The sequence below is a fragment of the Streptomyces sp. NPDC027672 genome (genome assembly GCF_055566335.1).
This window is the reverse complement of sequence record NZ_JBVHSO010000011.1, coordinates 115,100-170,464: the sequence shown is the minus strand read 5'-3', so window position 1 is coordinate 170,464 and position 55,365 is coordinate 115,100. Positions and strand designations below refer to the sequence as shown.

Annotated in this window: 54 protein-coding genes and 1 pseudogene (2 of these 55 only partly in view); 28 read left to right on the top strand and 27 right to left on the bottom strand. The window is 73.3% G+C overall.

Annotated features, from left to right (window positions below):
• Positions 1-179 carry the final stretch of a methylated-DNA--[protein]-cysteine S-methyltransferase gene (locus tag ACZ4SV_RS26090; protein WP_468006835.1) on the top strand. It extends 304 nt beyond the left edge of the window, so 179 of the gene's 483 nt are visible here — the last part of the coding sequence; its start codon lies off the left edge, out of view; the stop codon is at positions 177-179.
• Positions 180-241: 62 nt separating this feature from the next.
• Here ACZ4SV_RS26090 and ACZ4SV_RS26085 read toward each other — a convergent pair whose 3' ends face one another.
• Together ACZ4SV_RS26085 and ACZ4SV_RS26080 are read right to left on the bottom strand one after the other, a co-directional pair.
• Positions 242-736 carry an NUDIX hydrolase gene (locus ACZ4SV_RS26085; RefSeq protein ID WP_365881913.1) on the bottom strand — a complete coding sequence of 165 codons (495 nt, stop codon included), beginning with the start codon at positions 734-736 and terminating at the stop codon, positions 242-244.
• 38 nt (positions 737-774) lie between these two features.
• Complete coding sequence (locus ACZ4SV_RS26080; RefSeq protein WP_365881911.1) at positions 775-1,848, bottom strand: ADP-ribosylglycohydrolase family protein; 1,074 nt, start codon at positions 1,846-1,848, stop codon at positions 775-777.
• 164 nt (positions 1,849-2,012) lie between these two features.
• On the opposite strand from ACZ4SV_RS26080, the gene ACZ4SV_RS26075 reads away from it, so the two are divergent.
• The gene (locus ACZ4SV_RS26075) at positions 2,013-3,149 is read left to right on the top strand and encodes a glycerate kinase (RefSeq protein WP_468007029.1); all 1,137 of its coding nucleotides are present in this window, start codon (positions 2,013-2,015) and stop codon (positions 3,147-3,149) included.
• A gap of 67 nt (positions 3,150-3,216) precedes the next feature.
• Here ACZ4SV_RS26075 and pssA read toward each other — a convergent pair whose 3' ends face one another.
• The 9 genes from pssA to ACZ4SV_RS26030 all read right to left on the bottom strand — a co-directional run bounded on the left by pssA (position 3,217) and on the right by ACZ4SV_RS26030 (position 14,165).
• Entirely contained in the window at positions 3,217-4,035 is an 819-nt protein-coding gene (pssA, locus tag ACZ4SV_RS26070; protein ID WP_365941804.1) for a CDP-diacylglycerol--serine O-phosphatidyltransferase, read from the bottom strand.
• A 22-nt stretch (positions 4,036-4,057) separates the two neighbouring features.
• Complete coding sequence (locus tag ACZ4SV_RS26065) at positions 4,058-4,714, bottom strand: phosphatidylserine decarboxylase (RefSeq protein ID WP_030346776.1); 657 nt, start codon at positions 4,712-4,714, stop codon at positions 4,058-4,060.
• A 169-nt stretch (positions 4,715-4,883) separates the two neighbouring features.
• On the bottom strand, positions 4,884-6,089 hold the full coding sequence (locus ACZ4SV_RS26060; protein WP_365877666.1) for an acyl-CoA dehydrogenase family protein: 1,206 nt from the start codon (positions 6,087-6,089) through the stop codon (positions 4,884-4,886).
• A gap of 3 nt (positions 6,090-6,092) precedes the next feature.
• Positions 6,093-6,605, bottom strand: coding sequence for a MaoC family dehydratase (locus tag ACZ4SV_RS26055; RefSeq protein WP_397938929.1), 513 nt, complete (start codon positions 6,603-6,605; stop codon positions 6,093-6,095).
• A gap of 5 nt (positions 6,606-6,610) precedes the next feature.
• Positions 6,611-7,609: an HpcH/HpaI aldolase/citrate lyase family protein gene (locus ACZ4SV_RS26050; protein WP_468006832.1), complete on the bottom strand. Its 999-nt coding sequence runs from the start codon at positions 7,607-7,609 to the stop codon at positions 6,611-6,613.
• Complete coding sequence (locus ACZ4SV_RS26045) at positions 7,606-9,633, bottom strand: protein meaA (RefSeq protein WP_468006830.1); 2,028 nt, start codon at positions 9,631-9,633, stop codon at positions 7,606-7,608. The genes ACZ4SV_RS26050 and ACZ4SV_RS26045 overlap by 4 nt, the downstream gene beginning before the upstream one ends.
• A 9-nt stretch (positions 9,634-9,642) precedes the next feature.
• Entirely contained in the window at positions 9,643-10,980 is a 1,338-nt protein-coding gene (gene ccrA, locus ACZ4SV_RS26040) for a crotonyl-CoA carboxylase/reductase (RefSeq protein ID WP_468007026.1), read from the bottom strand.
• A 415-nt stretch (positions 10,981-11,395) separates the two neighbouring features.
• A complete protein-coding gene (locus tag ACZ4SV_RS26035) occupies positions 11,396-12,214 on the bottom strand; it encodes a TetR family transcriptional regulator (protein ID WP_468006828.1) in 819 nt (272 codons plus the stop codon).
• A gap of 136 nt (positions 12,215-12,350) precedes the next feature.
• Complete coding sequence (locus ACZ4SV_RS26030; protein WP_468006826.1) at positions 12,351-14,165, bottom strand: 3-hydroxyacyl-CoA dehydrogenase family protein; 1,815 nt, start codon at positions 14,163-14,165, stop codon at positions 12,351-12,353.
• A 390-nt stretch (positions 14,166-14,555) separates the two neighbouring features.
• Here ACZ4SV_RS26030 and ACZ4SV_RS26025 point away from each other — a divergent pair, with 390 nt between their 5' ends.
• Complete coding sequence (locus tag ACZ4SV_RS26025; protein ID WP_468006824.1) at positions 14,556-15,137, top strand: adenylosuccinate lyase; 582 nt, start codon at positions 14,556-14,558, stop codon at positions 15,135-15,137.
• 7 nt (positions 15,138-15,144) lie between these two features.
• Here the strand turns inward: ACZ4SV_RS26025 and ACZ4SV_RS26020 are convergent, their stop codons facing one another.
• The 8 genes from ACZ4SV_RS26020 to ACZ4SV_RS25985 all read right to left on the bottom strand — a co-directional run bounded on the left by ACZ4SV_RS26020 (position 15,145) and on the right by ACZ4SV_RS25985 (position 24,411).
• Complete coding sequence (locus ACZ4SV_RS26020) at positions 15,145-15,669, bottom strand: GNAT family N-acetyltransferase (protein ID WP_468006822.1); 525 nt, start codon at positions 15,667-15,669, stop codon at positions 15,145-15,147.
• A 52-nt stretch (positions 15,670-15,721) separates the two neighbouring features.
• Positions 15,722-16,546 carry a hypothetical protein gene (locus ACZ4SV_RS26015; RefSeq protein ID WP_468006820.1) on the bottom strand — a complete coding sequence of 275 codons (825 nt, stop codon included), beginning with the start codon at positions 16,544-16,546 and terminating at the stop codon, positions 15,722-15,724.
• Positions 16,543-17,187 (bottom strand): ABC transporter ATP-binding protein, encoded by a 645-nt coding sequence (locus ACZ4SV_RS26010; RefSeq protein ID WP_468006818.1) that lies wholly within the window; start codon positions 17,185-17,187, stop codon positions 16,543-16,545. Before ACZ4SV_RS26010 ends, ACZ4SV_RS26015 begins: the two co-directional genes overlap by 4 nt.
• Before the next feature lie 14 nt (positions 17,188-17,201).
• Positions 17,202-18,095: a UbiA family prenyltransferase gene (locus ACZ4SV_RS26005; RefSeq protein WP_468006816.1), complete on the bottom strand. Its 894-nt coding sequence runs from the start codon at positions 18,093-18,095 to the stop codon at positions 17,202-17,204.
• Positions 18,096-18,177: 82 nt separating this feature from the next.
• A complete protein-coding gene (locus ACZ4SV_RS26000) occupies positions 18,178-19,245 on the bottom strand; it encodes a polyprenyl synthetase family protein (RefSeq protein WP_468006814.1) in 1,068 nt (355 codons plus the stop codon).
• Positions 19,246-19,275: 30 nt separating this feature from the next.
• Positions 19,276-21,315 carry a squalene--hopene cyclase gene (gene shc / locus ACZ4SV_RS25995; protein ID WP_468006812.1) on the bottom strand — a complete coding sequence of 680 codons (2,040 nt, stop codon included), beginning with the start codon at positions 21,313-21,315 and terminating at the stop codon, positions 19,276-19,278.
• A gap of 268 nt (positions 21,316-21,583) precedes the next feature.
• Complete coding sequence (locus ACZ4SV_RS25990; protein WP_468006810.1) at positions 21,584-23,221, bottom strand: alpha/beta hydrolase; 1,638 nt, start codon at positions 23,219-23,221, stop codon at positions 21,584-21,586.
• A gap of 149 nt (positions 23,222-23,370) precedes the next feature.
• Complete coding sequence (locus tag ACZ4SV_RS25985; RefSeq protein ID WP_397968826.1) at positions 23,371-24,411, bottom strand: Rv2578c family radical SAM protein; 1,041 nt, start codon at positions 24,409-24,411, stop codon at positions 23,371-23,373.
• Positions 24,412-24,544: 133 nt separating this feature from the next.
• Here ACZ4SV_RS25985 and ACZ4SV_RS25980 point away from each other — a divergent pair, with 133 nt between their 5' ends.
• The 10 genes from ACZ4SV_RS25980 to ACZ4SV_RS25935 all read left to right on the top strand — a co-directional run bounded on the left by ACZ4SV_RS25980 (position 24,545) and on the right by ACZ4SV_RS25935 (position 37,168).
• Positions 24,545-24,988, top strand: a complete 444-nt coding sequence (locus ACZ4SV_RS25980; protein ID WP_365874508.1) for an SRPBCC family protein — start codon at positions 24,545-24,547, stop codon at positions 24,986-24,988.
• A gap of 161 nt (positions 24,989-25,149) precedes the next feature.
• On the top strand, positions 25,150-27,588 hold the full coding sequence (locus tag ACZ4SV_RS25975; RefSeq protein ID WP_468006809.1) for an MFS transporter: 2,439 nt from the start codon (positions 25,150-25,152) through the stop codon (positions 27,586-27,588).
• A 151-nt stretch (positions 27,589-27,739) separates the two neighbouring features.
• Entirely contained in the window at positions 27,740-30,214 is a 2,475-nt protein-coding gene (locus ACZ4SV_RS25970; RefSeq protein WP_468006807.1) for an ATP-binding SpoIIE family protein phosphatase, read from the top strand.
• A gap of 74 nt (positions 30,215-30,288) precedes the next feature.
• Positions 30,289-31,011 carry a methyltransferase domain-containing protein gene (locus tag ACZ4SV_RS25965; RefSeq protein WP_468006805.1) on the top strand — a complete coding sequence of 241 codons (723 nt, stop codon included), beginning with the start codon at positions 30,289-30,291 and terminating at the stop codon, positions 31,009-31,011.
• A 71-nt stretch (positions 31,012-31,082) separates the two neighbouring features.
• The gene (locus ACZ4SV_RS25960) at positions 31,083-31,916 is read left to right on the top strand and encodes a M55 family metallopeptidase (RefSeq protein WP_468006803.1); all 834 of its coding nucleotides are present in this window, start codon (positions 31,083-31,085) and stop codon (positions 31,914-31,916) included.
• Positions 31,909-33,225, top strand: coding sequence for a M20/M25/M40 family metallo-hydrolase (locus tag ACZ4SV_RS25955; RefSeq protein WP_468006801.1), 1,317 nt, complete (start codon positions 31,909-31,911; stop codon positions 33,223-33,225). The genes ACZ4SV_RS25960 and ACZ4SV_RS25955 overlap by 8 nt, the downstream gene beginning before the upstream one ends.
• A gap of 14 nt (positions 33,226-33,239) precedes the next feature.
• Positions 33,240-35,195 carry an LpqB family beta-propeller domain-containing protein gene (locus tag ACZ4SV_RS25950; protein ID WP_468006799.1) on the top strand — a complete coding sequence of 652 codons (1,956 nt, stop codon included), beginning with the start codon at positions 33,240-33,242 and terminating at the stop codon, positions 35,193-35,195.
• Positions 35,192-36,115: a S66 peptidase family protein gene (locus tag ACZ4SV_RS25945; RefSeq protein WP_468006797.1), complete on the top strand. Its 924-nt coding sequence runs from the start codon at positions 35,192-35,194 to the stop codon at positions 36,113-36,115. The genes ACZ4SV_RS25950 and ACZ4SV_RS25945 overlap by 4 nt, the downstream gene beginning before the upstream one ends.
• Positions 36,116-36,132: 17 nt before the next feature.
• The gene (locus tag ACZ4SV_RS25940; protein ID WP_365874524.1) at positions 36,133-36,678 is read left to right on the top strand and encodes a GNAT family N-acetyltransferase; all 546 of its coding nucleotides are present in this window, start codon (positions 36,133-36,135) and stop codon (positions 36,676-36,678) included.
• Positions 36,679-36,739: 61 nt separating this feature from the next.
• Entirely contained in the window at positions 36,740-37,168 is a 429-nt protein-coding gene (locus tag ACZ4SV_RS25935) for a phage holin family protein (RefSeq protein ID WP_468006795.1), read from the top strand.
• A gap of 144 nt (positions 37,169-37,312) precedes the next feature.
• Here ACZ4SV_RS25935 and ACZ4SV_RS25930 read toward each other — a convergent pair whose 3' ends face one another.
• A complete protein-coding gene (locus ACZ4SV_RS25930; protein WP_468006793.1) occupies positions 37,313-38,269 on the bottom strand; it encodes an LLM class F420-dependent oxidoreductase in 957 nt (318 codons plus the stop codon).
• A gap of 562 nt (positions 38,270-38,831) precedes the next feature.
• Between ACZ4SV_RS25930 and ACZ4SV_RS25925 the strand changes: the two genes are divergently transcribed.
• The 12 genes and pseudogenes from ACZ4SV_RS25925 to ACZ4SV_RS25870 all read left to right on the top strand — a co-directional run bounded on the left by ACZ4SV_RS25925 (position 38,832) and on the right by ACZ4SV_RS25870 (position 46,697).
• On the top strand, positions 38,832-40,679 hold the full coding sequence (locus tag ACZ4SV_RS25925; RefSeq protein WP_468006791.1) for a transketolase: 1,848 nt from the start codon (positions 38,832-38,834) through the stop codon (positions 40,677-40,679).
• A 95-nt stretch (positions 40,680-40,774) separates the two neighbouring features.
• Positions 40,775-41,212 (top strand): annotated as a pseudogene (gene ligD, locus ACZ4SV_RS25920) (non-homologous end-joining DNA ligase LigD); the annotation flags it as partial.
• 44 nt (positions 41,213-41,256) lie between these two features.
• Positions 41,257-41,643 carry a gas vesicle protein GvpO gene (locus ACZ4SV_RS25915; protein WP_365941596.1) on the top strand — a complete coding sequence of 129 codons (387 nt, stop codon included), beginning with the start codon at positions 41,257-41,259 and terminating at the stop codon, positions 41,641-41,643.
• Positions 41,644-41,708: 65 nt separating this feature from the next.
• Entirely contained in the window at positions 41,709-42,131 is a 423-nt protein-coding gene (locus ACZ4SV_RS25910) for a gas vesicle structural protein GvpA (RefSeq protein WP_365878868.1), read from the top strand.
• Complete coding sequence (locus ACZ4SV_RS25905; RefSeq protein ID WP_468006788.1) at positions 42,128-42,898, top strand: GvpL/GvpF family gas vesicle protein; 771 nt, start codon at positions 42,128-42,130, stop codon at positions 42,896-42,898. The genes ACZ4SV_RS25910 and ACZ4SV_RS25905 overlap by 4 nt, the downstream gene beginning before the upstream one ends.
• Before the next feature lie 31 nt (positions 42,899-42,929).
• The gene (locus ACZ4SV_RS25900; protein ID WP_397938681.1) at positions 42,930-43,193 is read left to right on the top strand and encodes a gas vesicle protein GvpG; all 264 of its coding nucleotides are present in this window, start codon (positions 42,930-42,932) and stop codon (positions 43,191-43,193) included.
• Complete coding sequence (locus ACZ4SV_RS25895; RefSeq protein ID WP_468006786.1) at positions 43,190-43,807, top strand: DNA primase; 618 nt, start codon at positions 43,190-43,192, stop codon at positions 43,805-43,807. Before ACZ4SV_RS25900 ends, ACZ4SV_RS25895 begins: the two co-directional genes overlap by 4 nt.
• A complete protein-coding gene (locus ACZ4SV_RS25890) occupies positions 43,804-45,135 on the top strand; it encodes an SRPBCC family protein (protein ID WP_468006784.1) in 1,332 nt (443 codons plus the stop codon). Before ACZ4SV_RS25895 ends, ACZ4SV_RS25890 begins: the two co-directional genes overlap by 4 nt.
• Complete coding sequence (locus ACZ4SV_RS25885) at positions 45,132-45,467, top strand: gas vesicle protein (protein ID WP_365878859.1); 336 nt, start codon at positions 45,132-45,134, stop codon at positions 45,465-45,467. The genes ACZ4SV_RS25890 and ACZ4SV_RS25885 overlap by 4 nt, the downstream gene beginning before the upstream one ends.
• Entirely contained in the window at positions 45,464-46,234 is a 771-nt protein-coding gene (locus ACZ4SV_RS25880) for a GvpL/GvpF family gas vesicle protein (RefSeq protein WP_365878857.1), read from the top strand. Before ACZ4SV_RS25885 ends, ACZ4SV_RS25880 begins: the two co-directional genes overlap by 4 nt.
• Entirely contained in the window at positions 46,231-46,419 is a 189-nt protein-coding gene (locus ACZ4SV_RS25875) for a gas vesicle protein (RefSeq protein ID WP_365878855.1), read from the top strand. Before ACZ4SV_RS25880 ends, ACZ4SV_RS25875 begins: the two co-directional genes overlap by 4 nt.
• Positions 46,416-46,697, top strand: a complete 282-nt coding sequence (locus tag ACZ4SV_RS25870) for a gas vesicle protein K (RefSeq protein ID WP_397938672.1) — start codon at positions 46,416-46,418, stop codon at positions 46,695-46,697. The genes ACZ4SV_RS25875 and ACZ4SV_RS25870 overlap by 4 nt, the downstream gene beginning before the upstream one ends.
• A gap of 19 nt (positions 46,698-46,716) precedes the next feature.
• On the opposite strand, the gene ACZ4SV_RS25865 is transcribed toward ACZ4SV_RS25870, so the two are convergent.
• From ACZ4SV_RS25865 to ACZ4SV_RS25855, 3 genes are all read right to left on the bottom strand, one after another.
• On the bottom strand, positions 46,717-46,887 hold the full coding sequence (locus ACZ4SV_RS25865) for a hydrophobic protein (protein WP_365878851.1): 171 nt from the start codon (positions 46,885-46,887) through the stop codon (positions 46,717-46,719).
• 42 nt (positions 46,888-46,929) lie between these two features.
• Complete coding sequence (locus tag ACZ4SV_RS25860) at positions 46,930-47,751, bottom strand: class I SAM-dependent methyltransferase (RefSeq protein WP_468006781.1); 822 nt, start codon at positions 47,749-47,751, stop codon at positions 46,930-46,932.
• A 176-nt stretch (positions 47,752-47,927) separates the two neighbouring features.
• Positions 47,928-49,424, bottom strand: coding sequence for a bifunctional phosphatase PAP2/diacylglycerol kinase family protein (locus ACZ4SV_RS25855; protein WP_365878847.1), 1,497 nt, complete (start codon positions 49,422-49,424; stop codon positions 47,928-47,930).
• A gap of 74 nt (positions 49,425-49,498) precedes the next feature.
• Between ACZ4SV_RS25855 and ACZ4SV_RS25850 the strand changes: the two genes are divergently transcribed.
• On the top strand, positions 49,499-50,161 hold the full coding sequence (locus tag ACZ4SV_RS25850) for a histidine phosphatase family protein (protein WP_468006779.1): 663 nt from the start codon (positions 49,499-49,501) through the stop codon (positions 50,159-50,161).
• A 330-nt stretch (positions 50,162-50,491) separates the two neighbouring features.
• Here the strand turns inward: ACZ4SV_RS25850 and ACZ4SV_RS25845 are convergent, their stop codons facing one another.
• Positions 50,492-51,199: a CBM20 domain-containing protein gene (locus ACZ4SV_RS25845; RefSeq protein ID WP_468006777.1), complete on the bottom strand. Its 708-nt coding sequence runs from the start codon at positions 51,197-51,199 to the stop codon at positions 50,492-50,494.
• A gap of 596 nt (positions 51,200-51,795) precedes the next feature.
• Here ACZ4SV_RS25845 and ACZ4SV_RS25840 point away from each other — a divergent pair.
• Positions 51,796-53,415, top strand: coding sequence for an ABC-F family ATP-binding cassette domain-containing protein (locus ACZ4SV_RS25840; RefSeq protein WP_365878841.1), 1,620 nt, complete (start codon positions 51,796-51,798; stop codon positions 53,413-53,415).
• A gap of 137 nt (positions 53,416-53,552) precedes the next feature.
• Positions 53,553-53,840 carry a DUF6158 family protein gene (locus ACZ4SV_RS25835; protein WP_365878839.1) on the top strand — a complete coding sequence of 96 codons (288 nt, stop codon included), beginning with the start codon at positions 53,553-53,555 and terminating at the stop codon, positions 53,838-53,840.
• Between the two features lie 75 nt (positions 53,841-53,915).
• Here the strand turns inward: ACZ4SV_RS25835 and ACZ4SV_RS25830 are convergent, their stop codons facing one another.
• From ACZ4SV_RS25830 to ACZ4SV_RS25820, 3 genes are all read right to left on the bottom strand, one after another.
• Complete coding sequence (locus ACZ4SV_RS25830) at positions 53,916-54,458, bottom strand: type 1 glutamine amidotransferase domain-containing protein (RefSeq protein WP_365878837.1); 543 nt, start codon at positions 54,456-54,458, stop codon at positions 53,916-53,918.
• A gap of 93 nt (positions 54,459-54,551) precedes the next feature.
• On the bottom strand, positions 54,552-54,929 hold the full coding sequence (locus ACZ4SV_RS25825; protein ID WP_365878835.1) for a DUF2795 domain-containing protein: 378 nt from the start codon (positions 54,927-54,929) through the stop codon (positions 54,552-54,554).
• 76 nt (positions 54,930-55,005) lie between these two features.
• Positions 55,006-55,365, bottom strand: partial view of a thiamine pyrophosphate-requiring protein gene (locus ACZ4SV_RS25820; protein ID WP_468006774.1) — the 3' end only. Its footprint extends 1,437 nt past the window's final position; 360 of the gene's 1,797 nt are visible here — the last part of the coding sequence; the start codon falls outside the window, past its right edge; the stop codon is at positions 55,006-55,008.

Sequence of the window (55,365 nt, the reverse complement as noted above, 5' to 3'; positions counted from 1 at the left end):
CCCTCGGCAACCCCAAGGCGTCCCGCGCGGTCGGCCTCGCCAACGGCAGGAACCCCATCGGCATCATCGTGCCCTGCCACCGCGTCGTCGGCGCGGACGGCGCCCTCACCGGCTACGGCGGCGGCCTGCACCGCAAACGCGACCTGCTGGACTTCGAACGCGGCACCACCCTGTTCTGACCCACCCGGCACGACACGCCGCGCCAGGTGACCGCGGGCCGCGCCCCCCGAGAGCCGGTGCGTCACGCCACCCGGTGGCCGTTCTCCAGTTCCGCCGTGCCGGTGCCCTGCGCCAGGACGTCCAGGGCGGCCAGCACCCGGCGGCCGAGCGCGCCGGGCAGGTGGGCGGGGAGGCCGGCGCGCTCCACCAGCCGCCAGGACAGCAGCTCCTCCTCCTGGAGGCGGATGGCCTTCAGCTCGGTGTCGTCGAGGACACCGCCGTCGTACAGGTACGCCACCAGCGGCGGCCGGTTCGTGCCGTGCACCCAGTCCACCGCGAGCAGCCGGCCCAGCGGACGGTCGAGCCCGATCTCCTCCAGCGTCTCCCGGCGGGCGCCCTCGCGCGGCGTCTCCCCGGTGTCGGACTCGATGGTCCCGCCCGGCAGCGCCCAGCCCTCGCGGTAGTTGGGCTCCACGAGCAGCACCCGGCCCTCGGCGTCCCGGAAGAGCGCGGCGGCACCGGCGAGCACCCGGGGCAGGCCGGCGATGTACGTGGCGAAGTCGTCCGTGGTCGTCATGGGGGAAGGGTAACCAGCCGGGCCCGCCTTACGTCCCGTTACGTCCCGGCCGTCGCCAGGCGCAGGGTGCGCTCGGCGAGCGCGCTGATCCGCACGCCGTCGAAGCCGAACACCGCGCTGCGCACCGTGTCCCGCAGCGGCTCGCGCCACTGGGCCGGGATGGCGGCCGCCCCGGTGCGCACCCCGGCCACCGAACCGGCCGTCGCCCCGTTGGAGTCGGTGTCCAGGCCGCCGCGCACGGTCAGGGCGATGGTCCGGGTGAAGTCGCCGTCGCCGTACAGCAGTCCGGCGGTCAGGACGGCGGCGTTCGGCACGGTGTGGATCCAGCCGAGCCCGGCGGTCTCCTCGGCCGCCGTGGCGAGGGTCTCCGCCCAGGGCAGCCGGGCCTCGTGCAGGCTCGCGACCCGCCGTACCGTCCGGGCCAGCCGGCTGCTCCCCGGCACGACCGTCAGCGCGGTCTCCAGGGCGTCCCGGACGGTCGGCGCGGTGAAGGACGCGGCGATCAGCGCGGCGGCCCACATGGCGCCGTAGACGCCGTTGCCGGTGTGCGAGAGCACCGCGTCCCGGCGGGCCAGACCGGCCGCCCGGAGCGGGTCGCCGGGGCAGGTCCAGCCGTAGACGTCGGCGCGGATCAGCGCGCCGATCCACTCCTGGTACGGGTTGTCGTACGTCGCCGTCAGCGGCGGCTTCAGCCCGCTCGCCAGGTTCCGGTACGCGGCCCGCTCCGCCGTGAACGTCTGCAGGTACGGCAGTCTGAGCAGCCACAGGTCGCCGACCTGCTCGGTGCTGAAGCCGAAGCCGTGCGTCTCCAGCAGGTGCAGGCCGAGGATCGCGTAGTCGACGTCGTCGTCCCGGCAGCTGCCGTCGACCCGGCCGCGCACACAGCCGCGCCACTCCGGGCGCAGCTCGGCGGCCTCGGCCGGGTCGGCGGGCTCCGGCAGGTAGTCGGTCAGCGGCAGGGCGGCGGCCCGGCGCAGATAGCGGTCGATGCGGTCACGGGTCCACACCTCGCCCTGCTCGACCGGCTTGCCGAGCATGTTGCCCGCGATCCGGCCGAGCCAGCCGCCGTGGACGCGGTCGGCGAGACCGGGGCCGGTGCGTGCGGTGCTCATGGCAGGGGTGTACCCACTTCGGCGGGCCCGTCCCCGCGCCTTCCCACGCTTCGGGCGGGGCATGACGGCGGGGGTGTCCTGCGGTTATGGTCACAGCGGCGCGACTGGCCCCGACACGCGCGGGGCCCGGAGAGCAAGGGGAACACAAGGTGGCGGACGCTGCAGTGAACGAGACCCGCCGGGTGCTCATCGCCGCGGACAAGTTCAAGGGCTCGCTGACGGCCGTGCAGGTCGCCGAGCGGGTGACGGCCGGGCTGCGCCGGGTCGTGCCGGACCTCGCGGTCGAGGCGCTGCCGGTGGCCGACGGCGGCGACGGAACGGTGGCCGCGGCGGTCGCGGCCGGCTTCGAACGCCGGGAGGCCCGGGTCGCCGGACCGCTCGGCGAGCAGGTGACGGCCGCGTTCGCGCTGCGCGGGGACACCGCGGTCGTGGAGATGGCCGAGGCCAGCGGGCTCCACCGGCTGCCGGCCGGGGTCTTCGCACCGCTGACGGCCTCCACGTACGGCTCCGGCGAACTGCTGCGGGCCGCGCTGGACGCGGGCGCGCGGACGATCGTCTTCGGCGTCGGCGGCAGCGCCACGACGGACGGCGGCGCGGGCATGCTGTCCGCGCTGGGCGCGCGGTTCCTGACCCCGCGGGGCGAGCCGGTCGCCCCGGGCGGCGGCGGCCTCGCCGACCTGGCCCGCGCCGACCTCTCCGGTCTGGACCCGCGGCTGTCCGCGGTGGACCTGGTGCTGGCCAGCGACGTCGACAACCCGCTGACCGGGCCGAAGGGCGCGCCGGCGGTGTACGGCCCGCAGAAGGGCGCCTCGCCGGCCGACGTGGCCGCGCTGGACGCGGCGCTGGCCCGCTTCGCGAAGGTGCTGGAGGCGGCGGCGGGCCCCCGGGCGGCGCAGTACGCGGCGTCCCCGGGCGCGGGCGCGGCCGGCGGCATCGGCTTCGGCGCCCTGCTGCTGGGCGCCCGTTTCCGCCCCGGCATCGAGGTCATGCTGGACGTCCTGGGCTTCGCGCCCGCCCTGGAGCGGGCCGCGCTGGTCATCACCGGGGAAGGCTCGCTGGACGAGCAGACGCTGCACGGCAAGGCGCCGGCGGGAGTGGCCGCGGCGGCGCGGGCCGCGGGCAAGGAGGTCGTGGCGGTGTGCGGGCGCCTCGCGCTGCCGCCGGAGGCGCTGCACGGCGCCGGGATCTCCCAGGCCTACCCGCTGACCTCGGTCGAGCCGGACGTGGCCCGGTGCATCGCGGACGCCGGACCGATCCTGGAACGCGTCGCCGCCCGCATCGCCGAGGACCGCTTGCGCTGAGGAACCGCGGTACATAGACGAGGGGCCCCCTACCCGGCCGGGTAGGGGGCCCCTCGTCTGCCTATCGCTACGGCAGCTGTGCCGCCCGCGCCTCGCGGCGGTTGTCGCGGAAGTTGTTCACCCGGCGCGCCGTGGCGAACAGCGGGATCACCGCGCCCATCACGAGCTGGAGCGCGCAGCCGGTCTGGAGCAGCAACTGACCGCTCGGGGCGTCGAAGGCCCAGGCGGCCAGCAGGCCCATGGACAGCACGATCCAGGAGAGCATCGCCCCGGCCAGCCGGCCCCGCGGCTTCGGGTACTCGACCCGGCTCACCATCAGCCACGCCGTCCCCAGGATCGCCAGCAGCGTCGCCACGAACGGCAGCTCCAGCAGCACGATCGAGACGACGGTCAGCGCGCCGAACGGCGAGGGCATGCCCTGGAACACGCCGTCCTTCATCGTCACACAGCTGAACCGGGCCAGTCTGAGGACCACGGCGAGCAGGACGACGATCGCTCCGACCGCCGCCACCCGCTGGTGCGCGTCGTCGGCGACCATGCCGTAGACGAGCACGAAGTACGCGGGCGCGAGGCCGAAGCTGATCAGGTCCGACAGGTTGTCCAGTTCCGCGCCCATCGGCGAGGAGCGCAGCTTGCGCGCCACCAGGCCGTCGAACAGGTCGAACACCGCCGCGCAGAGCATCAGGATGACCGCCGTGGCCGCGCTGTGGCGGGCCATGCCGGACTCCTGGCTGCCGGTCAGGTGCGGGATCAGGATGCCGGTGGTGGTGAAGTACACCGCCATGAACCCGCAGGTGGCGTTGCCCAGCGTCAGCGTGTCCGCTATCGAGAGGCGGAGCGAGAGAGGCATCTCCTCCTCGTCGTCCACCTCGTCGGCCTCGGGCACCCAGCCCGCCTGGGTTTCCGGATCAATCACGGTCAATGCGAGTCACCCCAGCCACGGTCTTCTGTCCGACCTCGACCGCGACCTCCACGCCCTCGGGCAGGTAGAGGTCGACACGCGAGCCGAAGCGGATCAGACCGATTCGGTCGCCCTGCTCGACCTTCGTGCCCTCCGGGAGGTAGGGCACGATGCGGCGGGCCACCGCGCCGGCGATCTGGATCATCTCGATGTCGCCGAGTTCGGTGTCGAAGTGCCAGACTACGCGCTCGTTGTTCTCGCTCTCCTTGTTGAAAGCCGGAACAAAGCCGCCGGGGATGTGTTCGACCGACGTCACCGTGCCCGCCAGCGGCGCGCGGTTCACGTGCACGTTGAGCGGGCTCATGAAGATCGCGACGCGGGTGCGTCCGTCCTTCCACGGCATGATGCTCTGCACCACGCCGTCGGCCGGCGAGATGACCCGGCCCGTGGCGATCTCGCGCTCGGGGTCGCGGAAGAACCACAGCATGCCCGCCGCGAGCGCGGTGGCGGGCACGGCGACGGCCTTCGCCGCGCCGGAGCGGCGGGCGCGGGCCAGGCTGAGGGCTGCGGTGGCGACGGTCGGGAGAAGCCACGGCGATGCTCCGCGCGCGAGGCGTGCGCCTACCAGGCTGTCGCGGTGTGCAGAGGTTTGGCTGTGGGGCATGGATGACCTTCGTAGCGGATGATGCCGCGCTCTGACGGGGGACGGCGGCTTTCCCGGATCGTACCGGGCGCGGCCCACAACTGGGCAAGCCAGGAAGCCGAGTCGGCGGCTGAAGACCGCCTACGGGGTGTGATCTTCTTCTCGAAGAAAACACCCCGTACCCGGACAATCAGCCCTCGAACCGATACTCTTCGAGCAGCCTGCGGCCGATGATCATTTTCTGGATCTCGGCGGTACCTTCACCGATGAGCAGCATCGGGGCCTCGCGGTAGAGACGCTCGATCTCGTACTCCTTGGAGAAGCCGTAGCCGCCGTGGATCCGGAAGGCGTCCTCCACGACCTCCTTGCAGTACTCGGAGGCCAGGTACTTCGCCATGCCGGCCTCCAGGTCGTTTCGCTCCCCGGAGTCCTTTTTGCGCGCCGCGTTGACCATCATCGCATGCGCGGCCTCCACCTTGGTGGCCATCTCCGCCAGCTTGAACTGGATGGCCTGGTGCTGTGCGATCGGCTTGCCGAAGGTGTGCCGCTGCTGGGCGTACCGGACGCCCAGCTCGAAGGCCCGCTGGGCGACGCCGCAGCCGCGCGCCGCCACGTTGACCCGGCCGACCTCCACGCCGTCCATCATTTGGTAAAAACCTCGGCCGGTGACGCCGCCGAGCACCCGGTCGGCCGGAACCCGCAGGCCGTCCATGATCAGCTCGGTGGTGTCGACCCCCTTGTAGCCCATCTTCTCGATCTTGCCGGGGATCGTGAGGCCCGGACGGACCTCGCCGAAGCCCGGCTCCTTCTCGACCAGGAAGGTCGTCATCGACTTGTGCGGGGCCGTGCCCTCGGGGTGTCCTTCGTCACTGCGGACCAGGACGGCCACGAGCGAGGAGGTGCCGCCGTTCGTCAGCCACATCTTCTGGCCGTTCAGGACGTACGCGTCGCCGTCCCGGACCGCCTTGGAGGTGATGGCCGACACATCGGAGCCGAGGCCCGGCTCCGACATGGAGAAGGCGCCCCGGATGTCGCCGGCGGCCATCCTCGGCAGGAAGTGCTCCTTCTGCTCCGGCGTGCCGTGCTGCTTGAGCATGTACGCGACGATGAAGTGGGTGTTGATGATGCCGGACACCGACATCCAGCCACGGGCGATCTCCTCCACGCACAGGGCGTAGGTGAGCAGCGACTCGCCCAGGCCCCCGTACTCCTCGGGGATCATCAGCCCGAACAGCCCCAGCTCCTTCAGGCCGTCCACGATGGCTTGCGGGTACTCGTCGCGGTGCTCCAGCCCGGTCGCGACCGGAATGATCTCCTTGTCGACAAAGTCCCGGACGGTGGAGAGGATCTCCTGCTGGACGTCGGTCAGACCGGCGGTCTGGGCGAGACGGGCCATGGCTTACTTCTCCTGCTGCTTCGGCTCCGGGCGGCCCGGCTGCTCGCCGCCGCGCTCCTTGGTGTACGTCTCGGTGGGCACCATCACCTTGCGGCGGAAGACGCACACCACGGTGCCGTCCTGCTTGTAGCCCCTGGTCTCGACGTGGACGATCCCGCGGTCGCTCTTCGACTTCGACGGCCACTTGTCCAGCACCGTCGTCTCGCCGTAGACCGTGTCCCCGTGGAAGGTCGGCGCCACGTGCCGCAGCGACTCGATCTCCAGGTTGGCGATCGCCTTGCCGGAGACGTCCGGCACGGACATGCCCAGCAGCAGCGAGTAGACGTAGTTGCCCACCACGACGTTCCGGCCGAAGTCGGTCGTCTCCCCGGCGTAGTGGGCGTCCAGGTGGAGCGGGTGGTGGTTCATGGTGAGGAGACAGAACAGGTGGTCGTCGTACTCCGTGACCGTCTTGCCCGGCCAGTGCTTGTACACCGCGCCGACCTCGAACTCCTCGTACGTGCGTCCGAACTGCATCGCGCTCACGCCTCCGGGATCTCGAACGTGCTGGTGCGCCGCAGTCCGGCGGCCCGGCCCTTGCCGGCGACCACCAGGGCCATCTTGCGGCTGGCCTCGTCGATCATCTCGTCCCCGAGCATCGCGGAGCCCTTCTTGCCGCCCGCCTCGGAGGTGTAGTAGTCGTACGCGTCCAGGATCAGCTCGGCGTGGTCGTAGTCCTCCTGGGAGGGGGAGAAGACCTCGTTGGCGGCGTCGACCTGGCCCGGGTGCAGCACCCACTTGCCGTCGAAGCCCAGCGCGGCGGCCCGGCCGGCCACCTCGCGGAAGCCGTCCACGTTGCGGATCTGGAGGTAGGGGCCGTCGATCGCCTGGAGGTTGTTGGCGCGGGCGGCCATCAGGATCTTCATCAGGATGTAGTGGTAGGCGTCGGCCGGGTAGCCGGGCGGCTGCTCGCCGACGACCAGCGACTTCATGTTGATCGACGCCATGAAGTCGGCCGGGCCGAAGATGATCGTCTCGATCCGCGGGCTGGCCTGGGCGATCTCGTTGACGTTGTTCAGGCCCTGGGCGTTCTCGATCTGCGCCTCGATGCCGATGCGCCCGACCTCGAAGCCCATGGTCTTCTCGATCTGGGTCAGCAGCAGGTCCAGCGCGACGATCTGCTGGGCGTTCTGCACCTTGGGCAGCATGATGCAGTCGAGGTTGGGGCCGGCGCCCTCGACCACGGTCACGACGTCCCGGTACGTCCACTCGGTCGTCCAGTCGTTGACCCGGACCACCCGCGTCTTGCCCGTCCAGTCGCCCTCGTTGAGGAACTTGACGATGGTGTGCCGCGCCCCGGGCTTGGCGAGCGGCGCGCACGCGTCCTCCAGGTCCAGGAAGACCTGGTCCGCGGGGAGGCCCTGGGCCTTCTCCAGGAAGCGCGGGTTCGAGCCCGGCACCGCCAGGCAGGAACGCCGGGGGCGGAGGCGGTTGACGGACGGCTGCGCGGCGCTGGTGGCGGGCGGCGGGTGGGCGGTCATGCGGGGACCTCCAAGGGGTCGAGCTTGTTCGCTGTGCGGATCTCGTCCACGATGCGGCCGATGATCCCGGTGATGTCGAAGTCCTTCGGGGTGAACACCGCGGCCACCCCGGCGGCCCTGAGCTGTTCGGCGTCACCGTTCGGGATGATGCCACCCGCGATCACGGGTATCTCTGTGGCACCGGCCACACGCAGCCGCCGCAGCACGTCCGGGACGAGCTGGGCGTGCGAGCCGGACAGGATCGACAGGCCCACCGCGTGCACGTCCTCGGCCACTGCCGCGTCCACGATCTGCTCGGGAGTGAGCCGGATGCCCTGGTAGACCACCTCGAAGCCGGCGTCCCGGGCCCGTACGGCGATCTGCTCGGCGCCGTTGGAGTGCCCGTCCAGGCCCGGCTTGCCGACCAGGAAGCGCAGCCGGGCGACGCCCAGTTCGCGGGCGGTGGCCTCCACCCGGGCCCGGACGCCGGCGAGCGCCGAGCCCGGCTCGGCGGTCACCGCGACCGGCGCGGAGGAGACCCCGGTGGGCGCCCGGTACTCGCCGAACACCTCCCGCAGGGCGGCGGCCCACTCGCCGGTCGTGACGCCGGCGCGGGCGCACTCCAGCGTGGCCTCCATCAGGTTCTCGGTGCCCTGGGCGGCCTCCTTCAGCCGCTCCAGCGCCTTGCAGGGCCGCGGGTGGTTGAACGGCGGCTGGTAGCGGGTGTCCCGCCAGTGCCGCAGCCCGTCGACGACGCGGGCCTCGACCGCCGGGTCCACCGTCTGGATCGCGGTGTCCAGATCGGCCGTCAGCGGGTTCGGCTCGGTGCCCTCGAAGGCGTTGACGCCGACGATCTTCTCCTCGCCGGACTCGATCCGGGCCCGGCGCTCGGCGTGCGAGGCGACCAGCTGCGACTTCAGATAGCCGGACTCCACGGCGGCCAGCGCGCCGCCCATCTCCTCGATGCGGCCGACCTCCGCGAGGACGTCCGCGACCAGCTCCTCCACCTTGGCCTCGACCACCTTCGAGCCCTCGAAGAGGTCGTCGTACTCCAGCAGGTCGCTCTCGTAGGCCAGCACCTGCTGGATGCGCAGGCTCCACTGCTGGTCCCAGGGCCGGGGCAGGCCGAGCGCCTCGTTCCAGGCGGGCAACTGCACGGCGCGGGCGCGGGCGTCCTTCGACAGCGTCACGGCCAGCATCTCCAGCACGATCCGCTGGACGTTGTTCTCCGGCTGCGCCTCGGTCAGGCCGAGCGAGTTGACCTGGACGCCGTAGCGGAAGCGGCGCTGCTTGGGGTTCTCGATGCCGTACCGCTCGCGGGTGATCCGGTCCCAGATGCGGCCGAACGCCCGCATCTTGCACATCTCCTCGACGAAGCGGACGCCCGCGTTCACGAAGAAGGAGATCCGCGCGACCACGTCGCCCATGCGCTCCTCGGGCACCTGCCCGGAGTCGCGCACGGCGTCCAGGACGGCGATCGCGGTGGACATCGCGTACGCGATCTCCTGCACCGGCGTGGCCCCGGCCTCCTGCAGGTGGTAGCTGCAGATGTTGATCGGGTTCCACTTCGGCAGGTGGGAGACCGTGTACGCGATCATGTCCGTCGTCAGGCGGAGCGAGGGCCCCGGCGGGAAGACGTGCGTCCCCCGGGACAGGTACTCCTTGACGATGTCGTTCTGGGTCGTGCCCTGGAGCCTGGTGAGGTCCGCGCCCTGCTCCTCGGCGACGACCTGGTAGAGCGCCAGCAGCCACATGGCGGTGGCGTTGATCGTCATCGAGGTGTTCATCTGCTCCAGGGGGATGTCCTGGAACAGCCGGCGCATGTCACCCAGGTGCGCGACGGGCACGCCCACCCGGCCGACCTCGCCGCGGGCGAGGACGTGGTCGGGGTCGTAGCCGGTCTGGGTCGGCAGGTCGAACGCCACCGACAGGCCGGTCTGGCCCTTGGCGAGGTTGCGCCGGTACAGCTCGTTGGACGCCTCCGCCGTCGAGTGGCCGGCGTACGTCCGCATGAGCCACGGACGGTCCTTCTGACGCTCTGTCATCTGCGGCCCTCAGACGTTCCGGAAGCGGTTGATGGCGTCGAGGTGCCGGGCGCGCGTCTCCGCGTCGCGCACGCCGAGGCCCTCCTCGGGCGCGAGGCAGAGCACGCCGACCTTGCCCTGGTGCAGGTTGCGGTGGACGTCGTAGGCCGCCTGGCCGGTGTCCTTCAGGTCGTAGACCTTCGACAGGGTCGGGTGGATCTTGCCCTTGGCGATGAGGCGGTTGGCCTCCCACGCCTCGCGGTAGTTGGCGAAGTGCGAGCCGATGATCCGCTTCAGCGACATCCACAGGTAGCGGTTGTCGTACTCGTGCAGGTACCCCGAGGTCGAGGCGCAGGTGGTGATGGTGCCGCCCTTGCGGGTGACGTAGACGGAGGCGCCGAAGGTCTCGCGGCCGGGGTGCTCGAAGACGATGTCGATGTCCTCGCCGCCGGTCAGTTCGCGGATGCGCTTGCCGAAGCGCTTCCACTCCTTCGGGTCCTGGGTCCGCTCGTCCTTCCAGAACCGGTAGCCCTCGGCGTTGCGGTCGATGATCGCCTCGGCGCCCATCGCCCGGCAGATGTCCGCCTTCTGCGGCGAGGAGACGACACAGATCGGGTTGGCGCCGCCGGCCAGCGCGAACTGCGTGGCGTACGAGCCGAGTCCGCCGCTCGCGCCCCAGATCAGCACGTTGTCGCCCTGCTTCATGCCGGCGCCGTTGCGGGAGACGAGCTGGCGGTAGGCGGTGGAGTTCACCAGGCCCGGCGCCGCCGCCTCCTCCCAGCTGAGGTGGGCCGGCTTCGGCATCAGCTGGTTGGACTTCACGAGCGCGATCTCGGCGAGCCCGCCGAAGTTGGTCTCGAAGCCCCAGATCCGCTGCTCGGGGTCGAGCATGGTGTCGTTGTGGCCGTCGGAGGACTCCAGTTCCACCGACAGGCAGTGGGCGACGACCTCGTCACCGGGCTTCCAGGCGTTGACGCCCGGGCCGGTGCGCAGGACGACGCCCGCGAGGTCGGAGCCGATGATGTGGTACGGCAGGTCGTGCCGCTTGGCCAGCTCGTTGGTGCGGCCGTAGCGCTCCAGGAACCCGAAGGTGGACAGCGGCTCGAAGATCGAGGTCCACACCGAGTTGTAGTTGACCGACGAGGCCATGACGGCCACCAGGGCCTCGCCCGGGCCCAGTTCGGGCACCGGCACCTCGTCGAGGTGGATCGACTTGCGCGGGTCCTTGTCGCGGGTCTCCAGGCCCTGGAACATCTCCGTCTCGTCCTTGTGCACGGTGATCGCGCGGTACGAATCGGGGATCGGCAGGGCGGCGAAGTCGGCGGACGTGGCGTCCTGCGACTGGATCGCGTCCAGGATGTCCTTCACGGTCACGGTGTCGCCTCCGGCGGTGAGCGCCCTGAGGGAGGGGCGCCTTTCGGGGATCGTCGGTGCTTGCTGAGTGCTGCTGAGGGTGTCGAGGGGTGCCGTCGGTCCGGCGGGTGGTGCTTCGGCAGCGCTTTGTGGCGCGGGAGGGTGCCTGTGACGCAGGCGTCCGGGCGCAGGGGCCAAGGGCCCTCGGGGACAGCCGGCGAGGAGAAGGTGTCCGCTTCGCCGGCCGCTCGGACGACTTCACCGTATGGCACGCCGTGACAGGTGACAAGGCACTGCGTGCCAGAAAACGCACTCAGATGAAATCTTTACGCAACAGATGAGCGATGATCGATCGTCGCGTGGTAAAAGAACGGGCGGTGGACGGCACCGAGTGCCGTCCACCGCCCGTCTGCCGCGGCCGGACCGGGTCTTACAGCCGGTCGCCGAGCGCCTGCTGGATGGTGCGCATCACCTCGTCGAGGGGTGCGTCGGTGCGGGCCACCGTCACCAGGACCTCGCCCCGGGCGTCGGCCGTGGTGGTGGCCGGCGGGGTGCGCGGCGCCGACTCGCGGCCGGCCCCGATGCCGGAGCCGAAGGTCTTGCGCACGATCGCGAACGCGTGGTCCAGCTGGGCCTCCACGTCGCCCTGGCCGCCCGCCCGCAGCCAGCGCCGCAGGACGTGGTTGTGGGCGGTGACCACGGCCGAGGCGGCGACCTCCGCCAGCAGCGGGTCGTCGTTGGCGTCGTCGGCGTGCGCGTGCTCGTCGAAGTGGCCGAGCAGATAGCGGGTGAACAGGCGCTCGTAGCGGGCCACGGAGGCGATCTCGGCCTCGCGCAGGGTGGGCACCTCGCGCGTCAGCTTGTAGCGGGCGACCGAGATCTCCGGCCGCGCCGCGTACATCTTCATGACTTCCTTGATCCCCCGGCACACCGTGTCGAGCGGGTGCTCGTGCGCGGGCGCGGCGTTGAGCACGGCCTCCGCGCGGACCAGGGTGTCGTCGTGGTCCGGGAAGATCGCCTCTTCCTTGGAGCGGAAATGGCGGAAGAAGGTGCGCCGGGCGACCCCGGCGGCGGCGGCGATCTCGTCGACGGTGGTGGCCTCGTACCCCTTGGTCGCGAACAGCTCCATGGCTGCCGCCGCCAGCTCTCGGCGCATTTTCAGCCGCTGGGCGGCGGCCCGACTGCCTGCGGCACTTTCCGGCGCGTCGGGCGTGGCGGGTGTACGGGAGGACTTGGCGGGCTGGGACATGACCCGAACGTACTGCATCCGCGCAGCACGATGCGCAGGTCCGGACCCTCCCCCGCCCGCGGAGGGCGGGGGAGGGCCGGCCGGTTCGAGCAGTCCGCCCCAGTCCGGCCGCGTCCGGAACCCGTCGCCGGCGCCGTCAGCGGCGGGCATACTCGCGGAAGCCGCGGCCGGTCTTGCGGCCCAGGCAGCCCGCGGCCACCAGATGCTCCAGCAGCGGCGCCGGGGCGAGGCCGGGGTCCCGGAACTCGCGGTGCAGCACCTTCTCGATGGCCAGCGAGACGTCCAGGCCGACCACGTCCAGCAGTTCGAACGGGCCCATCGGATAGCCGCCGCCCAGCTTCATCGCGGCGTCGATGTCGTCCGGCGAGGCGTAGTGCTCCTGGACCATCTTCACCGCGTTGTTGAGGTACGGGAACAGCAGCGCGTTGACGATGAACCCGGCCCGGTCGCCGCAGTCCACGGCGTGCTTCCCGGTCCTCGCGCAGACCGCGCGGACCGTCGCGTGGACCTCGTCGGAGGTCAGCACGGTGCGCACGACCTCCACCAGCTTCATGGCCGGCGCCGGGTTGAAGAAGTGCATGCCGATCACGTCCTGCGGGCGCGAGGTGGCGCGGGCGCAGGCGATGACGGGCAGCGAGGAGGTGGTGGTGGCCAGCACCGCGCCCGGCTTGCAGACCTCGTCCAGCGCCGCGAACAGCCGCCGCTTGACCTCCAGGTCCTCCGCGACCGCCTCCACGGCCAGGTCCACGTCGGCGAACGCGTCGTAGGAGCCCGCCGGGACGATCCGCTCCAGGACGCCTGCGGCGGCCTCGGCGGTCAGCCGGCCCTTGTCCACGGACCGGGCCAGGGACTTGCCGATCCGGGCCTTGGCCGTCCGCGCCTTCTCCTCGCTGCGGGCGGCCAGGACGACCTGGAAGCCGGCCTTCGCGAACACCTCGGCGATACCGGAGGCCATCGTGCCGGACCCGGCGACCCCGACCGAGCGGACCTCCCGGCCCCCGGCGGACGGACCGCCGGCCGCCGGAGCCTGGGCGTCCGGCACGACCGTCCCGCTGCCCGGCGCCTCGTAGGTGTAGAAGCCGCGCCCGGACTTGCGGCCGGTCAGGCCCGCCTCGCTGAGCTGGCCCAGGATCGGGGCGGGCGCGTGCAACCGGTCCCGGGACTCGGCGTACAGGGCCTCCAGGACCGTGCGCGCGGTGTCGATGCCGATCAGGTCCAGCAGGGCGAGCGGGCCCATCGGCAGACCGCAGCCGAGCCGCATGGCGGCGTCGATGTCCTCCCGGGAGGCGTACCGCGACTCGTACATCGCCGCGGCCTGGTTCAGATAGCCGAACAGCAGACCGTCCGCGACGAAGCCCGGACGGTCGCCGACCGCGACCGGCTCCTTGCCCAGCTCGATCGCGAGCCCGGTGACGGCGGCGACGGCCTGCGGCGCGGTGAGCACCGAGGAGACCACCTCCACCAGCCGCATCGCGGGCGCCGGGTTGAAGAAGTGCAGGCCGAGCACGCGCTCGGGGCGGGCCGAGCCGGCCGCCAGCCGGGTCACGGAGAGCGCGTTGGTGCCGGTCGCCAGGATCGTCTCCGGGCGGACGACGGCGTCCAGTCCGGTCAGGATCCGCTGCTTGATCTCGTACGACTCCGGGGCCACCTCGATCACGAGGTCGGCGTCGGCCGCCGCGCCGAGGTCGGTGGCGGTGCGCACCCGGGCCAGCGCCCCGGCCCGCTCCCCGGCGGTGAGCCGGCCGCGCTCCACGGAGCGGGCGGTGGCGGCCTCCAGGGCGGCGAGCGCCCGGGCGGTGCGGTCCTCGCTGATGTCGATGCCGATCACCTCCCGGCCGGCCGTCGCGAGGACCTCGGTGATGCCGGTGCCCATGGTGCCGAGGCCGACGACGGCGATCGTCTTCAGCGGGGACGGCGGGGACAGGGGGGTGTCGGACAGGGGAGCGGCCATCGCGGGACTCCAGGAATGAGGTGACGACGAGGAACGCGCCGTGGCGCGCCCGGCAGGGCGCACCACGGGGCGAGGAGGGATGCGGGTGTCGCCGGGCTGCGAGCGCACACGCCCGGTGCGGCCGGTGCCACGGGCGCGCACACGCCCGTGAACGGCAACTTTCCGGCCGGCTCTGTCCCGGAGCCGGCCGTACTGCGGTACACGTGGTGTACCGAACCGACAGCGCTCGCTCGCGACGGCCGCGTCACCAGACCGTCGCCAGCGAAAGAAGCGAGGGTTACTCGCTCGTATGAGCTTAACCGGCGGGTAACGAGCGCGCCAGACCCCGGTGGGAAACCGACTCTGTGATGTACCTCCCTCCGCCGCCGCGACCCGCCTACGCTGGACCTCGTGGACGAAGAGTCGCGTTCGCTCACGGAACGCTTACGGCAGGAGTCGGGCGGCTCGGCGGCGTTCGCCCGCCTGCTGGCCGCCGAGGACCACGACACGCTCGCGGAGGTGCTCACCGCGCCCGGACAGCCGCTGTGGGCCCGGGAACTGGCCGCCTTCCGCCTCGGCCGCGCGGGCGACCGGCGGGCCTTCGAGGCGCTGGTGCTGCTGCTCAACCACCGGGACCCGCCGCGCTGCGCCTCCGCCGCGCACGCCCTCGCCCGGCTCGGCGACCCGCGCACCGCCCGGGCCGCCGCCGCCCTCGCCACCAACGAACTCCGCGTCGCCTACGCCCTGCACCCGGTACGGCTCCTGGTCGCCCTGCGCGCCCCGGAGTCCGTCCCCGCGCTGATCACCACCCTGGGGCGGCGGCTGCGGCCGCACGACCCCTACCGGCGGGTCGCCCTCGCCTGTGTGCAGGGCCTCGGCGAACTGGGCGACCCCCGCGCCCGCCAGGTGCTCGGCGAGGCCCTGGCCCACCCCGCACTCGCCGAGGCAGCGGTACACGCCCTGGCGAAACTCCCGCAACAGCAGCCCACCTGACGCGCGGTCAGTCGCCGGGCTCGCGGACGTAGCGGAGTTCGGGCACGGGTACGCCGGATGCTTCGAAGGTGTCCTCGGCGCCGTCGGGCCGGAAGCCGGCGCGTTCGTAGAAGCGGCGGGCCGGGGCGTTGCCCTCCAAGACCCACAGGAACATGCGCGCACGCCCCGCGCACCGCTCGGCCGACGCGGCCAGCAGCGCCCGCCCGATCCCGCCGCCGAGGTGCGCCGGATCGACGTAGAGCGCGTACAGCTCGGCGTCCCGCGGGTCCGCCCCGGCCTCCCGGTGCGGCCCCACCGCCGCCCACCCGAGCACCCGGCCGCCCCGCTCGGCGACCAGGTTCGCCACCGGACTGTCGGCCCGCGTGAACCGCTCCCGCCGCCGCCCGGCGTCCGCGCGCACGTCCAGCGCGTCCAGGTACGGCCCCGGCACCAGCCCCCGGTAGGCGTGCTGCCAGCCGCGGACGCGGATCTCCGAGACGCGGTCGCAGTCGGCGAGCGCCATGGCGCGGATGCGTACGGTCGGGTCGTCCATGACGAAACCGTAGACCTCGTCGCACGGAAGCCGGCAGTCCGCGGGCCGCGGATCACGGGTGCGGTGCCTCGGCCACCGCGTCCGGGGCCACCGCGTCCGGGGCGACCGCGTCCGGGGCGATCCGGCAGTGCGAGCGGGTGCGTGCCTGGAAGGCGCACAGGGCCAGGGCGCCGGCCGCGGCGGACCAGGCGAACGAGAGCAGCCCGTAGGACCAGGAGGTGACGGAGGTGAACGCCGCGGCCAGCGCCGACTGGCACGCGCCGTACAGCGGCAGCGCGTTCAGACCGGTGAGGTCGGCCACGTTCAGGACCGGGTTCTGCAGACCGGTGTCGAGCAGGCTGAGCATGATGACGAGGAAGAAGCCCTCCAGCTCGCCGCGCACCAGCGAGCCCAGCAGCAGACCGATGCCGCCGTAGGCGAGACCGGCGCCGAAGACGGCGACGGTCAGCGGGCCCAGTTGCTGCACCGGCAGCGAGCCGCGGAGCACGGCCGTGGTGTACACGGCGACGAGGGCGGTGGCGAGGGCGACGGCGGTGATCTTGGCCAGCAGCATCTGGAGTCTCGGATAGCCGGCCAGGACCAGCCGGCGGTCCATCTCCCCGGCCTTGAAGGTCTCCATGAACATCGAGAAACCCGTGACCAGGGTGACGGCGGCGAGGGCGTTCACCACTTGGCTGACCTGATTCGCCGGCGCCTGGACCTCGGCGTGCGCGGCCTGAAGGGAGAAGCGCACCGCGCGGTCCGGCGCGCACAGCCGCGCCACCATGATCCAGCCGGGGATGAACGCGACCGCCAGCAGCATCGCCATCCGGCTGCGCAGGTGACCGAGGAGGGTGCAGCGCAGCATCTCGGTGAACGCCGGGCGCCGGTACGTCATCGGGTGGGCCTCTCCAGGTCGAGACGGCCGCCGCGCAGGTGGCCGACCGCGTCGAAGTGGTGCAGGTCGTGCAGCAGGTGCGAGACCACGACGATCGACCTGCCCTGGTCGCGCAGCCGGGCGGCGAGCGCCCAGAAACGCTGGTGCGTGTCCCAGTCGAACCCCTGGTACGGCTCGTCCAGCACCAGGAGCTGCGGATCGTGCATCAGGCTGAGCACGAGGTTCAGCTTCTGCCGCGTGCCTCCGCTCAGCTCCCCGGCGCGCTGCCGGCCGCAGCCGGTGAGCGCCAGGAGGTCCATCAGCTCGTGGGCGCGCGTGAGGTCCGGCAGCCGGTAGGCCGCCTGGAAGAGACGCAGGTGCTGGGCGACGGTGAACGAGTCGTTCAGCACGGCGTGCTGCGGGCAGTAGCCCGCCTTGCCGGTGCGCTCCACCGTGCCCCGGTCGGGCGCCAGGTACCCCATGGCGATCCGGAGCAGTGTGCTCTTGCCCGCGCCGTTCTCGCCGACGACGCCGATCAGCGCTCCGGCGGGCACGTCGAGGTCGGCGCCGCACAGGATCTGCCTGCGGCCGTACGCCTTCCACACGTCGCTGATCCGCAGCGGTGACTGCCGTCGCGTGGGCCGCGTGGCCTCGGTGGTCACGTCCAGGTCTCCCGTCAGCGCAGGGTGTAGACGGAGGCGGCGAGGGCGAGGGTGTACCACTGTTCGACCAGGCGGTAGCTGCGCTGGTCGTGTTCGCGCCCGCGCAGCCGCATCACCCGCACCGCGAGCAGCAGGCTCAGACCGCCCAGGAGCACGTCCGTGGCGACGGCCCACCAGTGCCGCCCGGCGGGCTCCATGAGGAAGTAGTGGATGGCGACGGGACCCACGGCGAAGCCGGTGCACAGGAAGACCCGGGTGGGCGTCTCGCCGAAGACCAGCGGCATCGTGGACCGGCGGACCGCGCGGTCGCCGGTCATGTCGCGCAGGTCCTGCACCGACATGAGCAGGGTCACGGTGACCGTGAGGGTCGCGATCCAGCGCCAGGCGTCCGGGGTGACCGCGGTGACCATCCCCCAGGCGGCGGCCAGTTGGGCGATGACCCCGAGTCCCGCGTAGAGGTTCCTGCCCAGCCAGTGCCGGCCCCAGCCGTACTCGTGCTGCAACAGGGAGAGGACCTGCCACATCAGGGCCCACTCCAGGACGCCCAGCCAGTACCCGTACAAGGGGAAGAGGACCCGGACCGCGTACAGCCGCAGCCGCGCGCCCCGCACGGTGCTCTGGCCGGTCACCAGGGGCCGGAACGGCTTGTTGACGCGGTCCTCCTCGACGCCGACGAGCTGGTTGGCCAGCGTGTGCTCGTAGACGAACAGCCAGAAGTACAGCGCTCCGCCGGCCAGGGTGAGCACGGCGTCGGGCGGGGACAGCCGGGCGTGGACGACGGCCGCCACCACGAAGCAGGTGGCCGGGAAGATGGTGGTCCAGCGGTCGGCGCTGATGAAGAGCCAGCTCAGGCGGATCTCCCGCCAGGCGCTCTGGAGCACCGCCGCCGGCGCGGTCGTGGTCGTCACTGTGGGTCCGTACTCCGTGGTCGGCCGGGCCGGTGGACGGCCCGGGGCGGGTCCTGGTGCGGGTCGCCGGCCGGGCCGGGCGTCACGCCGTGCGGTGGACGACCGCCTCCGCGACGTCCTCCAGCGTGCGGATGGCGCTGGGCGGGAAAGGGGCCACCGTCAGCGAGTCCAGGGCCTGGTGGTACCTCTCCTCGATCATGTGCTCGACGGCTCTCCGGGCTCCCGTGCCGGTGAGGATGGACCGGATCTCCGCGGCTTCCCGCTCCCCGAGGTCGGGGTCGCCGAGCAGCGCGTGCAGCCGGTCGGCCTGGGCCGGTCCGCAGACGCGCAGGGCGTGGACGATCAGGCTGGTGGACTTGCCCTCGCGCAGGTCGTCCAGGCGGGACTTGCCCATCCGGTCCGGGTCCCCGAAGACACCCAGCACGTCGTCCCGGAGCTGGAACGCCTCACCGAGGGGGATGCCGAAGGCGGTGCAGGCGTTCATGACCTCCGGTCCGGCACCGGCGAGGGCCGCCCCCACCTGCAAGGGGCGCTCGATGGTGTACTTGGCGGTCTTGTAGCGGATGACGCTCAGCATCGTCTCCAGGCTGGCGTGCAGCTTGCCGGTGGTCAGCAGGTCCAGGTGCTGGCCGGCGATCAGTTCGCTCCGGGCGAGGTCGACGCAGTGCAGCACCCTGGCCCGGTGGGCCTCCGGCATGAGCGTGGTGTGCAGCAGCTCGTCGGACCAGACCAGAGCCAGGTCGCCCAGCAGGATCGCGCCGCCGAGTCCGTACTGCTGCGCCATCCGCGCCACGTGGTGCCGGTCGGCCAGCGACCGGTGGATCGTGGGGCGGCCCCGGCGGCTGTCGGACGCGTCCATGATGTCGTCGTGGATGAGCGCGCAGGTGTGCGCGAGTTCGATGGAAGCGGCCAGCCGGACGGCCTGTGTGATGTCGCCCCGCCCCCCGGCCGCGATCCAGCCGGTCACGCACAGCAGCGGACGGACTCTTTTCCCGCCGGAGATGAAGTCACGCAGAATGCGGATGAGCGCCGACTGGCCGGGCACGGGAGCGGACCGTTCCTTCTGCGTCAGGAATTCCGACAGCAGATCGTCGATCGCGGGGCGCGGCGCGAAGAACTCGGAGGTGACCGCCAGTGTTTCCGTACTCATGACAAAGGCGCCTTTCAGAAGGAATGCCGGTCACTGGTCCGGCCCGGTTGCTTCGCGTCGTGGCCGGCCCACCGCCGCATCTCGGGGGTGACCGGGTTGCCGGAGATAACGGCCCAGCGCCATCAAGGGGAAGACGTGCCCGTAATACCCGTAGTGCGCGGCCACGGCCCGGGGGACGAGGACGCCGGTGAACTGCGGCTCCTCCCAGGTGCCGGCGGGCGTCTGCCGCTCGGTCAGCCAGCGCACCCCGTCCCGCGCCACGGCGCTCTCACGCTCTCCCGCCGCGAGGAGCGCGAGCAGCGCCCAGGCGGTCTGCGAAGGCGTGGACGGGCCACGGCCGGCGCGGGCCGGGACGGCGTACGACTCCCAGCTCTCGCCCCAGCCGCCGTCCGCGTTCTGCACCGACGTCAGCCAGGCGACGGCACGCCGGACGGCGGCGTGGTCGCGGGGGACTCCGGCGGCCACGAGGGCGGGCAGCACACAGCCGGTGCCGTAGACGTAGTTCACCCCCCAGCGTCCGTACCACGCGCCGTTCGCCTCCTGCCGGCCGAGCAGCCAGCGGACACCGCGGCGGGTACGGGGGTCGCGGCGCCGTCCCTGGGCGGCCAGCATCTCCACCACATGGGCGGTGATGTCGGCGGTGGGCGGGTCGGTGCAGAACTCGCCGAAGTCGAAGAACGGGAGCCTGGCGGGGAGCGTGCTGGTGTTGTCCGCGTCGAACGCCGCCCACCCGCCGTTCCGGCTCTGCATGCCCAGGCACCACCGCGTCGCCCTGTCGAGCGCTTCGTCGACGCGTGCCCGGTCGGGATGGCTCACCCGGCGCAGCGCGAGGACCACCTCGCTGGTGTCGTCGGTGTCGGGGTAGTACCGGTTGTGGAACTGGAAGGCCCAGCCGCCGGGAGCCAGCCGGGGCCGCCGCACGGCCCAGTCGCCGGGCCGGTCGGCCTGCCGGGTGAGCAGCCAGTCGGCGGCCTTGACCAGCGCGGGATGGTCGGCCGCCAGACCGGCGTCCAGGAGCGCGGTGGTGGACAGGCAGGTGTCCCAGACCGGGCTGTGGACGGTGTGCAGTGCCCGCACGCCGTCCTCGGGCCACGCGCCGCAGTCCTCCAGGAAGCCCCAGGCGGCCTTGAGCACCGGATGGTCCGGCGGATAGCCGTGCAGATGCAGGGCGAGGACGACCCACGTGGTCATCGGCGTGCACGCCCCCCAGCTGCCGTCCGGCTCCTGACGCGCCAGGAGCCAGCGGACGCAGGCGTTCACCGCGGCTTCGCGCGCCGGGCGGGGAATGGCCCGGGAGCAGGTGCGCACGGCGGCGTTCAGCCGCCAGAACAGCTTCTCCCGGCCGCTGTCGGGCGGCGGCGCCGACGGCCGGCCCGCGGTGCCGGGCACGGCGAAGAGCTCGTCGATGCCGAAGGGCGCCGGGCGCACCGGGCGATGGGCGCTGATGACGCTGAGGGCGACCAGCGCCAGGCGCATGACGGAGCTGAAGGAGTAGATGTTCAGGGGCGCCCGCCTGGGCAGGGCGATGATCTCCGGCGGGATCTCGGGCAGGTCGTCCCAGCTCCACCAGCCGAGGAGGGCGAGCCAGACACGCGCCGTGAGCGGGCCGGCCGCGGCACCGCCCTGCTCGCGCACCCAGGCCGCGCACCGCAGCATGTGCTCCTCGTCCGGGCCGTCCCCGGCGAGCCGCAGCGCGATGTACGCCTGGACCGTGGTCCCCAGATGGCCCGGGCCTTCGAAGACGAGGGGCCAGGAACCGTCCGCGCTCTGCTGCGAGCGGATCCACCGGCCGCTCGCCCGGGCCAGACGTTCCTCCAGTACGCCCAGCAGATGGCGGAGGAAGAGGTCGTGGGCGTCGTAACTCACGTCCGTCGCGAAACGGGCCTTCCACCATCCCGCGGTGTCCTGCCGGGCCAGCAGATGGTCCGCGGCCCGCGCCACCGCGGCCCGGACCCCCTCCTCCGTCGCCTCCTCCGCCGGGCCGGACGCGGGGACGGCGGGCGGCACGCCGGCGTCACCCGCGGGGAGGGGGCCTTTCGCGTGCGGCACACCGCCGGCCGAAATCGTCATGGCACTCCTCAGGCACCGAATCCGTAAATACCCCGCCTTTCGGAATATCCGAATTCCGTGACGGCGCCGTCGCTGTTTCGCCGAGTTCGCCGTCCCGCGGGGAGGGGATCGATTCTTCCCGATCTTTTCGGCCGGCACATCCTTCGTACGTGTGCAAGAGAAGGGCGTGAAGAGTCACGCCGTGTGTTCCGGGACGCGCCCCCCGCGCCCGAAAGTCCGCATTCCGCGCGCGTCGCCGCGCCGGCGGCGCGCGCGGACCGGTATGCCGTCAGGGACGCGGGCCCAGCAGGCCGTGCAGGATGGCGCCGCGGGTCGCCGCCGGCGCCGTCTTCCGTGCGGGCAGCGGCCGCGGGTCCGGTGACTTCGCGCAGACCGCGTCGGCCGGCCCGCCGCCGCGCGGTACCGTGCCGTCGGCCAGGTACGCGGCCAGGTACCCGTCCAGGCAGGCGTTGCCGCTCAGGGTGACGCCGTGGTTGCCGCCGCCCTGCTCGACCACCAGGGCGGACCGGGCCAGCAGCCGGCGGACCGCGACCGCGCCGGCGTACGGCGTGGCCGCGTCGTCGGTCGCCTGGAACAGCAGCGCCGGCGGCAGCGCGCCGTTCGCGACGTCCACCGGCCGCCCCGGCGCCGCCGGCCAGAACGCGCAGGGCGCGTTGTACCAGGTGTTGCTCCAGGCCATCAGCGGCGCCTTCGCGTACACCCGCCAGGCGTCCGCCCGCCACCGGTCCCAGCCGCGCGGCCAGGGGGCGTCCCGGCACTGCACCGCCGTGTAGACGCTGTAGCCGTTGTCGCCCGAGGCGTCCACGGCGCCCAGGCTCCGGTAGGCCGCCACCAGCGGTCCGGTCTCCCCGCGGCGCGCGTAGGCCGCGAACGCCTGCGCCAGGCGGGGCCAGTAGCCGTCGTAGTAGCCGCCGGGCGTGAAGGTGTCCTCCAGTTCCGCCGCGCCCACCTCGCCCCCGGCCGGCCTGCGCGCCAGCGCCGACCGCATCGCGTACCAGCGGGCCTCGATCCGCGCGGGGTCCGTGCCGAGCCCGTAGACCGCGTCGTGCCGGGCGATCCAGGCCATCAGCGCGCGGTGGCGGTCGTCGAAGGCGTAGTCCTGGCGGAGGTTGTCCTCGTACCACACGCCCGCCGGGTCGACGACCGAGTCCAGCACCAGGCGGTGGACCCGCCGCGGGTACAGCTTGGCGTAGACCGCGCCCAGGTAGGTGCCGTAGGAGTAGCCGAAGTAGCTGATCCGCGGCGCGCCCAGGGCGCGGCGCACGGCGTCCAGGTCGCGGGCCGCGCTCACGGTGTCCATGAAGGGCAGGATGTCGGCGTACGCGCGGCCGCAGGCCGCGGCGAAGGACCGCGCGCGCTCGAGGTTGGCCCGCTCCAGCGCGGGGGTGGCCGGGACGGAGTCCGGGCGGCCGGCGGCGAAGTGGCCGGGCGCGCAGGTCAGGGCGGGCGTGCTGCGGCCGACGCCGCGCGGGTCGAAGCCGATGACGTCGTACCGGGCCGCCACCTCCTTCGGCAGGGCCGAGGCGACGAACCCGGCGAGCGCCAGCCCGCTGCCACCGGGTCCGCCCGGGTTGACCAGCAACGGTCCCTCTGAGGACCGCGCGGTGTGCGGCACCCGGGACAGCGCGAGCGTGATCCGCCGCCCCGCCGGACGCGTGTGGTCCAGCGGCACCTGGACGGAGGCGCACTGGAGCGCGGGGTGGCCGAGGTCGCCACAGCCCTTCCAGAGGGGCTCCGCCGGGGCGGCGGCAGGTGCCGGTTGAGTGGCGGTGGCCGTCCGGCCGGGCGCGGCGGGTGCGGCGAGGGGCGCCGGTGCCGTCGTGGTGGCCGCCCGGGCGGGGGCGGTGGTCAGCGAGCCCGCCAGCACGGCGGCGGCCGCGCCCAGCGCGGCGGCGCGTGGTCTCATACGGGTCCTCCCGGGACGGAGGGGCACGGCGAACCGCGAGGCTCACGGTTCTCGCCGGATCGTCCCGGTATCGCCACCCCGCGGAACACGTCTCCGCGACACGTGACCCGATTGGGCCGCGAGAAGCCCCCGAACGCGCCCGGACCCGCTCACATCAGACTGAGCTGGACCGGTTCCGCCCCGGCGGCCGGCGCCGGACCGGCCGGGCGGATCCGGCGGGCCACGGCGGCGCGCGTGGGCCCGATGCCGTACTCCTCGGCCAGCTCGTGTACCTGACGGGTGATCCGGCGCTGGTACCAGCGCGGCGCGTAGGCGCCCTCCGCGTACAGCCGCTCGTACCGCCCCACCAGGTGCGGATGGTGCCGCCCGAGCCAGGCCGTGAACCACTCCCGCGCGCCGGGGCGCAGGTGCAGCACCAGCGGCGTGACGGAGGTGGCCCCGGCCGCCGCGATCGCCCGGACCGTGGCCCGCAGCCGGTCCGGATGGTCGCCGAGGAACGGGATCACCGGAGCCATCAGCACCCCGCAGCCGATGCCGCGCTCCGTGAAGGCCCGCACGACCTCCAGCCGGCGCTCGGGCGCGGGCGTGCCCGGCTCGACCGTGCGCCACAACTCGGTGTCCAGGAAGCCGACGGAGACCGAGACGCCCACGTCCGTCACCTCGGCGGCGCGGACCAGCAGGTCGAGATCGCGCAGGATCAGCGTGCCCTTGGTGAGCACGGAGAACGGGTTCGCGTGCTCGGTGAGCGCGGAGATGATGCCCGGCATCAGCCGGTAGCGGCCCTCGGCGCGCTGGTAGCAGTCGACGTTGGTGCCCATCGCCACGTGGTCGCCCTGCCAGCGGCGCGAACCGAGCTGGCGGCGCAGCACCTCGGGGGCGTTCACCTTGACCACGATCTGGGTGTCGAAGCCGATGCCCGTGTCCAGGTCGAGGTAGCCGTGCGTCCGGCGGGCGAAGCAGTACACGCACGCGTGTGTGCACCCCCGGTAGGGGTTGACCGTCCACTCGAACGGCATGCGGGAGGCGCCCGGCACCCGGTTGAGCACCGAGCGCGCCCGTACCTCGTGGAAGGTGATCCCGCGGAACTCGGGCGCGTCGAACGTCCGGGTGGTCACGGCGTCCGCGCCGAACAGCGCGGCGTCCGCGGCCCGGCCGTGGTCGCTGTCGTCGGTGAGGTTCTCCCAGCGCATGACGCCTCCTCGGTAGCGCTGGGCACACAATAGAACAAACGTTCCCATGATCGTGCGCCCCCCGATTTGGGCCGCCGGGCGCCGGGGTGGTTGGCTTGGCCCAACCCCGAGCTACAGGTCCTGGAGGAACGCAATGGCGCAGGTCGAGGCCACTACGGAGCGGGTCGTCGCGGCGGACGCGGAGAAGGTGTTCGACGCCCTCGCCGACTACCGCGGCACACGGCAGCGGCTGCTGCCCGAACAGTTCAGCGCGTACGAGGTGCGCGAGGGCGGCGACGGCGAGGGCACCGTCGTCCACTGGCGGCTGCAGGCCACCAGCAAGCGGGTGCGCGACTGCCTGCTGGAGGTGAGCGAGCCCACCGACGGCGAGCTGGTCGAGAAGGACCGCAACTCCTCCATGGTCACCACCTGGCGCGTCACCCCCGCCGGCGAGGGCCGCTCCCGGGTCGTCGTCACCAGCACCTGGCAGGGCGCCGGCGGCATCGGCGGCTTCTTCGAGCGCACCTTCGCGCCCAAGGGCCTCGGCCGGATCTACGACGCCCTGCTCGCCAACCTCGCCGCCGAGGTGGAGAAGTAGCCCAAAATCCTTTTCTCGCAAGGGCGTTGACCCTCGGTTGACCCCTTCACCGGTTCGAGTGGATCTCCGCCCCGGGCCCCGCGGCGCCGTAACCCGCCACCACCGTTCGCAGTTGTCGCCTCGCGCGGAACAGGTGACAGGTGGGACGAGGGGAGCGGTCCGTGGGCGGGACGACTCTGGCGCGGCACGAGCCGGCCGCGGCACCGGCGGCGGAGCGGGAGCCGGCCGCGGCGCCGCCGCCCCCGCCCCCGGGCGCCGAACTCGGGCCCAGGCGGGTCCGGTTGGTCTTCTTCGGGCTGATGCTGGCGCTGCTGCTGGCCGCCCTGGACCAGATGATCGTCGCCACCGCCCTGCCGAAGATCGTCGGTGAACTGCACGGCCTGGACAAGATGTCCTGGGCGATCACCTCCTATCTGCTCACCTCCACCATCGGCCTGCCCCTGTACGGCAAGCTGGGCGACCTCGTCGGCCGCAAGGGCGTCTTCCAGTTCGCCATCGCCGTCTTCGTCCTCGGCTCCGCGCTCGCCGGGCGGGCCGGCAGCATGGACCAGCTGATCGCCTTCCGCGCGCTCCAGGGCGTCGGCGCGGGCGGCCTCATGATCGGCGTGCAGACGATCATCGCCGACATCGTGCCGCCCCGCGAGCGCGGCCGCTACATGGGCCTGATCGGCGCCGCCTTCGGCCTCGCCTCCGTGGCCGGCCCGCTGCTCGGCGGCTACTTCACCGACCACCTCTCCTGGCGCTGGTGCTTCTACATCAACGTGCCCTTCGGCCTGGTCACCCTGGCCGTCGTCACCGTCGTGCTGAAACTGCCCCGGCCCCGCGTGCGCGCCCGGTTCGACGTCCCCGGCGCGCTGCTGCTGGCCGCCGCCTCCACCTGTCTGGTGCTGCTCACGAGCTGGGGCGGCACCGAGTACGCCTGGGACTCCCGGCAGATCTACGGCCTCGGCGCCGGCGCCCTGGCCGCCACCGCGCTGTTCCTCGTCGCCGAGCGCTTCGCCGCCGAACCCCTCATCCCGCTGCGGCTGTTCCGCGATTCCGTCTTCACCGTCAGCGGCCTGGTCGGCCTGGTCGTCGGTGTGGCCCTGTTCGGCGCCGCCAGTTATCTGCCGACCTTCCTGCAGATGGTCGACGGGGCCAGCGCCACCGGGTCCGGGCTGCTGATGCTGCCCATGATGGCCGGGATCGTCGGCGCCTCGGTGCTCAGCGGACAGCTCATCAGCCACACCGGCCGCTACCGGATCTACCCCGTGCTCGGCAGCGCCGTCTCCGCCGTCGGCATGTGGCTGCTGTCCCGGCTCGACACCGGCACCCCGCGGCTGCACTACAGCATCTGGATGGCCGTCCTCGGCACCGGCATCGGCCTGGTGATGCCGGTCCTGGTCCTCGCCGTGCAGAACTCCGTGCGCCCCGCCGACCTCGGCAGCGCCACCAGCGCCAACAACTACTTCCGGCAGATCGGCGGCAGCGTCGGCGCCGCCGTCTTCGGCACCCTCTTCGCCGGCCGGCTCACCGAGGCCCTGCGCCGCGAGACGCCCCCGCGCGCGGGCACCGGCCTGCCCGACCCCGAGTCCCTCACCCCGCAGCTCGTGCACGCGCTGCCCCCGGCCCTGCGCGACGCCTACATCCGCGCCTACGCCGACGCGATGCCCCGGATCTTCCTCTACCTCGTCCCGGTGCTCGTCCTCGGCGTGCTCATCGCCTTCTTCCTCAAGGAGAAACCGCTGGTGTCCCACCACACCGCCGAAACGGAGCAGCCGACCGTGAACGCCCCGATTCCCCAGGCCCGTCCCCAGCCGCCGGCCGGGACGGCCGCCGCGCCGGCGCGCGCGCCCTACGCCGCCGGGATCCCGGTCTGCGGCACGGTGCAGCACGCCGACGGCACCGTGGTGCCCCGCGCCGCGCTCACCCTCATCGACGTCGCCGGGCAGCAGGTCGGCCGGGGCGCCAGCGGCGAGGACGGCCGGTACGCGCTCGGCACCCCCGGCGCCGGCTCCTACGTGCTGATCGCCGCCGCCGGCGGACACCAGCCGCAGGCCGTCTCCGTGACCGTCGGCGAACGCCCCGTCGAACTCGACGTCGTCCTCGGCGGCGCCGGACGCCTGGCCGGCAGTGTGCTCACCGCCGACGGCAGCCCCGTCCGGGACGCCATCGTCACCCTCACCAACGTGCACGGCGAGGTCGTCGCCACCACCCGCAGCGGACGCGAGGGCGGTTACGTCATCACCGAGCTGGTGGCCGGCGAGTACACCCTCGCCGCCAGCGCCCCCGCCTTCCGGCCCGCCGCCCTCCCGGTCACCGTGCAGGCCTCCCGGGAGACCCGGCAGGACGTCGAACTCGCCGGCGGCGCCGTGCTCAAGGGCACCGTGCAGGCCGGCGGGGGACGTCCCGTGGAGGAGGCCCGGGTGACGCTGCTCGACGCCGCGGGCAACGTCGTCGACACCCTCACCACCGGAGCCGACGGAACGTTCCGGTTCGTGGACCTGTCCTCGGGCGAGTACACCGTCATCGCCGCCGGTTACCCGCCGGTCGCCACGGTGCTCCAGGTCGCGGGCGGTGGCCGCACCGAACGCGACCTCCAGCTCGGGCACGAGGACTGAGGGGGCGCACGCCGTGCGCCGGGCCGTGCGCCGGTGCACTGGGCGCGGCTAATTCCAGGATTGGCACACATCGCGACGGGCCGCCGCCGTACCGTAGTGGCGGGCGGCACAGATCGTTTGCGGACAGCCGTGGGGAGAAAGGGCCTGGGCCATGGACCGTGGCAGCGAGCGGGACGCACCCGCCGGACGCGGCGTCGGTGACACCGCGGCGGGCCGGATTCCGCTGGCCGTGGTCGTCGTCGACCGCGCCGGTCTGGTGTCCCACTGGAGCAGCGGCGCGGGGCGCCTGTTCGGCGTGGACAGGAAGGACGCCGTCGGACGGCCGGCGGCGGACCTGCTGCCCGTCTCCGGCGCCTTCCCCGAGGACCTGCACGACCCGGGGGAACGGCCCGCGCCCGACGCCTTCGACGCCTACGAAGGGCCCGGCCCCGACCTGGAGTCCTCGCTCGGCGGCCACGGCTACCCCACGGCGGGCCGCGCCCGGCTCCGCCCGCCTGGGCCGGGCCCCGGCGGCGAGCGGATCGACGCGCTGTGGTGGGCCTACCCGCTGGTCGGCCCCGGCCCCTCCCGGCTGCTCGTCCTCGCCGCCGACGCCACCCGGCTGCGCGCCGAACGGGGCTACGACGACGAGACCGCCGAGCGCATCTCGCCCGGCTTCGCCCGCCACACCGAACTGCCCGCCTCCGACGAACTGGCCCGGCGCCTGCCCGACATCCTGCCCAACATGGGCCCGGGACTGAGCGCCCGCATCGTCGCGCAGGTTCTCGAACTCGGCTATCCGGTCCTGGAGTTCAGCCAGTTCGAGCGGGTGCCGGTGACACCGGACTGGGGCGTGCCCCGCCGTCCGGGCCGCGCCCACGCCGGAACCGGCCCGGTCTCCGTCACCGCGCCGCACCGGACCGTGGCCGCCCTGGTCCCGGCCGGCGCCGAACAGGACCTGGAGTACGCCGCCGTCCGCGAGCGGCTGGAGTTCCTCAACGAGGTCAGCTCCGGCATCGGCTCCTCCCTGGACCTCGGCGAGACCATCCGCGAGGTCACCAGCGCCGCCGTGCCCCGGTTCGCGGACTTCGCCGGCACCCATCTGCGGGCCGCGGTGCTGGCCGGCGAGGGCTTCCCGGACGGCCCGCCGGACGCCCACACCGTCATGCACCGCGTGTGGGTCGAGCACAACGACGAACCGGGCCGCTGGGACGACACCGTGCCGGTCGGCGAGGCCTTCGCCTTCCCCGAACACACCCCGTTCTACCGGTGCATGGTCACCGGCGAACCCGTCCTCATCCCGCGGGTCACCGAGGACCTGGGCGACCGCATCGCCGGCGAGTTCGAGAAACGCGACCTGCGGCCGCTCATCAACGGCCGCTCCCTGCTGATCGTCCCGCTCAAGGCGCGCAACGTCGTCCTCGGGTTCATGGTGCTGATGCGCCGCCCCGACCGGCCGCAGTTCGACGACATGGACCGCACCACCGGTGCCGAACTCGCCGCCCGCGCGGGCCTCGTGCTCGACAACGCCCGCATGTACACCTACCAGGAGAACGTCGCCGACACCCTCCAGGACAGCATGCTGCCGCAGGTCACCCCGCGGCTGGCCGGCTGTGACATCGCCACCCGCTATCTGCCCGGCGCCCAGCTCGGCCGGATCGGCGGCGACTGGTTCGACACCATCAAACTGCCCGGTTCGCGCATCGCGCTCGTGGTCGGCGACGTGATGGGCCACGGCCTGAACTCGGCCGCCATGATGGGCCAGTTGCGCACCGCCGTACAGACCATGGCCGCCATGGAGACCCCGCCCGCCCAGTTGCTGCGCAACCTGGACGACCTGGCCCGCAGGCTCGGCGACAACTACCTCGCCACCTGCCTGTACGCGGTGTACGACCCGATCCGCGGCGAACTCACCCTGGCCAACGCCGGTCACATCCCGCCCGTGCTGGTCCGCGCCGAGGACGGTGACAGCGAACTCCTCCGGCTGCCCACCGGCGCCCCGATCGGGGTCGGCGGCGTCCCGTTCGAGACGATCCGGGTCAAGGTCCGGCCCGGCGACCGGCTGGTGCTGTGCACGGACGGCCTGGTCGAGGTGCGCGGCTCCGACATCGGCGAGGGCCTGGCCGCGCTCTGCGAGTCCGCCGCCCACCCCGCGGCCTCGATGGACGACGCCTGCGACACCATCATCCGCGCGCTGAACACCCGCGGCGGACGCAAGGACGACGTGGCCCTGCTCATGGCGCGGCTGAACGGCATCCCCGACGACGACGTCGCCGAATGGCGGCTCGACGCCGACCCGCGCGAGGCGTCCCGGGCCCGCCGCCTGGTGCGCGGACAACTGCGCAACTGGGGCCTGCCCCAGCTCGTGGAGACGGCCGAACTGCTGGTCAGCGAGGTCGTCACCAACGCCGTACGGCACGCCGGGAGCGACCGGATCGGCCTGCGGATCGTGCGCAGCGACGCGCTGCTGTTCGAGGTCACCGACGACGAGCCCGCCCTGCCCGCCATGCTGCACGCGGGTCCCGAGGACGAGTCGGGACGCGGCCTGCGGGTGGTCAGCCGGCTGGCCCGGGAGTGGGGAGCCAGCGCCACCGGGCGCCGCAAGACCGTCTGGTTCGAGCAGACCGTCCCCGACGCGGGAAGGTGAGGGCCGCCCGGCCCTTGCCCCTGCACCGCTCCGCGCGATATCCCGAGCACGGAACCGAACCGTGGGGAGATCGCATGAACATCTCGGACACCTACCGCAACGCGTGGGAGAGTTACTGGCGCGAGACCTCCGACGCCCGGGGCGAGGCGATATGGGACTCCGATCCCGCCCTGAGCGCCGCACCGCACACCGAACTGCTCCTGTCGCACGCCGACCCGGACCGCACCATCGTCGACCTAGGCTGCGGCAACGGCACCCAGACCCGGTATCTGGCCACCCGGTTCGCCCGCGCGGTCGGCGTCGACCTCTCGCACGCGGCCGTCGAACACGCCCGCCGCGCCGCGGACGGCGGGACGGCCGTCGAGTTCCAGCAGCTCGACCTCACCGACACCGCCGCCGTACACGCCCTGCACCAGCGGCTCGGCGACGCCCACGTCTACATGCGGGCCGTCATCCACCAGAGCGAACCGGCCGCGCGGCCCGCGGTGGCCGCCGCCGTCGCCGGGATCCTCGGCGCCCGGGGCCGCGCCTTCGTGGTGGAGCTGACCTCCGCCTCCCGGGAGGTGCTGGCCCGCGCGGCGGCCGGACCGGACGGCCCGCCGCCCAAACTGCGCCGCGTCTTCCACCACGGACTCAAGCCCGCCGACGCGCCCGACGACGAGATCCCGCGCCTGCTCACCGGGGCCGGCCTCACCGTGCTGGCCGAGGGCGACACGGCCGTGCCGCAGACCGAGCACCTCCCGGACGGCACCCGTATCGACCTGCCGGCCCGCTGGTTCGTCCTCGCCCGGGCCTGACCGGGACCCGGCACCGCTTCCCGCCGCGGGGTCGTGGCCAGTGGGCCGGCCGGCGCGTAACGTGACACGGCATGAAGATCCTCATCAGTGCCGACATGGAGGGGGCCACGGGCGTCACCTGGCCCGCCGACGTGCTGCCGGGGACGCCGCAGTGGGAGCGGTGCCGGTCGATGTTCACCTCGGACGTGAACGCCGCCGCGGAGGGCTTCTTCGACGGCGGCGCCGACCGGGTGCTCGTCAACGAGGCCCACTGGACCATGCGCAACCTGCTGCTGGAGCGGCTCGACGAGCGGGTGGAGATGCTCACCGGCCGGCACAAGGCGCTGTCGATGGTGGAGGGCGTCCAGCACGGTGACGTCGACGGCATGGCGTTCGTCGGCTACCACGCGGGCGCCGGCATGGAGGGTGTCCTCGCCCACACCTATCTCGCCAACCAGATCACCGGGGTGTGGCTGAACGGCGTCCGCGCCAGCGAGGGCCTGCTGAACGCGCACGTCGTCGCCGAGTACGGCGTTCCCGTCGTCCTCGTCACCGGTGACGACGTGGCCTGCGAGGACGCCCTCGGCTACGCGCCCGGGGCGCCGAAGGTCGCCGTCAAGGACCATGTCTCCCGGTACGCGGCCGTGTGCCGGACCCCGGCCCGCACGGCGGCCGACATCCGCGCGGCGGCCAAGGCCGGCGCCGGGCTGGCGGTCCGTCAGGAACCGGTGAGCGCGGGGCCGTTCACGATCACCGTGGAGTTCGACGCCGAGCACCTCGCGTCGGCCGTCACCGTCGTTCCCGGCGTGGCGCGCACCGGTGAGCGCAAGGCGGCGTACACCAGCGCCACCATGTACGAGGGCATCAGGACGTTCAAGGCGGTCACCACGATCGCCTCCGCCGCCGTGGAGGAGCAGTATGGCTGACCCGCGAGCCGATCAGCTGGCCCTGGAGGAGGTCGTGGAGTTCACCTCCGGGCTGATCCGCCTCGACACCACCAACCGGGGCGGCGGCGACTGCCGGGAGCGGCCCGCCGCCGAGTACGCGGCCGAACGGCTGGCCGGCGCGGGCCTGGACCCGCTGCTGCTGGAGCGCACCCCGGGCCGCACCAACGTGGTGGCCCGGATCGAGGGCACCGACCCGTCCGCCGACGCGCTGCTGGTCCACGGCCACCTGGACGTCGTACCCGCCGAGGCCGCCGACTGGCGGGTGCACCCGTTCTCCGGGGAGGTCGTGGACGGGGTGGTGTGGGGGCGGGGCGCCGTCGACATGAAGAACATGGACGCGATGATCCTCGCGGTGGTCCGGTCCTGGGCCCGGCGGGGCGTGCGGCCCCGCCGGGACCTCGTCATCGCCTTCACCGCCGACGAGGAGGCCAGCGCCGAGGACGGTTCCGGGTTCCTCGCCGGCCGGCACCCGGAACTCTTCGAGGGCTGCACGGAGGGCATCGGCGAGTCGGGCGCCTTCACCTTCCACGACGGCTCCGGGCGCGAGATCTACCCGATCGCCGCGGGCGAGCGGGGCACCGCCTGGCTGAAGCTCACCGCGCACGGCCGGGCCGGACACGGCTCCCGGGTGAACCGGGAGAACGCGGTGACCCGGCTGGCCGCCGCCGTCACCCGCGTCGGCGAGCACGCCTGGCCGCCGCGGCTCACCCCGACCGTGCGCGCCGCCCTGGACGCGCTCGCCGCGCTGTACGGCATCGACACCGGCCGCACCGATGTGGACCGGCTGCTGGAGAAGCTGGGACCGGCCGCCGCGCTGGTCGAGCCGACCCTCCGCAACAGCGCCAACCCGACCATGCTGGACGCCGGTTACAAGGTCAACGTCATCCCGGGCGAGGCGGTCGCCTATGTGGACGGACGCTATCTGCCGGGCACCGAGGAGGAGTTCGCCGCCACCCTGGACCGGCTGACCGGCCCGGACGTGCGCTGGGAGTTCGCCCACCGGGAAACCGCCCTCCAGGCACCCGTGGACACACCGCTGTTCGCGAAGATGCGGTCCGCGGTCGAGGTGTTCGCACCCGGCGGGCACGTGGTGCCGTACTGCATGCCGGGCGGCACCGACGCCAAACAGTTCTCCCGGCTCGGCATCACCGGCTATGGTTTCGCCCCGCTGAAGCTGCCCGCCGGTCTCGACTACCAGGCGCTGTTCCACGGGGTGGACGAGCGCGTGCCCGTCGAGGCGCTGCACTTCGGCGTCCGTGTCCTCGACCGCTTCCTGCGGTCGGCCTAGACGAGGGGGAGCAGATGGCCGAGGCACCGTACGGATCGTGGCCGTCGCCCGTCGACGCCGCGCTTGCCGCCGCCCACGACGGCCGCCCGGACTGGGTGGACTTCGTCGGCGACGAGATCTGGTGGACCGAGCCCCGGCCCGCCGAGGGCGGCCGGCGCACCCTGGTCCGGCGGCGGGGCGACGGGACCGAGGAACCGGTGCTGCCCGCGCCCTGGAACGTGCGCAGCCGGGTCATCGAGTACGGCGGCCGGCCCTGGACCGGGACCGTGCGCGAGGGCCGTCCGCTGATCGTCTTCACGCACTTCGCCGACCAGCGGCTGTACCGGTTCGAGCCCGGCGGCGAACCGGTCCCGCTCACCCCGCTCTCCCCGGTGGGCGGCGGGCTGCGCTGGGCCGAGCCCCGCGTCGACCTCGCCCGCGGCGAAGTGTGGTGCGTGCTGGAGGAGTTCACCGGGGACGGCCCCGACGACGTGCGCCGGGTCCTGGCCGCCGTACCGCTGGACGGCTCGGCCGCCGCCGACCGTGCCGCCGTCCGGCACCTCACCGCGCCCCGGCACCGGTTCGTCACCGGCGCCCGGCTCTCTCCCGACGGCCGGCGGGCCGCCTGGCTGGGCTGGGACCATCCGCGGATGCCGTGGGACGGCACGGAGCTGCTGGTCGCCGAGGTCGGCGCGGACGGCCGGCTGACGGACGCCCGCACGGTCGCCGGCGGACCCCGGGAGGCCGTCGCCCAGGCGGAGTGGGCGCCGGACGGCGCCCTGCTGTACGCGAGCGACCGCGACGGCTGGTGGAACCTCTACCGCGACGGCACCCCGCTGTGCCCCCGGCAGGAGGAGTTCGCCGGACCCCTGTGGCAGCTCGGGCTGCGCTGGTTCGCGCCGCTGGACCACGGCCTGCTCGCCGTCGTGCACGGCCGCGGACCGACCGCGCTCGGCATACTCGACACGGAGACCGGCGAGATCGCGGACGCCGCCGGACCGTGGACCGAATGGGCCCCGACCCTCACCACCCACGGCCAGCGCGTCGTCGCGGTCGGTGCGAGCCCGCGCACCGGCTACGAGGTGGTCGAGCTGGACACCGCCACCGGCCGCGCCCGCGTGACCGGCGCCCGCCACCGCGACCCCGTCGACCCGGCCTACTACCCGCGGCCGAAGGTGCGCACCTTCGCCGGTCCCGGCGGCCGCGAGGTGCACGCCCACGTCCACCCGCCGCACCACCCGGAACGGACCGCGCCCGAGGGCGAACTGCCGCCGTACGTGATCTGGGCGCACGGCGGTCCCACCAGCCGGACACCGCTCGTCCTGGACCTGGCCATCGCCTACTTCACCTCGCGGGGCATCGGGGTCGCCGAGGTGAACTACGGCGGCTCCACCGGCTACGGCCGGGCCTACCGCGAGCGGCTGCGCGAGCAGTGGGGCGTGGTCGACGTCGAGGACTGCGCGGCCGTCGCCCGCGGCCTCGCCGAGGAGGGCACCGCCGATCCCGCCCGGCTGGCGATCCGGGGCGGCAGCGCCGGCGGCTGGACCGCCGCGGCCTCCCTGACCACGACCGACGTCTACGCCTGCGGCACCATCGTCTACCCGGTGCTCGACCTCGCCACCTGGGGCCCCGGCGAGACCCACGACTTCGAGTCCCGCTACCTGGAGTCGCTGATCGGCCCGCTCGCCGAGGTCCCCGAGCGGTACGCCGAACGCTCTCCGGCCACCCACGCCGGCCGGCTGCGCGTGCCCTTCCTGCTGCTCCAGGGCCTTCAGGACGTCATCTGCCCGCCCGCCCAGTGCGAACGCTTCCTCGCCCGGATCGCCGGCCGGGGGGTGCCGCACGCCTACCTCACCTTCGCCGGCGAGGGGCACGGGTTCCGGCGGGCCGAGACCATGGTGACCGCCCTGGAAGCCGAACTGTCCCTGTACGCCCAGGTGTTCGGGCTGGACCCGACACCGCCGGCAGCGAAGCTGGAGCTGGCCCCGTGAAGGAACTGACACGACCGCGCCGGCTGGCCCCCGGCGCCCGGGTCGCCGTCGTCGCCCCCAGCGGGCCCGTGCCCGAGGAGCGGCTGCAGGCCGGCCTCGACGTGCTGCGCGGCTGGGACCTCGAACCGGTGGCCGGCGCCCATGTCCTGGACCGCCACCCGGAGTTCGGCTACCTGGCCGGCACGGACGCGGACCGCGCCGCCGACTTCCAGCGCGCCTGGTGCGACCCTTCCGTGGACGCGGTGCTGTGCGCCCGCGGCGGCTACGGCGCACAGCGCATGATCGACCTGCTCGACTGGGACGCGCTGCGGGCGGCCGGACCCAAGGTCTTCGTCGGGTTCAGCGACCTCACCGTGCTGCACGAGGCGATCGCCGTCCGGCTGGGACTGGCCACGCTGTACGGGCCGATGGCGGCCGGCGCCGACTTCCTGAAGAACGCGCGGGCCCAGGAGCACCTGCGGGCCACGCTGTTCGCGCCCGAGACGGTCCGCACCCTCGCCTGGGACGGCGCCGCGCTCGTGCCCGGCCGGGCCCGCGGCGTGACCCTCGGCGGCTGCCCCAGCCTGCTCGCGACCGGTCTCGGCACCCCGCACTCCCGGTCCTCCGCGCGCGGCGGGCTGCTCTGCCTGGAGGACGTGGGGGAGGAGACGTACCGGCTGGACCGGTATCTCACCCAACTCCTGCGCTCCGGCTGGCTGGACGGGGTGCGCGGGGTGCTGCTGGGCTCGTGGGAGGAGTGCGCGGACCCGGCGGAACTGCGGCCCCTGCTGGCCGACCGGCTCGGCGGACTCGGGGTCCCGGTGGTGGAGGACGTGGGCTTCGGCCACTGTGCCGGGGCACTGACGGTCCCGTTCGGGGTCGCGGCGGAGCTGGACGCGGACACGGGCACGCTGGCCCTCGCCGAGCCGGCGCTGCGCTGACGCCGTAGGCTGGCCGGATGCCGCACCCTCCGTCCCGTCACCTCGCCGCAGGTCCCCGGGTCGCCATCCGCCCCTTCACCCTGGAGGACGGCCCCGAGTTCACCGCGCGGGCCCGGGAGAGCAAGGACCTGCACCGGCCGTGGCTGTTCCCGCCGGACAGCGACGAGGCGTACGCCGGCTACGCGGGCCGGCTGATCGCGGATCCGTCCCGCGCCGGGTTCCTGGTCTGCGAGCGGGACGGCGGGGGCATCGCCGGCTTCATCAACATCAACAACATCGTGCGCGGCGGCTTCCAGTGCGGCGCCCTCGGCTACGGCGCCTTCGCGCACGCGGCCGGGCGGGGCCTGATGCGCGAGGCCCTGGAGCTGGTCACCGGGTACGCGTTCGGGCCGCTGGGGCTGCACCGGCTGGAGATCAACGTCCAGCCCGGCAACGCCGCCTCCATCGCCCTCGCCCGGGGCGCCGGCTTCCGCCTGGAGGGCTTCTCGCCAGCCATGCTCTACGTCGACGGTGCCTGGCGCGATCACGAACGCTGGGCCCTCACCGCCGAGATGCGCGGCTGACCCGCCGCGCCGTGCGGCCCCCGGGCGTTACCGGGTGTGAGGGGCGGGTACCCGCGAGGACATGGACCGCTTCGATCACCTGGAACATCTGGACAAGCACCTTGTCGAAGAACTGGCACAGGTGGCACGGGAGACGGTACGCGACGAACTGCGCGAGCAGTCCCGCAAGCAGCGCCGCACCGCCATGCTCTACGCCGCGTCGGGTGCCGCCGCGCTGTACGCGGGCGGCGCGGTGGCCCTCGCGGTGGGCCTGGCCCTGGCGGCCGGGCTGCCCGGCTGGGCTGCGGCGCTGATCACCGGCGCGCTGCTGGGCGCGGTGGCCTGCTTCCTGCGCGGCGCCGCCCACTCCGGACACGCGCCGCACGAGCCGCACGCCCCGCACCGCGTGGTCGGGGGCACCTCTCCCGGGGCTCCGCCGTCGGGGCTGGGCATGCCGTACCCGCCGATGCCGGACAGCCCGCCGGACGACACCCCGCATCACCGGGCCTGACGGGCACCCACCGGGCCTGACACAAGCACCCACCGGGTCTCACGGGCCCCCAAGGCCGGGACACCACCGGCCCGGTCCGGACGGCGGGGCGGCGGGGGCGACCGGCTCCCGCCGCCCCGCCGTCCCGTCCGCGGGGCCGCCCGCTCAGCCGGCCAGCCGCGGCAGCACCTTCGTCCGGTAGAAGTCGAAGAACCCGCGCTGGTCCGGCCCGATCTGGTTCACGTACACCCGGTCGAACCCGGCGTCGGCGAACGCCCGCAGCGCGCCGACGTGCTGGTCGGCGTCGTCCCCGCAGACGACCTTGTCCCGGACCATGTCCTCGGTGACCAGCTCGTGCAACTGCTCGAAGTGCCGGGGCGAGGGCAGCACCTGGCCCATCTCGCCGGGCAGCAGCTCGTTGTACCAGAGCCGGTGCACCGTACGGACGCACGCGTCCCGGTCGGCGCCGTAGCAGACCTTCGTGCCGCCGCTGACCGGTTTGGCCCCGCCACCGCCCTCGCGGAACCGGGTGACCATCTCCTCCTCCGGCATCATCGTGATGTAGCCGTCGCCGGCGCGGGCGGCCAGCGCGGTCGCCTTCGGGCCGAAGCCGGAGATGTCGATCGGGACGGGCTCGTCCGGGACGGTGTAGAGGCGGGCGTTCTCCACCGTGTAGTACGTGCCGTGGTGGCTGACCTCCTCGCCCGTGAACAGCCGGCGCATCACGTGGATGGACTCCTCCAGCATCTCCAGCCGCACGGGCAGCGGAGGCCAGCGGTCGCCGAGGATGTGTTCGTTCAGCGCCTCGCCGGTGCCGACGCCGAGCCGGAAGCGGCCGTTTGTCATCACCGCGCTGGTCGCCGCGGCCTGGGCCACGACCGCCGGGTGCGTGCGCACGGTCGGACAGGTCACGGCCGTCTCGATGGGCAGCGACACCGCCTGTGACAGCGCCCCGATCACCGACCACACGAACGGGCTCTGGCCCTGCGCGTCGTTCCACGGGTGATAGTGGTCGGAGATCCACAGCGCCTGGAAACCGGCCTGCTCGGCCATCCGGGCCTGCTCGACCAGGGCCGCGGGATCGTGTTCCTCGGCCGCCAGGAAGTAGCCGTACTCGGGCATGGGCGAAACCTCCGCGTGGGGGTGGGGCCGGCGCGGGACGCCGGCGGCGCGGGCCGGTGGTGTGCAGCCGGTGAGGTGAGGCCGGGGTGTGATCCGGACCGGGCCCGGGTAACCGGGCGCGCCCGCGCGAAACGCCGGGGCGAAGGCACCGGCGCGCGCGGGCGCCTGCCGTACGGGTGACCGGCCCGGAGTTTGGGTGCCCCGGCCCCGGTTACGCGGAAGACCTCGGACGAGCCGCACCGCCGGAGGCGCACCGTGAGCCGACCTCGCGTCGTGACCGCCGGCGCCGACGCCGGCCTCGTGCCGCCCGGCCCGGCCGGCCGCCGCCCGTCCCCGCCGCCCCGGGCCGCCGCGGGTGCCCCGGAGACCCGCCGGGTGGCCGCGCCGCCGCCGGGCACACCGCCCGGCCGTACCGCAGCGCACGACCGCGCCGAAGCGAGCGGCCGTACCGGAACCAGCGGCCGCATCAGAACCAGTGGCTGCACCGAGACCAGCAGCCGTACCGGAACCGCGGCCGTACCGACCCGGACGGCCCCGCCGCGCAAGGAGACCGAGGAGACACATGAACACCGATGAACTCGCCGAACTGGGACAGCAGTTGCGCGTGGACAGCATCCGGGCGTCCGCCGCCGCCGGATCCGGGCACCCCACGTCCTCGATGTCCGCCGCCGACCTGCTGGCCGTCCTGCTCGCGAACCACCTGCGCTACGACTTCGAACGCCCCGACCACCTCGCCAACGACCGTTTCATCCTGTCCAAGGGACACGCCTCCCCGCTGCTGTACGCCGCGTACAAGGCGGCCGGCGCCATCGAGGACGGCGAGCTGGTCACCTTCCGCAAGCTGGGCAGCCGCCTGGAGGGCCACCCGACGCCCCGCCGGCTGCCCTGGGTGGAGACGGCCACCGGCTCGCTCGGCCAGGGCCTGCCGGTCGGTGTCGGCATCGCCCTCGCCGGCCAGCGGCTGGACCGCACCGGCTACCGGGTGTGGGTGGTGTGCGGCGACAGCGAGCTGGCGGAGGGCTCGGTGTGGGAGGCCGCCGAACACGCCGGCTACGAGCACCTGGACAACCTGATCGTCGTCGTGGACGTCAACCGGCTCGGCCAGCGCGGCCCCACCCGGCACGGCCACGACCTGGACGCCTACGCCCGCCGCTTCCAGGCCTTCGACTGGCACACCATCGAGATCGACGGCCATGACGTCGACGCGATCGACCGGGCCTACGGGGAGGCGCTGTCCACCACCGGGCAGCCCACCGCGATCCTCGCCCGCACCCTCAAGGGCAAGGGCGTGGCCGCCGTCGAGGACCGCGAGGGACTGCACGGCAAGCCGCTGCCCGAGGCCGAGGACGCCATCGCCGAACTCGGCGGCTCGCGCGACCTGCGGATCCGGGTGAGCGAGCCGCAGGCCGCCGTCGCGCCGCGCTCGCTCACCCGCGAGGCCGTCCGGCTGCCGCGCTACGACCTCGGGGAGGAGGTCGCGACGCGGGACGCCTTCGGCAAGGCGCTGGCCGCGCTCGGCACCGCGCGCGGCGACGTCGTCGCCCTCGACGGCGAGGTCGGCGACTCCACCCGCACCGAGGACTTCGCCAAGGAGCACCCCGACCGGTTCTTCGAGTGCTACATCGCCGAGCAGCAGCTCGTCGCCACGTCCGTCGGCATGGCCGCGCGCGGCTGGCTGCCGTACGCCTCCACGTTCGCCGCGTTCCTCACCCGCGCCCACGACTTCGTGCGCATGGCGGCCATCAGCGGCTCCGGGATCAACCTGGTCGGCTCGCACGCCGGGGTCGCGATCGGGCAGGACGGGCCCTCGCAGATGGGCCTGGAGGACCTGGCGATGTTCCGGTCCGTGTACGGCTCGACGGTGCTGTACCCGTGCGACGCCCACCAGACCGCCCGGCTGGTCGAGGCCATGGCCGGCCTGGACGGCATCCGCTACCTGCGCACCTCCCGCGGCAAGACCCCGGTGATCTACGGCCCGGACGAGGAGTTCCCGGTCGGCGGCAGCAAGACGCTGCGCTCCGCCGAGGACGACCGGCTGACGGTCGTCGCGGCCGGCATCACCGTGCCCGAGGCGCTGGCGGCGGCCGACCGGCTCGCCGAGGACGGCATCCGGGTGCGCGTGATCGACGCGTACTCGGTCAAGCCCGTCGACGCCGGGACCCTGCGCCGGGCCGCCGAGGAGACCGGCTGTCTGCTCACCGTCGAGGACCACCACCCGGAGGGCGGCCTCGGGGACGCCGTCGCGGAGGCGTTCGCCGACGGCCGGCCGGTGCCCCGCCTGGTCCGGCTGGCGGTGCGCACCATGCCCGGCTCCGCCGCGCCCGACGAGCAGCTACACGCGGCCGGCATCGACGCCGTCGGCATCGCCGCGGCGGCCCGTCTGCTGGTGGAGGAGGCGGTCGTGCGATGAGCCACGGCGACGCCCGGACCGTCCGGGCGGGCCGCCGCACCGTGCGGATCCAGCGGCCGGGGAAGGTGCTCTTCCCCGGCCGCGCGGGCGTGGCCGAGCTGGGCCTGCCCGCCGCGCCCATGACCACCGGCTCGCGCGGCCTGCACCTCGTCGTCCCGCTGGACGGCCGCCGGACCTTCGAGGAGGTGCGCGGCTTCGCCCACGACGTCGCCGGGCTGGCCGCCGCCCGGCACCCGGACCTGCTCACCACCGCGGCCCGCAAGGAGGACCGCGCGGGCCGCCTGTACCTCGACGTCCAGCGCAACGGCTACGCCCAGACCGCCGTCGTCCCCTACAGCGTCCGCGCCCGCCCGGGCGCCCCGGTCGCCATGCCCCTAGCCTGGAAGCAAGTGGACGATCCCGCGCTCGACGCCCGCCGGTGGACTCTCGCCGACGCCGCCGCACAGGCCCGCACCCGGCCGTGGGCCGGCCTGCCACGGCGGGGCCGTTCCCTCGGCCCGGCCCGGCGCCGGCTCGATGACATGCGCTCCTGAGGTTTGGCCAAGGGAGGAGCGGCCACACGCAGGGAGAGGTGGCCATGTCGAACACAAACAGCACACCGAAAACACAGAGTTCACACGAAAGCCAAGCATCGGATTCCGGTGCACACGACAAGCACGACACGCACGACGACGAACGGAAGACAGCGGGCGGCCGCCGGCCGGCGCTCATGGAGGTGCTGCGCCAGGCGCGCGCCCAGCTCACGGAACTCACCGGGCTCGTCCCCGAGACCGTCTCCTCCTTCGAGCAGACCGAGGACGGCTGGTCACTCGAGGTCGAGGTGCTGGAACTCGCCCGGGTGCCCGACACCATGAGCCTGATGGCGAGCTACCAGGTGGAGCTGGACCCCGAGGGCCAGCTCACCGGATACCGGCGCGTCCGCCGCTACGAACGCGGCCGGGCCGACGCGCGCGGCGGCCGCTGAGCCGCCGGCCGCGCCCCGGCCGCGCAGTCCGTGCACCCTACTAGGCACGAGGAGGAATCGCCGGCATGAGTGTTGTCCCGGCACAGCAGTCCGGAGGCGGAGGCGGCAGCAGCGGCCTCTACGACGTGCTCGAGCTGGTCCTCGACCGAGGACTGGTCATCGACGCGTTCGTCCGCGTCTCCCTGGTCGGTATCGAAATCCTGAAGATCGATGTCCGCGTCGTCGTGGCCAGCGTCGACACCTACCTGCGCTTCGCCGAGGCGTGCAACCGCCTCGACCTGGAGTCGGGTCCGAACAAGAGCCCCGGCCTGCCCGAGATCGTCGGCGAGGTCACCGAGTCCGGTGCCCGCGGCAAGTCCAAGGGAGCGCTGTCCGGCGCCGCCCAGACCATATCCGACGCCTTCACCCAGGCCCGTCAGGAAGGGGAGAGCGAGTCCCGGCCGCGTGCCCGCAAGGCCCCGGCGCGCCGTAAGGAGGAGCAGGAGTGAGCACCTACGTCTACGGGATCACCGCCCGGTCGCACCCGGCGCTGCCCGAGGGCACGACCGGCGTGGGCCAGCCGGCCCGGACCGTCCGCGTTGTCACGGCCGGCGACCTCGCCGCCGTGGTCAGCGACGCTCCCGAGGACCTGCGCCCCAAGCGCAGGGACCTGCTCGCGCACCAGAACGTGCTCGCCGAGGCCGGCGCCGGCGGCTGTGTGCTGCCGATGCGGTTCGGCAGCGTCGCCCCCGACGACGACGCCGTCGTCCAGGTGCTCACCGAGCGGGCGGACCACTACGCGGAGCGGCTGCGCGAGCTGGACGGCAAGGTCGAGTACAACGTCAAGGCCACGCATGTCGAGGATGCCGTGCTGCATCTGGTGATGGCCGAGAACGCCCAGGCGCGGAGCCTCGCCGAGGCCAACCGCCGCTCCGGCGGGGGCAGCTACGACGACAAGATCCGCCTCGGCGAGATGGTCGCCGCCCTCGTCAAGGCCAAGGAGGCCGAGGACGCCGACGAGGTGCGGGGCCTGCTGGCTCCGGCCGCCGCCGCGGTCAGCGTGGGCCCCGAGTCCACCGGCTGGCTGCTGAACGTGTCGTACCTGGTGCCCCGGGACACCGCCGGGGCCTTCCTGGACACCGTCGACGAGCTCCGCGCCGGCCGCCCCCACCTCGAACTGCGGGTCCACGGGCCGCTGCCGCCGTACAGCTTCGTCGAACCCGGTCCGGCCGAGCCCGCGGGCACCGCGGCCGGCGCGGACACCGGCGCGCAGTAGCGCTCGCCGGCCCGAACGGAAGGAGACCACCGTGGGACTGATCGGCGAAGTGCTGATGCTGCCGTTCGCGCCTGTGCGCGGCAGCGCGTGGGCCGTCAAACAGGTGCTCCGCGAGGCGGAACGGATCTACTACGACCCCGCCACCGTACGGGCCGAACTCGCCCGTCTCGAAGAGCGACTGGAGGCGGGGGAGATCACCGAGGAGGAGTTCGACCGGACCGAGGACGAACTGCTCGACCGGCTGGAGACCGCGCTGCGCTCCGGCGACACCACAGGCAACGGAACGGGACGATGAACCGAACGGCACTGGGCCTCGCCGTAGGGGCCGGATACATGCTCGGACGCACCAAGAAGCTGAAGATGGCGCTCGCCGTCGGCTCCCTGGTGGCCGGCAAGAAGCTGAACCTCAGCCCGAAGATGCTCGCGGACGTGGTGAGCCAGCAGCTGAAGAGCAACCCCCAGTTCAAGGAGATCGGGGACCAGCTGCGCCAGGACATGCGGGGCGTCGGCAAGGCGGCTTCCGGCGCGATGGTCGAGCGGCAGCTCAACTCGCTCGCCGACCGGCTGCAGGGCCGTACCGCACAGGTGCGGGACCAGCTGTCGGGCGCCGCGCCGGGCGGCTCCGAGGACGAGACGGACGACGAGGAGAGCGCCGAGCCGCGCGAGAAGCGCCGGGAACGCGGCCGTGACGACGGCGGCGGGGACCGGGAGGCCGGGCCGCGCGGCAAGGCACCGGCCAAGAAGGCACCGGACAAGACGGCCCCCGCCAAGAAGGCCGCGGCCAAGAAGACGGCTCCCGCGAAGAAGACGGCGGCCAAGAAGACCACCGCGGCCCGCAAGGCCGCGCAGCAGACGACCGGCGCCGGACGCGCCGCCGCACGGCCGTCGAAGGGCGGCGATGACCGATGACCGACACCCAGGGATCCGCCGGCCGGGCGGCGGGCAAGGCCACCGGACAGGACGGCCCGCTGGCCCAGATCGCCCACAGCGAGGCCGCCGACCGGCTGAAGGCCGAGGCACAGGAGTACCTGTCCGCGCAGGCCACGAAGATGCTCACCGGCCTCGGCCGCAAGCTGGGCCAGACCACGGGCAAGCTGAACGACATCGCCGAGGGCAACAGCCCCGGCTTCGCCAAGCTGGCGCTCGACGGCGGCCGCAAGCTGGCCGAGGGCAAGGGCCCGCTGCGCTCCGCCCTGGAGGTGGGCGCCTCCCGCGCCAAGGAGAACGTGATGGACGCGGTCAGAAGCCTCGGGGGCAGCAAGGGCAAGAAGGGCGGCGCGGGCAAGAAGCCCACCGTCATCATGGAGTCCGTCGACGTCGGCGTGCCGCAGCGCACCGCCTACGACCAGTGGACGCAGTACCAGAGCTTCAGCACCTTCGCCAAGGGCGTCAAGAGCGCGAGCCGCTCCGACGACACCCACTCCGACTGGCAGGCGAAGATCTTCTGGTCCAGCCGTAGCTGGAAGGCGCAGACGACCGAGCAGATACCCGACTACCGCATCCAGTGGACGTCGGAGGGCGCCAAGGGCACCACCAAGGGCGTGGTCTCCTTCCACCGGCTGGAGGAGAACCTCACCCGGGTGCTGCTGGTCATCGAGTACTACCCGACCGGTCTGTTCGAGAAGACCGGCAACATCTGGCGCGCGCAGGGCCGCCGGGCCAGGCTGGACCTGAAGAACTTCGCCCGCTTCATCACCCTCAAGGGGGAGGCGGAGGACGCCTGGCGCGGCGAGATCCGCGACGGCGAGGTGGTCCGCAGCCACGAGGACGCCGTGGCCGAGGAGGAGCGGGAACAGGAGCAGGACCAGGACCAGGAGTCCGAGGCGCAGGCGTCCGGGGACGAGTCCGAGGAACCCCAGGAGGACGAGGAGCCCGAGGAGACCGACGAGGGCGAGGAGCCCCAGGAGGGCGACGAGGGCGTCCAGGGCGCGGAGCCCGGGGAGGCCGAAGAGGAGCCCTACGAGGAGGAGACGGAGTCCTACGACGGCGAAGAGGCCCCGGAGGAGGACGAGGACGAGGAGGACGGCTCGTACGAGGACGAGGAAGAGGGCCCGTACGAGGACGAGGAGGACGCGGAGTCCGGCGAGGCCGAGGAGGACGAAGAGGAGCCTTACGAGGACGAGGCCGAACCCGAGGACGCCGAGGACGCCGAGTACGACGAGGACGCGGAAGCGGCGGAAGAGGCGGAGGACGAGGAAGAGGAACCCGAGTACGCCGGGCGCGGGGGCCGTCGATGACGACACCCGGCCGTTTCCCCGAGCCCTATGGCCAGGGCTCGGGGGCCAACCTCGCCGACATCCTGGAGCGCGTGCTCGACAAGGGTGTCGTCATCGCGGGTGACATCCGGATCAACCTGCTCGACATCGAACTGCTCACCATCAAGCTGCGCCTCATCGTCGCGTCGGTCGACAAGGCCAAGGAGATGGGTATCGACTGGTGGGAGACCGATCCGGCGCTGTCCTCCGGGGCCCGCCGCGACGAGCTGGCCCGGGAGAACGCCGAGCTGAGAGAGCGGCTCGCCCGGCTGGAGGAACTGGAACTCGGCCGCGCCCCGAGGGAGGCACCATGACCGGACTGCGGTACGTGTACGCCGTGTGCCGCCCCTTCGGGACGCCGCTGCAGGCGGAGCTCACGGGCGTCGGCGGTGCTCCGCCGGCCCTGTTGCACCACCACGGGCTGGTCGCGGTGGTCAGTACGGTCCCGGAGGCCGACTTCTGCGAGGACGCGCTGAAGGCCCACCTGGAGGACCTCGACTGGCTCTCCGCGACCGCCCGGGCCCACCAGGGCGTGGTCGACGCGCTCACCACGGTCACCACCCCGCTGCCGCTGCGGCTCGCCACCGTCTTCCGCGACGACAGCGCCGTGCGCACGATGATCGAGGCCCGGGAGGACCACTTCCGCTCCCTGCTGGACCGGCTGGACGGCCGGGTGGAGTGGGGCGTGAAGGTGTACATCGAAGCCGAGCCCGAGCCGGCCGAGCCCGTGCCCGCCGGGCCGCAGGCCAAGCCGGGAAGCGGCCGGGAGTACCTGCGCCGCCGGCGCGAGCGCGGCCAGGCCCGGGAGGAGACCTGGCAGCGGGCCGAGGGGTTCGCCCGGTCGCTGCACGAGCGTCTGGCCGGGCGCGCCGAGGACGTCCGCCTGCACGCGCCGCAGAATTCCGCGCTGTCCGGCGCGGCGGGAAAGAACGTGCTCAACGCGGCCTATCTGGTGTCCCGGGCGCATTCCGAGGAATTCGTGGAACTCGTGGACCGCACGAAGGACGAGGAATCCGGGATCCGGGTCGAACTCACCGGCCCGTGGGCCGCCTATTCGTTCACCGGGGAGGCCGCGTCGTGACCGTCGTCGAACGGCGGGAGATCGCACTCGTCGACCTGCTCGACCGGCTGCTGGCCGGCGGGGTCGTGATCACCGGGGACATCACCCTGCGGATCGCGGACGTCGATCTCGTCCGCATCGATCTGAACGCGCTGATCAGCTCGGTGAACGAAACGGTCCCCTCACCCTTCGAGGAGCTGCTGTGAGCGCGCGCAAACGGCTCGACCTGGAACCCGACACGGTCGAGCGCGACCTGGTGAAACTGGTGCTGACCGTGGTGGAACTGCTGCGCCAGCTCATGGAGCGGCAGGCCGTGCGCCGGTTCGACACCGGTGACCTGACCGAGGAGCAGGAGGAGCGGATCGGTCTCACCCTCATGCTCCTGGAGGACCGCATGGCCGAGCTGCGCGACCGCTACGGACTGCGGCCCGAGGACCTGAACCTGGACCTCGGGCCGCTCGGACCGCTGCTGCCGCGTGACTGAGACGTCCGCGGACGTCACCTCACCATCGGTACCAGCGGCCCCGGCCGCCTCCGGCGCTCGTGCTGCGGACCAGGAAGCCCAGCAGCCAGATGACCAGGACCGCCAGGGCGATCCACCAGAGAATCTTCACGGCGAAGCCGAGGCCGAAAAGAACGACGGCCAGAAGCAGTACCAGCAGAATGGGAACCATAGTGTGAACCTCCTGCCGATCGTGTTTCCGTAAATTCACGGATCAGGCTTCTTTGCGGCACAGAATCTCCCCGTGGAGCACGGCGAACCAGCCGTCCTCGCGCCTGCCCCACTCCCGCCACGCCCCGGAGACGGCCCGCAGCCGCTCCGGGGTGGCGTGACCGCCCGCGGTGGCCCGGCCGGCGTAGGCGGAGGCCAGCGTGCGGTCCGCCCACAGCCCGCTCCACCATGCCCGCTCCTCGGCCGTGGCGTAGGTCCAGGTGCTGGAGGTGGCGGTGACGTCGGTCAGGCCGGCGGCCAGCGCCCACGCCCTCAGCCGGCGCCCGGCGTCGGGCTCGCCGCCGTTGGCGCGGGCCACCCGCTCGTACAGGTCCAGCCAGTCGTCCAGCCCGGGCACCGCCGGGTACCAGGTCATCGCCGCGTAGTCCGCGTCGCGTACGGCGATGAACCCGCCCGGCCGTGTCACCCGGCGCATCTCCCGCAGCGCCCGCACCGGGTCGCCCACGTGCTGGAGCACCTGATGGGCGTGGACCACGCAGAAGGTGTCGTCCGGGTAGTCCAGGGCGTGCACGTCGGCCACCGCGAAGTCGACGTTGGCCAGACCCCGTGCGGCGGCGGTGGCCCGGGCCTGCTCCAGGACGCCGGGCGCCTGGTCGACTCCGGTGACGTGGCCGTCGGGGACCAGGGCCGCCAGGTCGGCCGTGATGGTGCCGGGCCCGCAGCCGATGTCCAGGATCTTCATGTGGGGCTTCAGGGAGCCGAGCAGATAGGCCGCGGAGTTGGCGGCGGTACGCCAGGTGTGCGAACGCAGCACCGACTCGTGGTGTCCGTGCGTGTAGACGGCGCTCTCCCGTGCTTCCGGCATGGCTGTGCCTCTTCACCCGTCGTGGCCGAAACCGGCCGGGCCCCGCCCGCCGGTACGGCACCACGGTACGCGCGCCACCCGCATGGTGAGACCCCGATCTCGCCATGCGGACGCGCGTCCGATGGGCGGGCCGGGGTCCGGGGTGGGCCGGGGTCCGGGGCGGGCCGGTGCGGTGTTCAGCCGTTCAGGCTCAGCGGGCGGTAGACGGTCAGGGCCTCCGGCAGCTTCTCCAGGGTCACCTCGCCCGACACCGCCGTCACCTCGCCGTCGTAGGCCAGCGGGGTGTCCGGGGCGAGACCGGTCAGCCGCAGCCGGTTCACCTGCACCGCCGCGTGCGCCGGCGACCGGGTCAGCGGGCCCGCGACCGCCGCCGCGAGCAGCCGCAGCGCGGGCCTGCGGCTGCCGTGCACCACCCGCACGTCCAGCAGCCCGTCCGCCAGATCGGTGCGGCGGCCCGGCGTGAGCCCCATGCGGTGGTAGACGCCGGCGCCGACGAACAGCAGCCACAGGGGCCGCCGGTCCCCGCCCACCTCCACCTCCAGCGGATGCCGGTCGGCCCGCAGCACGCGCAGCGCGCCCAGCACCCCGGCCGGCCAGCCGCCGATCCGGTGCGACCAGCGGTCCCGGGCGCGCACCAGCTCCGGGTACACGCCGAGACTCAGCGTGTTGAGGAACAGGCCCTGCCGGTCCCCGGCGGTGAACCGGCCCGCGTCCACCCGGACCGCCTCGCCGTGCCGGACCGCCCGGGCCAGCAGGCGCTCGTCCTCCACGCCCAGGTCGTAGGCGAAGTGGTTCAGGGTGCCGCCCGGCAGCACCGCGAGCGGCAGCCCGTGCCGCAGCGCGACCTCCGCCGCCGCGTTCACCGTGCCGTCGCCCCCGCACACCCCGAGCACCCGCGCCCGGGCCGCCGCCTTCTCCAGTTCCTCCCCGACGTCCTCCGGCGCGCACTCGACGATCTCCGCCGCCGGCAGCGCGGCGTGCAGCGCACGCACCCGGTCCGCCGTCCCCGACGCCTGGTTGGCGACCATCACCAGACCGTCGCCCTCGGGCAGCGCCGGGACCTCGGCCCGCGGCCGGGCGGGCCGCCGTACCTGGGCGCGGGTCGGCACCAGCCGCCGTACCAGGAAGGCCGCGCCCGCCCCGAGCGCCGCCCCGGCCAGCACATCGCTCGGGAAGTGCACCCCGGTGTAGACCCGGGACGCCGCCACCGAGAACGCCGCCGGTGCCACCGCCGCGCCCCAGGCCGGGGACTCCAGGGCCACCCCGGCCGCGAAGGCGGCGGCGGAGGCCGCGTGCCCGGACGGGAAGGACGTGGTGATGGGCTGCCGCTTCAGCCGCCGCACCAGCGGCACCGGGTCCAGCGCCGGCCGGGCCCGGCGCACCGAGCGCTTGCCGAGGGTGTTGATCGTCAGCGAGGCCAGACCGAGCGAGGCCAGGCCCCGGACCGCCGCCCGGCGGCCCCGGGGGGTGCGGCTCGCGGCCATGGCGGCGGCCGTCGCGAACCACAGCACGCCGTGGTTCGCGCTCCGGCTCAGCCGGGGCAGCACCCGCTCGGCGCCGGGCCAGTTCCAGGCGGCGGCGGCCTCGAACAGCCGCCCGTCGAGGTCGAGCAGCGTACGCAGCGGGGCACGGGCGGCGGCCGCGGGATCAGTCAGGTCCAGATCTGGGCTCATGCGGTGCGGTTACCCTGAAGTGCCCTTTTCGTGTCCCCGAGCGCCGGCGGTCCGGCGCGGGAGGAGAACCCCGGATGCGCCTGCTCCTCGTCCGCCACGGCCAGACCCCGTCCAACCTGGACCACCTGCTGGACACCGCGGTGCCCGGCCCGGGACTGACCCCGCTCGGCGAGGCACAGGCCGCCGCGCTGCCCGCGGCGCTCGCCGGCGAGGACATCGGGGCGCTCTACGCCTCCACACTGGTCCGCACCCAGCGGACCGCCGCACCGCTGGCCGCCGCCCGCGGCCTGGAGGTGCTCGTCCGGGACGGCATCCGCGAGCTGTCCGCCGGCGACCTGGAGATGCTGCCCGGACACTCCCCGCAGGGCGAGCGGTACCTGCGCACGGCGTTCGCGTGGGCGGCCGGGGACACCGCGCTGCGCATGCCCGGCGGCGAGAGCGGCGCGGAGGCCCTGGCCCGGTACGACGCCGTGGTCGCCGAGGCCGCCGCGAGCGGGGTCCGGACCGTCGCCATGGTCAGCCACGGCGCCGCGATCCGCGTCTGGACCGCCGCCCGCGCCGCCAACGTGGACGTCGCCTTCGCCGCGGCCCGCCCGCTGGAGAACACCGGCGTGGTCGTCCTGGATGGCTCCCCGGACGACGGCTGGCAGGTCCTGTCCTGGGAGGGCGCCCTGGTGGAGCCGGCGGGCGAGGGCGGCCCGGCCGGGGACGCGCTGGACGCGGCCCGGGGCGTCTAGGGGCCTCACGTGCGGATCGTGCCGGGCTGATCCAGGGCCTTCCGCCCGGGCCGTCCGGGCCGGGCGGATCAGGCGCGGTGTCGCCGCGCGGTGTCCGGGCCCGCGAGCCCGGCCTGATCCGGACCACAGGCCCTCGGGCCGGGCCTGATCGGGGCGACAGGCTCGCGAGCCCGGCCTGATCGGGGCGACAGGCCCTCGGGCCGGGCCTGATCCGGAGCGCAGGCCCTCGGGCCGCGCCCGTTTCCGTCCGTCCGTGGTGCCGGGCACACTGGCGGGTGCCGGGGCCGAGGGGTATCTGTCCCATACCCCTCGGCCCCGGTGCCGGCGGTGTCAGCGCCAGGTGTCGTCGAGCGTCAGGGTGCCGGTGGACGGTGCCGTGACGGTGCGGTTGTCACCGTTCTCCCAGATCACCGTCCCGTCGGGGTTCTTCTTCAGGTACTTGTACTGCACGGCGGTGCCGGACGGCAGCCGGTGGGCGCCGGACCACAGCGGGTAGGACGCCGAGTCGGTGGTCAGCGGGAGGGCCTTGGCCGGGTCCCAGCCGCCGAGGTCGGCCAGGTCGCCGGAGACGTAGAGCTTCTGGCCCCACGTGGTGGAGGCGGTGGCGTGGAAGGCGGCGGTCACCTGGCCGGCGTTCCAGCGGTCGTCGGTGCCCGGCACGTCCGGGGAGACGGTCAGGCTGCGGTTGGGGATGCTCTCCCAGGTCACGGCCCCGGTGGGGGAGCGCTTGATGTACTTGTACTGCACCGTGGCGCCGACGGGCAGCCGCACGCCGGCCGACCACTGCGGATAGGCGCTGGCGGTGGTGCCCAGGGGGACGGCCTTGGCCGGGTCCCAGGAGCCGAGCTGCGGAGCGCTGCCGGACACCAGCAGGGTCTCGCCCTGGGTGGTGGCCTGCACCCGGAAGGTGACCGAGGCGTCCTCGGCCGTGGTGGCGTGGGCGCGGGGAGCGGTGCCGGCGAGCAGTCCGGCGAGGAGCACGGCGAGCAAGAGGACCGGCCGCCAGGCGGCCGGGACCCGATCGCGTATCGCGAGCATGTCATTCCCTTCGGAACGGGAGGCGGCGGGCCCGTGCCCGCCGTCCGCGCACATCCCAACACAGCTTGGAATCGGAACGTGACCGAACGTGCTCGTTGCGTTCACCCGGGGACGCGTTCCGGCCGCATCGCCCGATTTTTTTCGGCTGCTTCATCAAAGTCCTGAACGAACGGGCACGGTGGCGGGTGGCATGCCCCCTGAGGCTGGTCGCAGGGGTGCGGGCCCCCGGGAACCTCTCCGCGCTGACATCCGGACGTCACCTCCCGGCCGCGCTCCGGCCGCCGGAAGCGTCGCCGGACCCTTGCGCAAGATGACGCAAAGTTTTTCATTTGAGACATCGGATGGGCAGGCCGTGCTGCGGTCGCACGGGCACGGGAAAACATGTCGATCAGGCTCCCAGGCACGGCGTCTGGCGGACTGGGAGCGATCGTGAGGGCCAGCGGCAAATTGTTGAAAGTGCTTGCATAGGGCGGATAGCTCAGCCGGGACCGTGACCCGCCTTGTGCGACGGCGGAGCCGTCCCCGGACGGGTGGTGCGCGGTGCCGGAGGATATGGGTTTGCCCCCGGTGCCGGGGGCCCCGCACAATGCCTGCCCATGGGACATCTGGAAGCCGCGCACCTGGAGTACTACCTGCCCGACGGAAGGGCCCTGCTCGGCGATGTCTCGTTCCGGGTCGGCGAAGGGGCGACCGTCGCGCTGGTCGGCCCGAACGGCGCCGGCAAGACCACCCTGCTGCGGCTGATCTCCGGTGAGCTGAAACCGCACGGCGGCACCGTCACGGTCAGCGGCGGCCTCGGCGTGATGCGCCAGTTCGTCGGCTCCGTACGCGACGAGACGACCGTACGGGACCTGCTGGTCTCCGTCGCCCCGCCGCGCCTCCGGGAGGCCGCGCGGGCCGTGGACGCCGCCGAGCACGCCCTGATGACCGTCGACGACGAGGCCGCCCAGATGGGCTACGCCCAGGCCCTCGCCGACTGGGCCGAGGCGCGCGGCTACGAGGCCGAGACCCTGTGGGACATGTGCACCACCGCAGCCCTCGGCATGCCCTACGAGCGCGCCCAGTGGCGCCAGGTGCGCACCCTGTCCGGCGGCGAGCAGAAGCGGCTCGTGCTGGAGGCGCTGCTGCGCGGCACCGACGAGGTGCTGCTGCTGGACGAGCCGGACAACTACCTCGACGTGCCCGGCAAGCGCTGGCTGGAGGAACAGCTCAAGGAGACCCGGAAGACGGTCCTGTTCGTCTCCCACGACCGCGAACTGCTCGCTCGCGCCGCCGAGAAGATCGTCTCCGTCGAACCGGGCCCCGCCGGCGCCGACGCCTGGGTGCACGGCGGCGGCTTCGCCACGTACCACGAGGCCCGCCGCGAACGCTTCGCCCGCTTCGAGGAGTTGCGCCGCCGCTGGGACGAGAAGCACGCCCAGTTGAAGAAGCTGGTGCTGAGCCTGCGTCAGGCCGCCGCCGTCAGCCACGAGATGGCCTCCCGCTACGCGGCGGCACAGACCCGGCTGCGCAAGTTCGAGGAGGCCGGACCGCCGCCGGAGCCGCCCCGCGAGCAGGAGATCACCATGCGGCTGAAGGGCGGCCGCACCGGCGTACGGGCCGTCACCTGCGAGGAACTCGAACTGACCGGTCTGATGCGGCCGTTCGACCTGGAGGTCTTCTACGGCGAACGGGTCGCCGTCCTCGGCTCCAACGGTTCGGGCAAGTCGCACTTCCTGCGGCTGCTGGCCGGCGAGGACGTCGCGCACACCGGGCGGTGGAAACTGGGCGCCCGGGTCGTGCCGGGCCACTTCGCGCAGACCCACGCCCACCCCGAACTGCAGGGCCGCCCCCTCCTCGACATCCTCTGGCAGGAGCACGCCCAGGACCGGGGCGCGGCCATGTCCCGGCTGCGCCGCTACGAACTCACCCGGCAGGCCGAGCAGTCCTTCGACCGGCTCTCCGGCGGACAGCAGGCCCGCTTCCAGATCCTGCTGCTGGAGCTGGCCGGCGTCACCGCGCTGCTGCTGGACGAGCCCACCGACAACCTCGACCTGGAGTCCGCCGAGGCGCTCCAGGAGGGGCTGGAGGCGTTCGACGGCACGGTGCTGGCGGTCACCCACGACCGCTGGTTCGCCCGCTCCTTCGACCGCTTCCTGGTCTTCGGCAGCGACGGCCGGGTCCGCGAGACCGCGGAGCCGGTCTGGGACGAACGGCGGGTCGAGCGGAGCAGGTGATCCGGGCCGGCCCGGCCCGGCACGCCCACCGGCGCGTCACCCCGGAAGTTCGTACAGTGGACCCAGGGACCCGGCGCCCCGGGTCCCTCCCGGAAATCACTCGGAGGCAGTGCGCGCCGGGCGGGTACCCGTAGGCCATGAACGAACACGACGAGCGGGGCACCACCATGACCGGAGTCGACCCCAGCCGGCTGGACGACCAGCAGCTCATGAAGGAGCTGGAGACGATCCACCGCACGCGCCACGACACCCTCCTGTACGGCTCGAACGACGCCCTGCGGGCCCACAACGAGCGCATGGCGCAACTGGAGGGCGAGTACCTGCGCCGCAACCCGCGCCGCCTGGTCAGCGCGGCCCGCACCCGCGAGGGCGCCCGTGAGCGCGGCAGCGGCGAGGGGGCGACCCCGGGCACGTCCGGCACCTGACATCCGCGGTACCGCGCGCACAGAAAAGGGCCGGCCCCGCCGGGGCCGGCCCTTACGCATCACACCATCCGGTGATCAGCCGGCCTCGCCGGCGAACACGTGCAGGAACGCCTCGCAGAACGCCTTCAGATCATCCGGCTTACGGCTGGTCACCAACTGGTTGGAACCGTGGTCGCAGATCTTCACCTGCTCGTCCACCCAGGTGCCGCCGGCGTTGCGGATGTCCGTGGCGAGACTCGGCCAGGACGTGAGCACCCGGCCGCGCACGACGTCCGCCTCCACCAGCGTCCACGGCGCGTGGCAGATCGCGGCGACCGGCCGGCCGCCCTCGAAGAACTCCTTCACGAACGCGACGGCCTTCTCGTCCATCCGCAGGAAGTCCGGGTTGGCCACCCCGCCCGGCAGCACCAGAGCGCCGAACGACCCGGCCGACGCCTCGGACACCACCTCGTCCACGGGGAACGTGTCCGCCTTGTCGAGATGGTTGAACGCCTGGATCTTCCCGGACTCGGTCGACACCAGCACCGGCTCGTGCCCGGCGCCCTCGGCCGCCTTCCACGGCTCGGTCAGCTCGACCTGCTCGACACCCTCCGGTGCCACCAGAAACGCGATACGCATGATGTCCTGTCTCCTTTCAGCTTCCGCGGCGCCGCCCCGCAGGCCCGGGCGCGCCGCTTCCTTCCCCTGGCCCCCGTCTGGCCGGGCCGTGGCTCAGGCGCCGCCGGTCAGCGCCTGCGCCAGTTGCTGCACGTTCTGGTACCGGTCCCCGTGCGGCAGACCGGCCACACCGTCGATCAGCCCGCCGGGCGCGTTGCTCCGGCGCAGCGCGCGGGCCAGCTCGCCCGGCTGCGCGGGGAAGGCGTGCCGGCTCAGGTGCCGGGCCAGCTCCAGCCGGGTCCGCTCCAGCGACGCCGGGGATCCCAGACCGCCCACCGGGCCGCTCCAGACCTCCGGATCGTCGTCCGCGGCCGGCTCCGGGTCGTGCCACTCCTCGACGCGCGTGGGATGGCCGGATTGGAGCAGACCCTTCAGTTCATGCTTCATCTCGTCGTCGCGATGGACGCTCAGCCGGTCACTGCCTCGCTGCATATCTCCCTCCAGAGGGTCGAAGGTCCGCCCCGCGTACCCACTGCCACCCGTCCGACACGGCCTTCGTGCCGTACGGTCAGTGCCTGGTCCGGCCCGGCAGGAACTCCTGCATCTTCGCCTTCAGGCCCTGTTTGACCATCGCGCCCCGGTCGGCGTCGCCCTTCAGGATCGACGTGGCCGTGGCCTGCAGTTGTTCCCAGGTGGCGTGCGGCGGGATCGGCGGTACGGCGGGGTCGGTGAGGAACTCGATCACCACCGGGCCGTCCGCCTCCAGGGCGGCCCGCCAGCCCGCCTCCACGTCCTCCGGCTTCTCCACCCGGATGCCGGTCAGGCCGAGCGAACGGGCGAACGCCGCGTACTGCACGTCCGGGAGCGACTGCGAGGGCAGGAACGACGGCGCGCCCTCCATGGCCCGCATCTCCCAGGTCACCTGGTT

Coding starts and splice junctions, on each gene's coding strand:
- ACZ4SV_RS26085 (WP_365881913.1), bottom strand. CDS start 736: ATGACGACCACGGACGACTTCGCCACGTACATCGCCGGCCTGCCCCGG.
- ACZ4SV_RS26080 (WP_365881911.1), bottom strand. CDS start 1,848: ATGAGCACCGCACGCACCGGCCCCGGTCTCGCCGACCGCGTCCACGGC.
- ACZ4SV_RS26065 (WP_030346776.1), bottom strand. CDS start 4,714: ATGCCCCACAGCCAAACCTCTGCACACCGCGACAGCCTGGTAGGCGCA.
- ACZ4SV_RS26060 (WP_365877666.1), bottom strand. CDS start 6,089: ATGGCCCGTCTCGCCCAGACCGCCGGTCTGACCGACGTCCAGCAGGAG.
- ACZ4SV_RS26055 (WP_397938929.1), bottom strand. CDS start 6,605: ATGCAGTTCGGACGCACGTACGAGGAGTTCGAGGTCGGCGCGGTGTAC.
- ACZ4SV_RS26050 (WP_468006832.1), bottom strand. CDS start 7,609: ATGACCGCCCACCCGCCGCCCGCCACCAGCGCCGCGCAGCCGTCCGTC.
- ACZ4SV_RS26045 (WP_468006830.1), bottom strand. CDS start 9,633: ATGACAGAGCGTCAGAAGGACCGTCCGTGGCTCATGCGGACGTACGCC.
- ACZ4SV_RS26035 (WP_468006828.1), bottom strand. CDS start 12,214: ATGTCCCAGCCCGCCAAGTCCTCCCGTACACCCGCCACGCCCGACGCG.
- ACZ4SV_RS26030 (WP_468006826.1), bottom strand. CDS start 14,165: ATGGCCGCTCCCCTGTCCGACACCCCCCTGTCCCCGCCGTCCCCGCTG.
- ACZ4SV_RS26020 (WP_468006822.1), bottom strand. CDS start 15,669: ATGGACGACCCGACCGTACGCATCCGCGCCATGGCGCTCGCCGACTGC.
- ACZ4SV_RS26015 (WP_468006820.1), bottom strand. CDS start 16,546: ATGACGTACCGGCGCCCGGCGTTCACCGAGATGCTGCGCTGCACCCTC.
- ACZ4SV_RS26000 (WP_468006814.1), bottom strand. CDS start 19,245: ATGAGTACGGAAACACTGGCGGTCACCTCCGAGTTCTTCGCGCCGCGC.
- shc (WP_468006812.1), bottom strand. CDS start 21,315: ATGACGATTTCGGCCGGCGGTGTGCCGCACGCGAAAGGCCCCCTCCCC.
- ACZ4SV_RS25990 (WP_468006810.1), bottom strand. CDS start 23,221: ATGAGACCACGCGCCGCCGCGCTGGGCGCGGCCGCCGCCGTGCTGGCG.
- ACZ4SV_RS25985 (WP_397968826.1), bottom strand. CDS start 24,411: ATGCGCTGGGAGAACCTCACCGACGACAGCGACCACGGCCGGGCCGCG.
- ACZ4SV_RS25980 (WP_365874508.1), top strand. CDS start 24,545: ATGGCGCAGGTCGAGGCCACTACGGAGCGGGTCGTCGCGGCGGACGCG.
- ACZ4SV_RS25970 (WP_468006807.1), top strand. CDS start 27,740: ATGGACCGTGGCAGCGAGCGGGACGCACCCGCCGGACGCGGCGTCGGT.
- ACZ4SV_RS25965 (WP_468006805.1), top strand. CDS start 30,289: ATGAACATCTCGGACACCTACCGCAACGCGTGGGAGAGTTACTGGCGC.
- ACZ4SV_RS25960 (WP_468006803.1), top strand. CDS start 31,083: ATGAAGATCCTCATCAGTGCCGACATGGAGGGGGCCACGGGCGTCACC.
- ACZ4SV_RS25955 (WP_468006801.1), top strand. CDS start 31,909: ATGGCTGACCCGCGAGCCGATCAGCTGGCCCTGGAGGAGGTCGTGGAG.
- ACZ4SV_RS25950 (WP_468006799.1), top strand. CDS start 33,240: ATGGCCGAGGCACCGTACGGATCGTGGCCGTCGCCCGTCGACGCCGCG.
- ACZ4SV_RS25940 (WP_365874524.1), top strand. CDS start 36,133: ATGCCGCACCCTCCGTCCCGTCACCTCGCCGCAGGTCCCCGGGTCGCC.
- ACZ4SV_RS25935 (WP_468006795.1), top strand. CDS start 36,740: ATGGACCGCTTCGATCACCTGGAACATCTGGACAAGCACCTTGTCGAA.
- ACZ4SV_RS25930 (WP_468006793.1), bottom strand. CDS start 38,269: ATGCCCGAGTACGGCTACTTCCTGGCGGCCGAGGAACACGATCCCGCG.
- ACZ4SV_RS25925 (WP_468006791.1), top strand. CDS start 38,832: ATGAACACCGATGAACTCGCCGAACTGGGACAGCAGTTGCGCGTGGAC.
- ACZ4SV_RS25915 (WP_365941596.1), top strand. CDS start 41,257: ATGTCGAACACAAACAGCACACCGAAAACACAGAGTTCACACGAAAGC.
- ACZ4SV_RS25910 (WP_365878868.1), top strand. CDS start 41,709: ATGAGTGTTGTCCCGGCACAGCAGTCCGGAGGCGGAGGCGGCAGCAGC.
- ACZ4SV_RS25895 (WP_468006786.1), top strand. CDS start 43,190: ATGAACCGAACGGCACTGGGCCTCGCCGTAGGGGCCGGATACATGCTC.
- ACZ4SV_RS25890 (WP_468006784.1), top strand. CDS start 43,804: ATGACCGACACCCAGGGATCCGCCGGCCGGGCGGCGGGCAAGGCCACC.
- ACZ4SV_RS25885 (WP_365878859.1), top strand. CDS start 45,132: ATGACGACACCCGGCCGTTTCCCCGAGCCCTATGGCCAGGGCTCGGGG.
- ACZ4SV_RS25880 (WP_365878857.1), top strand. CDS start 45,464: ATGACCGGACTGCGGTACGTGTACGCCGTGTGCCGCCCCTTCGGGACG.
- ACZ4SV_RS25865 (WP_365878851.1), bottom strand. CDS start 46,887: ATGGTTCCCATTCTGCTGGTACTGCTTCTGGCCGTCGTTCTTTTCGGC.
- ACZ4SV_RS25860 (WP_468006781.1), bottom strand. CDS start 47,751: ATGCCGGAAGCACGGGAGAGCGCCGTCTACACGCACGGACACCACGAG.
- ACZ4SV_RS25855 (WP_365878847.1), bottom strand. CDS start 49,424: ATGAGCCCAGATCTGGACCTGACTGATCCCGCGGCCGCCGCCCGTGCC.
- ACZ4SV_RS25850 (WP_468006779.1), top strand. CDS start 49,499: ATGCGCCTGCTCCTCGTCCGCCACGGCCAGACCCCGTCCAACCTGGAC.
- ACZ4SV_RS25845 (WP_468006777.1), bottom strand. CDS start 51,199: ATGCTCGCGATACGCGATCGGGTCCCGGCCGCCTGGCGGCCGGTCCTC.
- ACZ4SV_RS25840 (WP_365878841.1), top strand. CDS start 51,796: ATGGGACATCTGGAAGCCGCGCACCTGGAGTACTACCTGCCCGACGGA.
- ACZ4SV_RS25835 (WP_365878839.1), top strand. CDS start 53,553: ATGAACGAACACGACGAGCGGGGCACCACCATGACCGGAGTCGACCCC.
- ACZ4SV_RS25830 (WP_365878837.1), bottom strand. CDS start 54,458: ATGCGTATCGCGTTTCTGGTGGCACCGGAGGGTGTCGAGCAGGTCGAG.
- ACZ4SV_RS25825 (WP_365878835.1), bottom strand. CDS start 54,929: ATGCAGCGAGGCAGTGACCGGCTGAGCGTCCATCGCGACGACGAGATG.